The 57,671-nt window shown below is 47.7% G+C and carries 46 protein-coding genes, 2 pseudogenes and 2 riboswitches; of the genes and pseudogenes, 42 read left to right on the top strand and 6 right to left on the bottom strand.

Features of this window, described 5'->3' with window-relative positions; all coding sequences use genetic code 11:
• Window positions 1-6 precede the first annotated feature (6 nt).
• A complete protein-coding gene (locus ACWGOO_RS19425) occupies window positions 7-1,455 on the top strand; it encodes a polysaccharide deacetylase family protein (RefSeq protein WP_452486103.1) in 1,449 nt (482 codons plus the stop codon).
• 85 nt (window positions 1,456-1,540) lie between these two features.
• Here the strand turns inward: ACWGOO_RS19425 and ilvD are convergent, their stop codons facing one another.
• Window positions 1,541-3,229, bottom strand: coding sequence for a dihydroxy-acid dehydratase (gene ilvD / locus ACWGOO_RS19420; RefSeq protein ID WP_452486102.1), 1,689 nt, complete (start codon window positions 3,227-3,229; stop codon window positions 1,541-1,543).
• A gap of 343 nt (window positions 3,230-3,572) precedes the next feature.
• The gene (locus ACWGOO_RS19415; protein ID WP_452486100.1) at window positions 3,573-4,607 is read right to left on the bottom strand and encodes an acyltransferase family protein; all 1,035 of its coding nucleotides are present in this window, start codon (window positions 4,605-4,607) and stop codon (window positions 3,573-3,575) included.
• Window positions 4,608-4,922: 315 nt separating this feature from the next.
• Between ACWGOO_RS19415 and ACWGOO_RS19410 the strand changes: the two genes are divergently transcribed.
• From ACWGOO_RS19410 to ptsP, 13 genes and pseudogenes are all read left to right on the top strand, one after another.
• Complete coding sequence (locus ACWGOO_RS19410) at window positions 4,923-5,729, top strand: alpha/beta fold hydrolase (protein WP_452486098.1); 807 nt, start codon at window positions 4,923-4,925, stop codon at window positions 5,727-5,729.
• 16 nt (window positions 5,730-5,745) lie between these two features.
• On the top strand, window positions 5,746-6,525 hold the full coding sequence (locus ACWGOO_RS19405) for an HAD family hydrolase (RefSeq protein WP_452486096.1): 780 nt from the start codon (window positions 5,746-5,748) through the stop codon (window positions 6,523-6,525).
• Entirely contained in the window at window positions 6,513-7,256 is a 744-nt protein-coding gene (locus ACWGOO_RS19400; RefSeq protein WP_452486094.1) for an NAD-dependent protein deacylase, read from the top strand. The genes ACWGOO_RS19405 and ACWGOO_RS19400 overlap by 13 nt, the downstream gene beginning before the upstream one ends.
• A gap of 78 nt (window positions 7,257-7,334) precedes the next feature.
• Window positions 7,335-8,129: pseudogene (galK, locus tag ACWGOO_RS19395) on the top strand (galactokinase); the annotation flags it as partial.
• Window position 8,130: 1 nt separating this feature from the next.
• Window positions 8,131-9,120, top strand: a complete 990-nt coding sequence (galE, locus tag ACWGOO_RS19390; RefSeq protein ID WP_452486092.1) for a UDP-glucose 4-epimerase GalE — start codon at window positions 8,131-8,133, stop codon at window positions 9,118-9,120.
• 15 nt (window positions 9,121-9,135) lie between these two features.
• Window positions 9,136-9,558 (top strand): annotated as a pseudogene (locus tag ACWGOO_RS19385) (hypothetical protein); the annotation flags it as partial.
• Window positions 9,559-9,753: 195 nt separating this feature from the next.
• Window positions 9,754-10,917 carry an iron-containing alcohol dehydrogenase gene (locus ACWGOO_RS19380; protein ID WP_452486091.1) on the top strand — a complete coding sequence of 388 codons (1,164 nt, stop codon included), beginning with the start codon at window positions 9,754-9,756 and terminating at the stop codon, window positions 10,915-10,917.
• Window positions 10,918-11,091: 174 nt separating this feature from the next.
• Window positions 11,092-11,607, top strand: coding sequence for a protease (locus ACWGOO_RS19375; RefSeq protein WP_452486089.1), 516 nt, complete (start codon window positions 11,092-11,094; stop codon window positions 11,605-11,607).
• Between the two features lie 48 nt (window positions 11,608-11,655).
• Window positions 11,656-13,185 carry an SPFH domain-containing protein gene (locus tag ACWGOO_RS19370; protein ID WP_452486133.1) on the top strand — a complete coding sequence of 510 codons (1,530 nt, stop codon included), beginning with the start codon at window positions 11,656-11,658 and terminating at the stop codon, window positions 13,183-13,185.
• 193 nt (window positions 13,186-13,378) lie between these two features.
• Complete coding sequence (gene glcT / locus ACWGOO_RS19365; protein ID WP_452486087.1) at window positions 13,379-14,236, top strand: glucose PTS transporter transcription antiterminator GlcT; 858 nt, start codon at window positions 13,379-13,381, stop codon at window positions 14,234-14,236.
• A gap of 257 nt (window positions 14,237-14,493) precedes the next feature.
• The gene (gene ptsG / locus ACWGOO_RS19360) at window positions 14,494-16,539 is read left to right on the top strand and encodes a glucose-specific PTS transporter subunit IIBC (RefSeq protein ID WP_452486085.1); all 2,046 of its coding nucleotides are present in this window, start codon (window positions 14,494-14,496) and stop codon (window positions 16,537-16,539) included.
• Between the two features lie 120 nt (window positions 16,540-16,659).
• The gene (locus ACWGOO_RS19355; protein WP_430037565.1) at window positions 16,660-16,935 is read left to right on the top strand and encodes an HPr family phosphocarrier protein; all 276 of its coding nucleotides are present in this window, start codon (window positions 16,660-16,662) and stop codon (window positions 16,933-16,935) included.
• A complete protein-coding gene (gene ptsP, locus ACWGOO_RS19350) occupies window positions 16,928-18,640 on the top strand; it encodes a phosphoenolpyruvate--protein phosphotransferase (RefSeq protein ID WP_452486083.1) in 1,713 nt (570 codons plus the stop codon). The genes ACWGOO_RS19355 and ptsP overlap by 8 nt, the downstream gene beginning before the upstream one ends.
• 117 nt (window positions 18,641-18,757) lie before the next feature.
• Here the strand turns inward: ptsP and gcvPB are convergent, their stop codons facing one another.
• The 3 genes from gcvPB to gcvT all read right to left on the bottom strand — a co-directional run bounded on the left by gcvPB (window position 18,758) and on the right by gcvT (window position 22,864).
• The gene (gcvPB, locus tag ACWGOO_RS19345; RefSeq protein ID WP_452486081.1) at window positions 18,758-20,284 is read right to left on the bottom strand and encodes an aminomethyl-transferring glycine dehydrogenase subunit GcvPB; all 1,527 of its coding nucleotides are present in this window, start codon (window positions 20,282-20,284) and stop codon (window positions 18,758-18,760) included.
• Window positions 20,281-21,636, bottom strand: a complete 1,356-nt coding sequence (gene gcvPA, locus ACWGOO_RS19340; RefSeq protein ID WP_452486080.1) for an aminomethyl-transferring glycine dehydrogenase subunit GcvPA — start codon at window positions 21,634-21,636, stop codon at window positions 20,281-20,283. The genes gcvPB and gcvPA overlap by 4 nt, the downstream gene beginning before the upstream one ends.
• Window positions 21,637-21,763: 127 nt before the next feature.
• Complete coding sequence (gene gcvT, locus ACWGOO_RS19335) at window positions 21,764-22,864, bottom strand: glycine cleavage system aminomethyltransferase GcvT (protein WP_452486078.1); 1,101 nt, start codon at window positions 22,862-22,864, stop codon at window positions 21,764-21,766.
• Window positions 22,865-22,945: 81 nt separating this feature from the next.
• Window positions 22,946-23,042: riboswitch (glycine riboswitch) on the bottom strand.
• Window positions 23,043-23,231, bottom strand: a riboswitch (glycine riboswitch).
• 297 nt (window positions 23,232-23,528) lie between these two features.
• Between gcvT and gcvH the strand changes: the two genes are divergently transcribed.
• From gcvH to ACWGOO_RS19285, 10 genes are all read left to right on the top strand, one after another.
• Entirely contained in the window at window positions 23,529-23,924 is a 396-nt protein-coding gene (gene gcvH / locus ACWGOO_RS19330) for a glycine cleavage system protein GcvH (protein ID WP_452486076.1), read from the top strand.
• 535 nt (window positions 23,925-24,459) lie between these two features.
• Window positions 24,460-26,961: a type I pullulanase gene (gene pulA / locus ACWGOO_RS19325; protein ID WP_452486074.1), complete on the top strand. Its 2,502-nt coding sequence runs from the start codon at window positions 24,460-24,462 to the stop codon at window positions 26,959-26,961.
• A gap of 412 nt (window positions 26,962-27,373) precedes the next feature.
• Window positions 27,374-28,870 carry a methyl-accepting chemotaxis protein gene (locus ACWGOO_RS19320; RefSeq protein ID WP_452486072.1) on the top strand — a complete coding sequence of 499 codons (1,497 nt, stop codon included), beginning with the start codon at window positions 27,374-27,376 and terminating at the stop codon, window positions 28,868-28,870.
• A 186-nt stretch (window positions 28,871-29,056) separates the two neighbouring features.
• Window positions 29,057-29,197, top strand: a complete 141-nt coding sequence (locus tag ACWGOO_RS19315) for a hypothetical protein (RefSeq protein WP_452486070.1) — start codon at window positions 29,057-29,059, stop codon at window positions 29,195-29,197.
• A gap of 37 nt (window positions 29,198-29,234) precedes the next feature.
• Entirely contained in the window at window positions 29,235-29,462 is a 228-nt protein-coding gene (locus ACWGOO_RS19310) for an LD-carboxypeptidase (RefSeq protein WP_452486131.1), read from the top strand.
• Window positions 29,463-29,465: 3 nt separating this feature from the next.
• Complete coding sequence (locus tag ACWGOO_RS19305) at window positions 29,466-29,696, top strand: hypothetical protein (protein WP_452486068.1); 231 nt, start codon at window positions 29,466-29,468, stop codon at window positions 29,694-29,696.
• Between the two features lie 81 nt (window positions 29,697-29,777).
• A complete protein-coding gene (locus tag ACWGOO_RS19300) occupies window positions 29,778-31,439 on the top strand; it encodes a LytS/YhcK type 5TM receptor domain-containing protein (RefSeq protein WP_452486066.1) in 1,662 nt (553 codons plus the stop codon).
• Window positions 31,436-32,200 carry a LytR/AlgR family response regulator transcription factor gene (locus ACWGOO_RS19295; protein ID WP_452486064.1) on the top strand — a complete coding sequence of 255 codons (765 nt, stop codon included), beginning with the start codon at window positions 31,436-31,438 and terminating at the stop codon, window positions 32,198-32,200. The genes ACWGOO_RS19300 and ACWGOO_RS19295 overlap by 4 nt, the downstream gene beginning before the upstream one ends.
• A 188-nt stretch (window positions 32,201-32,388) precedes the next feature.
• On the top strand, window positions 32,389-33,636 hold the full coding sequence (locus tag ACWGOO_RS19290; protein WP_452486062.1) for an L-lactate MFS transporter: 1,248 nt from the start codon (window positions 32,389-32,391) through the stop codon (window positions 33,634-33,636).
• Window positions 33,637-33,813: 177 nt separating this feature from the next.
• Window positions 33,814-34,725 carry a serine/threonine protein kinase gene (locus ACWGOO_RS19285; RefSeq protein ID WP_452486060.1) on the top strand — a complete coding sequence of 304 codons (912 nt, stop codon included), beginning with the start codon at window positions 33,814-33,816 and terminating at the stop codon, window positions 34,723-34,725.
• A gap of 41 nt (window positions 34,726-34,766) precedes the next feature.
• Here the strand turns inward: ACWGOO_RS19285 and ACWGOO_RS19280 are convergent, their stop codons facing one another.
• Entirely contained in the window at window positions 34,767-36,857 is a 2,091-nt protein-coding gene (locus ACWGOO_RS19280) for a VWA domain-containing protein (protein ID WP_452486058.1), read from the bottom strand.
• A 628-nt stretch (window positions 36,858-37,485) separates the two neighbouring features.
• On the opposite strand from ACWGOO_RS19280, the gene ACWGOO_RS19275 reads away from it, so the two are divergent.
• The 18 genes from ACWGOO_RS19275 (at window position 37,486) to ACWGOO_RS19190 (ending at window position 57,332) form a co-directional block, all read left to right on the top strand.
• Window positions 37,486-39,654 (top strand): transcriptional regulator, encoded by a 2,169-nt coding sequence (locus ACWGOO_RS19275; RefSeq protein ID WP_452486129.1) that lies wholly within the window; start codon window positions 37,486-37,488, stop codon window positions 39,652-39,654.
• A gap of 119 nt (window positions 39,655-39,773) precedes the next feature.
• Complete coding sequence (locus tag ACWGOO_RS19270) at window positions 39,774-40,199, top strand: membrane-associated protease 1 (RefSeq protein WP_452486056.1); 426 nt, start codon at window positions 39,774-39,776, stop codon at window positions 40,197-40,199.
• A 130-nt stretch (window positions 40,200-40,329) separates the two neighbouring features.
• Window positions 40,330-40,779, top strand: coding sequence for a DnaJ domain-containing protein (locus ACWGOO_RS19265; protein ID WP_452486054.1), 450 nt, complete (start codon window positions 40,330-40,332; stop codon window positions 40,777-40,779).
• Window positions 40,780-40,811: 32 nt separating this feature from the next.
• On the top strand, window positions 40,812-41,360 hold the full coding sequence (locus ACWGOO_RS19260; RefSeq protein ID WP_452486052.1) for an FHA domain-containing protein: 549 nt from the start codon (window positions 40,812-40,814) through the stop codon (window positions 41,358-41,360).
• A gap of 39 nt (window positions 41,361-41,399) precedes the next feature.
• A complete protein-coding gene (locus ACWGOO_RS19255; RefSeq protein ID WP_452486050.1) occupies window positions 41,400-41,927 on the top strand; it encodes an FHA domain-containing protein in 528 nt (175 codons plus the stop codon).
• Between the two features lie 34 nt (window positions 41,928-41,961).
• Window positions 41,962-42,792 (top strand): PP2C family protein-serine/threonine phosphatase, encoded by an 831-nt coding sequence (locus tag ACWGOO_RS19250; RefSeq protein WP_452486048.1) that lies wholly within the window; start codon window positions 41,962-41,964, stop codon window positions 42,790-42,792.
• Window positions 42,793-42,814: 22 nt separating this feature from the next.
• Window positions 42,815-44,737, top strand: coding sequence for a PP2C family protein-serine/threonine phosphatase (locus ACWGOO_RS19245; RefSeq protein ID WP_452486046.1), 1,923 nt, complete (start codon window positions 42,815-42,817; stop codon window positions 44,735-44,737).
• Window positions 44,738-44,784: 47 nt separating this feature from the next.
• Entirely contained in the window at window positions 44,785-46,104 is a 1,320-nt protein-coding gene (locus tag ACWGOO_RS19240) for a normocyte-binding protein (RefSeq protein WP_452486044.1), read from the top strand.
• Complete coding sequence (locus ACWGOO_RS19235; protein WP_452486042.1) at window positions 46,101-46,790, top strand: iron-dependent peroxidase; 690 nt, start codon at window positions 46,101-46,103, stop codon at window positions 46,788-46,790. The genes ACWGOO_RS19240 and ACWGOO_RS19235 overlap by 4 nt, the downstream gene beginning before the upstream one ends.
• 32 nt (window positions 46,791-46,822) lie before the next feature.
• Window positions 46,823-49,474, top strand: coding sequence for a molecular chaperone (locus ACWGOO_RS19230; protein ID WP_452486040.1), 2,652 nt, complete (start codon window positions 46,823-46,825; stop codon window positions 49,472-49,474).
• 104 nt (window positions 49,475-49,578) lie between these two features.
• Window positions 49,579-50,091 (top strand): RDD family protein, encoded by a 513-nt coding sequence (locus ACWGOO_RS19225; RefSeq protein ID WP_452486038.1) that lies wholly within the window; start codon window positions 49,579-49,581, stop codon window positions 50,089-50,091.
• 27 nt (window positions 50,092-50,118) lie between these two features.
• Complete coding sequence (locus tag ACWGOO_RS19220; protein ID WP_431087446.1) at window positions 50,119-50,274, top strand: hypothetical protein; 156 nt, start codon at window positions 50,119-50,121, stop codon at window positions 50,272-50,274.
• Window positions 50,275-50,287: 13 nt separating this feature from the next.
• Window positions 50,288-51,058, top strand: coding sequence for a DNA and RNA helicase (locus ACWGOO_RS19215; RefSeq protein ID WP_452486037.1), 771 nt, complete (start codon window positions 50,288-50,290; stop codon window positions 51,056-51,058).
• Window positions 51,059-51,152: 94 nt separating this feature from the next.
• A complete protein-coding gene (locus tag ACWGOO_RS19210) occupies window positions 51,153-51,770 on the top strand; it encodes a hypothetical protein (RefSeq protein ID WP_452486035.1) in 618 nt (205 codons plus the stop codon).
• Window positions 51,767-53,191: a phage baseplate assembly protein V gene (locus ACWGOO_RS19205; RefSeq protein ID WP_452486033.1), complete on the top strand. Its 1,425-nt coding sequence runs from the start codon at window positions 51,767-51,769 to the stop codon at window positions 53,189-53,191. The genes ACWGOO_RS19210 and ACWGOO_RS19205 overlap by 4 nt, the downstream gene beginning before the upstream one ends.
• 26 nt (window positions 53,192-53,217) lie before the next feature.
• Entirely contained in the window at window positions 53,218-53,586 is a 369-nt protein-coding gene (locus tag ACWGOO_RS19200) for a DUF4280 domain-containing protein (protein ID WP_452486031.1), read from the top strand.
• 121 nt (window positions 53,587-53,707) lie between these two features.
• Window positions 53,708-56,974: a zincin-like metallopeptidase toxin domain-containing protein gene (locus ACWGOO_RS19195; RefSeq protein WP_452486029.1), complete on the top strand. Its 3,267-nt coding sequence runs from the start codon at window positions 53,708-53,710 to the stop codon at window positions 56,972-56,974.
• Between the two features lie 13 nt (window positions 56,975-56,987).
• Window positions 56,988-57,332 (top strand): hypothetical protein, encoded by a 345-nt coding sequence (locus tag ACWGOO_RS19190; protein WP_231887482.1) that lies wholly within the window; start codon window positions 56,988-56,990, stop codon window positions 57,330-57,332.
• Window positions 57,333-57,671: the final 339 nt, after the last annotated feature.

The following is a 57,671-nucleotide window of genomic DNA, read 5'->3' as shown; positions in this document are numbered from 1 at the left end:
TAAAACGTGCAGACTTTGCTATTATGGTTGTTTTACATTTCAACCTTTTATGCTTTTATTCCGGCGCTGGTCAGTCGAATGTTTGGATTCCGAGTGTTCCGGCGGGGCAAGAGTGAGCAAGAGTATGCGCTCACCTTCGATGATGGTCCTGATCCAGTGTATACACCGCAATTGCTTGATTTGCTGAAGCGTTTTGATGCCAAGGCTACTTTTTTTGTCGTAGGCATACATGCGGAAAAACACCTGGAGCTTTTGAAACGCATGCATGACGAAGGTCATTTGATCGGTATTCATAATTATGTGCACAAATCGAATTGGCTTATGCGGCCTGCCACGGTCAAAAGGCAAATTGCCCGGACAGAGGCTATTATTCGCCGGGTAACCGGGGAAGGAACGACCTTTTACCGCCCACCGTGGGGAATTGTGAATTTCTTTGATATTTCCAACTCGAATGGTCGCCGAATCGTATTATGGTCCTCCATGTTCGGGGACTGGAAGGCAAAAATCGGAGCAACACAGTTGACTGAGCGGATGATCAAAAAGCTGAGGGGTGGCGAGGTGATGCTACTCCATGATTGTGGTACGACATTGGGGGCAGACGCAGGCGCTCCGCAAAACATGCTGATTGCGCTGGAGAAGTTGTTAGTGGTTGCCCATGAACGGAAGCTGCGCAGCGTACGTGTCGATACCTTATTTTGTCGTCAGTCTGCCAGCAGACCTGCTACGACTGAAATATCCAGTACGGATTGGTTTAAAAGAACGTTAGTATTCGGATGGTTGCTATATGAGCGGCTATTTCACGCCCTGTTTCGTCTACGTCCGTTGTGTAAGGAGGACACGATCTTTTACTACCGTCGGAGTACCTATCATGGACCCAATGTGAACATGGAGAACGGCAGGTGGCTGGAAAAAGGGGACGCCATCGTCGAACTGCATTTTGATAATAAAATGTTGTTTCAGTTAGGCACAACCGCCAAGTCTATGGTGCATTTGGCTATTCAGCTGATTCGGATTGTAAAACGACAACTTCCTGATCTCGCCTACCGAATTGCAGATGACCCCAAAATGAATGGCATTAAGGCCGTCTATGCAGTGAGTATGATTAACCGGGGACCGGAGAAACTGGGTTTTCAGATACAAGAGCTTCCCAAGGGACTGTTCAGAATAGTGTCAACCTTATATTTAAAGCTGTTATTTAGTGTTATCCATCCTTCCAGCCCAGAGCAGTTGAATGAAAAAAGGGACGTGATGGTGCCGAAGATGATTGTGATGCCGATTGATACTCTGTTTGATCGCTTCTGGCTGGGGGAATCATACCATACGGATCAAGGCCAAAGCAAAACAGATCCACGGGACGCTGCTCATATTCTCCACAGTGGAGTGAGTAAGGAAGCTAACCCTATTCAGGAAACAGTTACAGCCTCGCAAGTAGCGGATCCGGGATCGAGTAGTTGAATTAACGCCAAAAAAAGCCTCCCAACCCCTGTGATCAGGATGTTCAGGAGGCTTTTGTTTATTCTTTTTTATATCATGATAAGGATTAGATTTTCATAATACCACCGTTGCTTGCATTGGTCACCAGCTTGGAGTAACGTGCCAGGTAACCTGTTTTAACCTTCGGTTCGAAGCCTTTCCAGTTTGCGCGACGACGTTCAAATTCTTCGTCACTAATTTGCAGCTCAATCGTACGATTGTTCAGATCCAGCTCGATGATATCGCCGTCCTCAACAAAAGCGATAGGGCCGCCTTCTGCTGCTTCGGGAGAAATGTGACCGATAGAAATACCACGGGATGCGCCTGAGAAGCGTCCGTCTGTAATCAGGCCGACCTTGGCACCAAGTCCCATACCGACGATTTGCGAAGTTGGAGCAAGCATTTCAGGCATACCCGGTCCGCCTTTAGGACCTTCATAACGGATAACAACAACGTGGCCTTCGGCAATTTTACCGTTAGCGATGCCAGCCAGCGCATCTTCCTGTGAATCAAAGCAGATGGCAGGGCCTTTGTGATAACCACCAACAGACGGATCAACTGCACCGACTTTAATGATGGAGCCTTGCGGTGCCAGGTTACCGAACAATACTGCCAAACCACCGCGCTCGGAATAAGGGTTGTCCAGCTTGTGGATAACATTGGTATCCAGAATTTCCTGACCCTCTACGTTTTCACGGATCGTTTTTCCGGTTACAGTAATACAGTCACCATGCAGCGCGCCCGGCCTCTTCAGCAGTTCATTCAGCACTGCGCTTACGCCGCCTGCATTATGAACATCCTCGATATGATAGTCGGAAGCAGGTGCCAATTTGGACAAATGAGGCACGCGGTTCGCCACTTCATTAATCCGTTCGATAGGGTAGTCTACTTCAGCTTCATGAGCCAGTGCCAATGTGTGCAATACCGTATTGGTGGAACCGCCCATTGCCATATCCAGCGCAAATGCGTTATCAATAGCTTCTTTAGTCACGATATCACGTGGTTTCAGGTCCAGCTTGATCAATTCCATCAATTGACGTGCAGATTGTTTGACGAATTCTTTACGTTCTTCCGCTACCGCGAGAATGGTGCCGTTACCAGGCATAGCCAGACCCATCGCTTCTGCGAGACAGTTCATGGAGTTCGCTGTGAACATACCTGAGCAAGAGCCGCAAGTGGGACAGCCGTATTGTTCTAATTCCAGCAGGCTTTGATCGTCGATTTTACCAGCCTGATATGCACCTACGCCTTCGAAGACGGAGGTCAGGGAGATGGAGCGTCCGTTCTTGTCTTTACCAGCTTTCATGGGGCCGCCGCTGACGAAAATAGTCGGAATGTTCACGCGCAATGCGCCCATCATCATGCCGGGTGTGATTTTATCACAGTTTGGAATGCAGACCATGCCGTCAAACCAGTGAGCGGAAACGACAGTTTCCAGGGAGTCGGCAATAATTTCACGGCTCGGCAGAGAATAACGCATACCAATGTGTCCCATGGCAATGCCGTCATCTACACCGATGGTGTTAAACTCGAAAGGTACGCCGCCTGCTTCACGAATGGCTTGCTTGACAATTTTGCCGAATTCCTGCAAATGGACGTGACCCGGTACGATGTCGATATAAGAGTTACACACCGCGATAAACGGTTTGTCAAAATCTTCTTCTTTAACGCCCGCTGCGCGCAGCAAGCTGCGGTGAGGAGCGCGGTCAAAGCCCTTTTTAATCATATCGGAACGCATTTTCGTCTTAGCTGTCATGATGCTGGTTTCCCCCCATAGTTCAAAAATAGTATGACGTTTGAAGACGCCGAATTAGCGCAGATGTTTTCTAAAGAGTCTATCATACATGTGTACATATTTCTACATATATGAGGATTTTGCAAAAATCCAAGAAGCGACCTGTAATCGACAATATATAGATCGAAATGGTTTTGTTCGTCTATATATTGCACCTTGGAGCGGCTGGAATCGAATTTTGCAAAATCCTGATGATAGGAAGTAATCGATTGAATTTTTATGATGTCGGCAAAATATGAAAAAGCCCACTCTGCAATAAAGCGGGATGGGCTTGAGCTTGCTTTTATAGTAATGAAGGGTGTTTTTATGCGGATCGTTTAAAAAGATAAGGAGACGGCTTGAGCATCCAGTCGACCCGCGGCTCAATTAAAGGATGTGTTGCATTCCGCACCCAATGCAGAGTCAGCAGGCAGCACAGACCCGCAGCACACGCTACAATCAGCATCACTTCTACCGGAGTGTCTATATAATCGTAAATCCCCTTGGCAACAGCGGTGCGGACAATCAAACCATGAAGTAAAAAGACGTATAATGTCCGCCGCCCCATTTTAGTTATAAGTCCAGTGACGGCTGGAACAAAGCTCAGAAACGCGATAGACGCTAGTAATTGTACTCCGTAGATGCCAATGCGGTAAATCCCTGCATACCATTCGGTATGGCCCAGCTCGCCATAAGTCATGCTGCCATACAGCCAGCCAGCCGGAATGCCGTAGTACGACGTTCCCGCCAGTACCATAAGCAGAAGGGATACACCGCCTAAGATTACACGGACTGGAGTCGTGAAGAAGCGTCGAACATCTGTATAATGCAGATGATACCCTGCTACAAAAAAGGGCAAATAAACAAAGGTTCTGCATACGCTGAGCCAGATGCCATCCACCGGGAGATACCCGACAAGGATACCTAGCAGCACGGATATACCTAATTGGACAACAGGCGGCATTCCCTGGAAAGCAAGCATCAGCAGTCTCCAGCAGATATGGCTGGCGAGGAACCAGAGCAGTAGATAAGGTGCGAAAAAAGAATGATGAATATCGGGAACATGGAAGAGTGCAGCATCCAATATCGAATAGAGTGACTGGAAAATAAGATATTGCATACCGATCTGAAGTAAGACTTTCCGGCCTGTGAGCCCCGCTAATGATGATTTGGCAAAGTAGCCTGTAACGAGCACGAACAATGGTATATGAAACATGAATATCCAGCTAAACCATTGTTGGGCGATGTGAAGCGAGCCAACCAAAGGCTGCAGAGCATTGCCTGCAAATACGCATATGATCAGCATAAAGCGCAAATTGAGAAAGAAGCTTTCTCCTTGTATGTCATGGCTTGTCGTCATGTAATTCCCTCCGAACGGCTCTCAGCCGAGTAGACTCTGTGCAAAGTAATCCTTACAAGGAACAAGGTACGATACTCTGAACCTTAACATTGTGATTTTATTCACATCTGTAAGCGCTATCATATCCCTATTATGTGGCGGAAGCTTGAACAGGGGGAAAAGACCGGACTATTGTCTGGAAATGTCTTCTTATTTGACCCTGTGTGCGTAACGATGGTACCCTAACAAGGCTATAGATAAGCTGATTTGCACAGCAAAAAATTTCATACACAAATCATGAAACATGAGGTACGAAATACGAAAGGAACATTTAAAATGAGAAGAAGAACGAGAAGATCATACAGCTCATATGGGACACGCGGTCCCCGGAAAATATGGAAGATCCTTCTGAGCGTCCTGATTGTCATTGTGCTGATCGCAGGTTGGGGAGCATGGAAGATATTTACGCCCTATCAGCCTGACAGCACGGCTACTGCTGCATTAGCAGAAGCAGCCGATGCTGTGAAGGTGAATGAACAAGAGCATTGGGTTGGTTTTGAGCCTGCAAAAAGAAACGGTGCCGGAGTTATTTTGTACCCGGGTGCGTTGGTGAAGCCCGAAAGTTACGCTCCTTTGGCCCGCCGTCTGGCTGAAAAGGGGCATCATGTGGTCATTGCAAAAATGCCGCTGAACCTTGCATTGACTTCCCCGGATTTGGCGGGTGAGGTGTTGAAGGCATATCCGAAAGAAACTTTTGTGATCGGAGGCCATTCGTTAGGCGGTGTTATGGCTGCTCGCTATGCAGCTGCACATCCCGATCAGGTCAAGGGCGTATTTTTCCTTGCTTCCTACCCGGACAGTAAAGGAAATTTGAAGGATAAAAACCTGCCGGTCATTTCCCTGCTTGGCAGTGATGATGGAGTTATTAAAATGGATAGTGTTCAGAGTGGAAGAGCTTATCTACCAGCCAATACGCTGTATTTTACAGTTGAGGGCGGCAATCATGCCCAATTCGGCAGTTACGGAGCCCAAAAGGGCGATAACCCAGCGAAAATTAGCCCAGCCGAGCAATGCAATCAGACGGTTTCAGCTTTGCAGGATTGGATGAAAGAGAGTGTAGCTTCAGCTCCAAAAAAACAGTAATGAGGAGGCGGGCTGCATGTCTGAGTTAGTCGTGCAGGGACAGCGATTTCCATGCCGTGGCATTTTATTGGACAAGGATGGCACGCTGCTGGATTTTATTCAGTTGTGGGGTCCCTGGGCCCGTTCTATACTGGATATGATGGAACAGCATCTTGCCGTGGCAGATACAGACTTTACGGTGAAAAAAGGCAGTATTCTGGGTACAATCCACGACCCTGAGGGGCGCGTGATCGGTTATGATCCTTCCGGTCCGCTGGCGATGGGGACAGTGGATGAAAGTACGGGCGTACTGGCTTGGCAGCTTTATACTGCCGGTGTACCGTGGAATGAAGCGGTGAGGCTGGTTCGGGATTTTAACCAAACGGCGATGGCTGATGTGCGGCGACATCGAGCGGCGAAGGTGTTTCCGGGTTTGCGGACGTTATTGGAGCAAAGCCGCCGTGCCGGATTGAAGCTGGCAGTCGTGACCTCTGACAGTACAGAGGCCGCGCAGGAGCATCTGGAGTGGATGGGGCTGACGTCATGTTTTGACGAGGTCATCGGACACGACAGGGTTACATACGGTAAGCCGGACCCGGAAATGGCTGAAAAAGCTTGCTCCTTGCTGGGACTGTCGCCAGCAGATGTAGTTGTCATCGGAGACAGCAACGGGGATATGCAGATGGGCAAGCGTGCCGGGGTGAGGCTGGCCATCGGATTTGCGCCAGAGCCGGAACGTTCCGGTCATTTACTGGATGCCGACATCGTCGTCCGCCGATATGAAGAGCTGGAGGTGCGTGAAACATGGACAAAGTAAAAACGTTGGCTGATTGGATACAGCAATCACAAAATATTGTTTTTTTCGGTGGGGCGGGTACGTCGACGGAGAGCGGTATCCCGGATTTTCGTTCGGCGGCGGGTCTGTATCAGAGTGAGGAAAAATTGCCTTATTCCCCGGAAATTATGCTTAGCCGTTCTTTTTTTGAGGAGCATCCTGAAGTGTTCTTCGGCTTCTACCGTAGCAAAATGCTGCATCCGGATGCAGAGCCGAACGGCTGCCATCGTTTCCTTGCGTCACTGGAACAGCAAGGCCGTCTCAAAGCAGTCGTGACGCAAAACATTGACGGTTTGCATCAGGCCGCAGGCAGTGTGAATGTGCTTGAGCTTCACGGCTCGGTGCACCGCAACCATTGTATGGAGTGCGGGCGCTTTTACAGTCTGAACGAAGTGATGGACAGCTCCGAGGTAGTGCCCAAATGTCCGGTAGACGGGGGAATTATCAAACCGGATGTCGTTTTATACGAGGAAGAGCTGGATCAGGATACGCTTGTCCGGTCCATTCAGGCTATCTCGCAGGCCGATCTGCTGTTAATTGGAGGAACCTCGCTGACGGTGCATCCTGCGGCAGGGCTGATTACGTATTTTCACGGTAAACATACGGTGCTGCTCAATACAGACCCTACCTCGTATGATCACAAGGCGAATCTCCTAATTACCGACCCCATCGGCAAGGTTATGGGAGAACTCGGCAATCAATTGGGTTTGTAATCGTTTTCTTGTCAACGGACGGATCAAAGCGCCATGATGTTGTTGTTATGGAAATCCGTTGGAGGATGCGGGCTGTGCAACATTTTCTCCATTGAGGTCGTAACGGGTTACGCGCTGCTCACTGCCGAAAAGCAGGCAACAGATACGGTTGCCATTGCGCTGTTGTGCCAGTAGGCGGAGAACAACTATGTTGACGTCAATTGCGGTATTATGGATCAGTTCGCTGTAGCGAACGGTGCGGCTGACCATGCGATTCTGCTGATGTGCGATACGCTGGAGTACCGCAAGGTGCCTTGCCGTACGGGCGTTTATAAGCTGGTCATCGGCAATACGAACAAACGTCGTGGGCTGGTAGACTCAGCCTATAACGAGCGCCGTAGCCAATGCGTCGAGGCGTTGTCGATATTGCAGCAGCAGGAGCCATCGCTGGAATATCTCGCTCAGTTGGATGAAGCCCGCTTCGGTGCGCTCCAGCATTATATTGCGGATGAAACGGTACGCCGACGGGCACAGCATGTGGTGGAGGAAAACGCTCATGTGCTGGCTTCTGTCGATGCCCTTGCGGCGAATGATCTTGAAGCCTTCGGACAGTTGATGAACGCTTCACATGATTCGCTACGCGATCTGTATGAGGTCAGCTGTACGAAGCTGGGTATGATGGTGGAAGAAGCAAGACGTAGTCCCGGCACGCTGGGCTCGCGTATGACGGGAGCCGGATTTGGGGGTTGTACGGTTTCACTGGTTCATGAGGGCGATGTGGAACGGTTTGTGAAGGAAGTCGGCGAAGCTTATCAGATCCGGACAGGGCTGGAAGCCAGATTTTATGTATGTAAGGCGGGAGATGGAGTTAAGGAACAGAAGGAGGACGAATAACATGGCCATTTTAGTAACAGGCGGAGCCGGATATATCGGTTCACATACCGTAGCAGAACTGTTGGATCGGGGAGAAGAGGTTGTGGTGCTGGACAATTTGCAGACTGGGCACAAGGCGGCACTGCTCGGAGGCAAGCTGTACGAAGGTGATCTGAGAGATAAAGAATTGCTGTCCAGACTGTTTTCCGAAAATAGTATCGACGCGGTTATCCATTTTGCAGCCAGCTCGCTGGTCGGGGAAAGTATGCAAAATCCGGGTAAATATTATGACAACAACGTATTCGGCGCGTTGAGCTTGCTGGAGGCCATGAAGGATGCTGGTGTGGGCAGGATCGTATTTTCCTCCACGGCGGCTATCTATGGCGAACCGGAAAAGATGCCGATTGAAGAGGGAGACCGTACGGAGCCAACGAATGTATATGGTGAAACGAAGCTGATGATGGAGCGCATGATGTCGTGGTTTGATAAAGTATTGGGCATCAAATATGTGTCCTTGCGGTACTTTAATGCGGCTGGTGCGCATGAGAACGGCAAAATCGGTGAGGATCATCGTCCGGAAAGTCATCTGATTCCGCTGGTACTCCAGACAGCACTGAAACAGCGACCGCACATCGCAGTGTTTGGTGAGGACTATGCTACACCTGACGGAACGTGCATTCGGGATTACATTCATGTGAACGATCTGGCCGATGCCCATGTGCGTGCGGTGAATTATTTGCGCGAAGGCCATGACAGCAACGTGTTTAATTTGGGCAACGGACAGGGCTTCTCGGTGAAGGAAGTTATCGAGACGGCACGCAAGGTCACTGGACTCGACATTCCGGTCGTTACAGAGCCACGGCGCGCGGGTGATCCGGCAGTATTGGTTGCCTCTTCTGACAAGGCACGTTCAGTGCTGGGCTGGAGTCCGGCGCGTACCCAACTGGAGGACATTATCAGCGGAGCTTGGGGCTGGCATCAGTCGCACCCTCAGGGCTACGGCGACGAATAGACGGGAGACGATGACATGACGAACGAGAGTCAATCCGTAGATAGAGGCCAGGGCCGGGAACATTCTCGGTATGCGGCCCATGTCATCGACGAAACTGTACAGCAAACCGCTCTGTATGCGATTGAGCAGTTGGTTGCATTCGCACAAAACCGGGGATTAATCGGTCCGCAAGACACAGATTACAGCCGTAATCTGCTGCTAGAGCAGCCGTGAAAACGTTGGGTATGCCGGAAGGGTGATCATCCGTCCCGCCAAAACCTGCGCATCATTCCGGTGGAGTTGAACGAGGAACCGTGGTTCCTCCAATATTCGCCCTATGTGCACTACAACGAGCATTGCATCGTGTTCCATCACGATCATGTGCCAATGAAGCTTACGAAGGATACACTGAGGCGGTTGTTGGTGTTTACGAAAGCGTTTCCGCATTATTTTATCGGTGGAATAAAATAAATGCAGGCAGTGCATAATACTGTGCGAGAACCCTCCCAAGATATGACATGGAACCATGCTCCTTAAGGAACATGGTTTTTTTTTCTGAAAAAGAAGCAAATTTGTTTACTGTAACTAAGAAGGTTATAATAGAGTAGTTTCTTAACATTAAACTTTGAAAAACATTGGAGGCGAACGTTTGCGATGAAAGCATTCGAATTTTATAATCCTACTCAATTGATCTTCGGTAAAGGGCAATTAGAGGCTCTCAAGCGTGAAGTTCCTAAATACGGTAAACGTGTATTGCTTGTATATGGCGGCGGCAGCATTAAGCGCAGCGGCTTGTATGATAATGTAATAAGTCTGCTTAAAGAGATTGGCTCAGAGGTAACGGAACTGGCTGGTGTAGAACCAAATCCTCGCTTGTCTACCGTACATAAAGGCGTGGAATTGTGTAAAACACATCAAATCGACCTCGTACTGGCTGTTGGCGGCGGTAGTGTGCTGGATTGCTCCAAAGCGATTGCTGTCGGGGCGAAATATGATGGCGACATGTGGGATTTTGCAGAGCGTAAAGCGGCTCCACAGGCAGCATTGCCTTTAGGTACAGTTCTGACGATGGCAGCTACTGGCTCCGAAATGAACGCAGGTTCTGTCATTACGAACGAAGAAACACAGGAAAAACTGGGCTGGGGCAGCGTATTTGCGTTTCCTGCGTTTTCCATTCTTGATCCGGTGAATACGTATTCTCTGCCACAAAATCAAACGGTGTACGGAATCGTGGATATGATGTCACATACGCTGGAGCATTACTTCCATTTGGAATCTAACACTCCGGTTCAGCTTGGCTGGTGTGAAACGATTTTGCGTACAGTTATTGATGCGGCTCCGGGCCTGGTCAACGATCTGGAAAACTACGAGCTGCGTGAAACGATGATGTACTGTGGTACGATGGCGCTGAACGGCTTCCTGAACATGGGGCTGACAGGTGACTGGGCAACTCATAATATTGAGCATGCTGTATCTGCTGTTTATGATATTCCACATGGTGGAGGACTGGCGATTTTGTTCCCAAACTGGATGAGACACAATCTGCATGTGAAGCCTGAACGCTTCAAGCAACTGGCAGTGAATGTGTTCCATGTGAACCCGGAAGGCAAGAGTGATGAAGAAGTAGCGCTGGAAGGTATTCAGGCATTGCGTGATTTCTGGAACTCGATTGGTGCGCCAAGCCGTCTGGCTGATTACGACATTGACGATTCCAAAATCGACGTTATGGCTGATAAAGCTGTGAAATTCGGTTCTTTTGGTGGCTTTAACAAGCTGAATCGCGAAGATGTAGTGGAAATTTACAAAGCATCGCTGTAATTCAGCTTTTAGATAATTGTAAGCGCGTTTGTACGTCATTAGACGTATGGACGTGCTTTTTTGGGTTCGATTTGGAATTTAAGAGGAAAATTTTGAAACTTTTTAAGGTTGAATACGTAAACATAGTTATAGGCTGAAAACCAGACTGAAAAGGTACATGGAAGGAGGAGCCGCATGGAAACTATATTTTGGTGGTTATTGGTAGGGGGCGCTATCTTTACTGTGGTCAGTGTACTGATCGGGGATGTACTTGGTGGCTGGCTGGCTGGATTGGAGCTGCCGGGCCTTGATTGGTTCAGACCCGTCGTTTTACTTGGAGCGATGACCGCTTTTGGTGGGGCTGGTGTGTTGCTGACGAAATATACCGGGCTGAGCATGGGCTGGGTCGTTGTGTTTGCCTTTGCGATTGCATTTGTGATCGGAGTGCTCGTATTTTTTGCGTTTATCAAGCCCATGGCGAACTCGGAGGTGTCCAGCGGCTTCTCAATGCGTGAGCTGACCGGAAGAATCGGTGAGGTCACCGTTCCGATACCTAAGGTTGGTTACGGGGAGGTTATGATCCGCTTGGGTGCAGGCAACACCATACATACAGCATCGAGCTTTGATCACAAACCGCTGGCTGCGGGAACCCGTATCGTCGTGGTTGAGGTCGCAGAGGGTGTCGTTCGCGTAGCGTATCTGGATACGTAGACGGCGCATTCGCTTAACTTGAAGGGAGCGTGAACGGGAGTGTCAAGTTTGCAGGATATTGTGTTGGTCCCAGGGATTGTCGTCATCGTTATCGTCATATTAGGGATCGCTTTTTGGGCCCGTTACAAAACGGTAGGACCGGATGAAGGAATGATCGTGACGGGTACATTTTTGGGAAATAAAAATATTTCCGAGGATGATTCCGGTCGTAAAATCAAAATTGTGCGCGGCGGGGGTGCCTTTATATGGCCTATTTTTCAGCAGTCCGAATTTATTTCTTTATTGTCCCACAAACTGGATGTAACAACACCGGAAGTGTATACGGAGCAAGGAGTTCCCGTGATTGCGGACGGTGTGGCGATCATCAAGGTCGGCAGCTCCATTGAGGATGTAGCAACAGCAGCGGAGCAGTTCATCGGGAAGCCGCTGGAGGCCCTCAAGGGAGAAGCTCAGGAAGTGCTGGAGGGCCATTTGCGTGCAATCCTCGGCTCGATGACGGTGGAGGAAGTATATCGTAATCGAGATCGGTTTGCGCAGGAGGTACAGGGCGTGGCTGCTCGCGATCTGAAAAAGATGGGTCTGCAAATCGTCTCCTTCACGATTAAAGATGTGCGTGATAAGCACGGGTATCTGGATGCGCTCGGGAAGCCGAGAATTGCCGCTGTGAAACGGGATGCAGAAATTGCCGAAGCTGAGGCGGTACGGGATGCCCGGATTCAAAAGGCGCGTGCGGAACAGGAAGGGCAGAAGGCTGAACTTTTGCGTGATACAAACATTGCCGAGGCAGCCAAGGAGAAGGAACTGAAAGTGGCTTCGTTTAAGAAGGAGCAGGATACAGCCAAGGCGGAAGCCGATCAGGCTTATTACATTCAGGAGGCTCGTGCCAAGCAGACTGCCGTCGAAGAACAGATGAAGGTCGAACTGGTACGCAAGGAACGGGAAATTGATCTTCAAACCAAGGAAATTCAGGTGCGTGAAAAGCAATATGATGCGGAAGTGAAGAAAAAGGCGGAAGCCGATCGGTATGCGGTAGAGCAAGCCGCGGAGGCGGATAAATCGCGTAAAATGCGTGAGGCGGAATCGCTGCAATACTCGATTGAGACACAGGCTAAAGCGTCAGCTGAACAAAAACGACTGAATGGGCAAGCGGAAGCGGATGCGGAACGCGCCAAAGGTACGGCGGATGCTGACGTCATCCGTTTGCGTGGTTTGGCGGAAGCCGAGGCCAAGGAAAAGCTGGCGGAGGCGTTCCAGAAGTTTGGGGAGGCAGCCATACTCGATATTATCGTGAAAATGCTGCCTGAGCTGGCCGGACGGATTGCCGAGCCGATTGCGTCCATTGATAAATTAACGGTTGTGGATACAGGCAAGGGAGAAGGAGCGGCGCGTGTCAGCAATTATGTCACAGAGCTGATGGCTACGGCTCCAGAGATGCTCAAGAGTGTGTCCGGTATTGATGTGGAGCAGTTAATTAAGGGGCTTACCACGGGGAAAAAGGGCCTTCATTCCGTACCGCCCTCCGTTGAAACGGATAAGTTGCACATTCATGCCCCGGTCGCGCCGCGGGATAAAGAGTAGCTGCAGGGTTTTCAGGAGCAGATACCCCTTAACAGAAAGAACGCTTTTCATCACAGGTTTTCCTGGTTATTGTGATGAAAAGCGTTCTCTTTTTATTGACCTTTGGGGGAATATTTGATACTTTAACGTGGATTCCTCTGAGCTTCATGCTATAATTCTTAGAATAAAGGTTCTGATAAAAAGAGGTGCGGATGTGAGCAGCTTACAAGTGGCGAAAGCGCTGAATAACAATGTGATTATCGGGATGCATCCCAAGCATGATGAGGTTGTTGTGATTGGAAAAGGAATCGGTTTCAATCGCAAAAACGGCGATCTTATACCGTTGGATTCAGTTGAAAAATTATTTATATTAAAAAGCCATGAGGAGCAGGAGCAATATAAACGATTGCTTCCTGAGCTGGATGAAAAACTCATTGAGGTCATTGGTGAGGTACTTCATCTTGTTCAGCTTCAAGCGAAGAAGCCTTTGAATGAGCACATATTGATTGCTTTAACCGATCACATCGCCTTTTCCATTAATCGTCAGAAACAGAGCATTACGATCCATAATCCGTTTTTGTATGAAACGAGAGAAATTTACCCTCAGGAATACAAGATGGCTGAACAGGCAGTCTCTTTGATCAAGGACAAGATGGGTGTGGATCTGGGAGAAGATGAAATCGGATTCGTGGCTTTGCATATTTACAGCGCCATGACGAACCAGCATATTTCCGAGGTCAGGAAGGATTCTCGATTGATTGCTGATCTGGTGCAGGTAGTAGAGACTACGCTGGACTATCGCATTCCACTCCAATCCCTGGATTACTCACGTCTGCTGACCCATCTGAGGTTTGCGATTGAACGAGTACGTCGGGGAGAGATTGTGCAGGAGATTTCCCGATTGGACAAACTTTTGAATGAAGAGTATCCGGAAATGTATATGCTGGCCTGGAAGCTCACGAAAGTTATGGAGAAAAGGCTCCGCAAATCCGTATATCCGGCTGAGGTTAGCTATTTGACGATGCATTTACAGCGGCTATCCCAGCGCAAGGAGCAGGGAGAGCAACGATAAAGCAGCTAGAATCGAAAAAAGTATTGCCTCACTTTTAGCGGGATGCTATACTTAGTTAAGTAATGAGCAGGACGATAATTAAACATCTAACGTGTTACTGATTCGATCAGGCATGAGTTGTTTTAAGCTATGATTGTTTACAGCCTACCGGGGGTAAGCTATATCCCAAGGTTGTGTTCAAACATACTTAAATCGGCTCGTGCCTTTTTTATTGTTTTGCCTCTGTATTCTAATTTTTAGAGAAGGAAGTGGAACGTATGTTTAAAAAGCTTTTCAGCGTTTTACAGCGTGTGGGCAAAGCTTTAATGCTTCCTGTAGCCATTTTGCCGGCTGCGGGACTTTTATTGGGAATCGGCAACATGCTGGTCAATCCCGATTTTCTCCAGTACATTCCTGCATTAAATGCGGGCTGGGTTCAATCGGTAGCGACGATCATGATGAATGCTGGACAAATCGTTTTTGATAATCTGGCACTGTTGTTTGCAGTCGGCGTAGCCGTCGGTCTGGCAGGCGGTGAAGGTGTAGCAGGTTTGGCTGCGATCATCGGGTACCTCGTCATGAACATTACATTGGGTACAGCTGTGGGTGTTACACCGGGTCTGATCGCTCAAAAAATACCGGGCTATGCGAACGTGTTGGGGATTCCAACGCTGCAAACTGGGGTGTTCGGCGGGATTATCATCGGTATACTGGCCGCGTCCATGTACAATCGCTTTTTCAAAATTGAGCTTCCTTCATACCTGGGCTTTTTCGCAGGTAAGCGCTTCGTTCCGATTGTAACAGCAGTATCTTCGTTGTTGATTGGACTATTGCTGGTCATTGTATGGCCTCCTGTACAATCTGGGCTGAACGTCGTGTCTCACTTCATGGTTGATTCCAACCCGACACTGGCCGCTTTCATTTTTGGGGTTATCGAACGTGCGCTTATTCCATTCGGTTTGCATCATATCTGGTACTCACCGTTCTGGTTTGAATTCGGCGAGTACGTGAATAAGTCAGGTCAAACAATTCATGGTGACCAGCAAATCTTCTTTAATCAGCTTCGCGATGGAGCTACATTGACTGCAAGTACGTTCCAAGTGGGTAAATTCCCATTCATGATGTTCGGTTTGCCAGCAGCAGCGCTTGCGATGTATCATGAAGCAAGACCGGAACACAAAAAATATGTAGCAGGTATTATGGGTTCAGCAGCTTTGACCTCGTTCTTGACAGGGATTACGGAGCCACTGGAATTTTCCTTCCTGTTCGTAGCTCCACTGTTGTTCGCGGTGCATACTGTGTTTGCAGGGCTATCGTTTATGACCATGCAAATTTTGAATGTTAAAATCGGTATGACCTTTTCCGGTGGATTTATCGACTTCTTGATTTTCGGGATTATTCCGAACCGTACGCCTTGGTGGTACGTTATCATTGTCGGTCTGATTTTGGCTGTTATTTACTACTTCGGATTCCGATTCATCATACGGAAGTTTAACCTGAAAACACCAGGGCGTGAAGAAGCTACAGAAGATGTTGAAGGAGCCGCAGTCGGTACCACAGACGAGCTTCCAGGCAATATTTTGGCAGCTTTCGGCGGCTCGTCCAATATCAAGCATTTGGATGCTTGTATCACGCGTCTTCGTGTTGAAGTTAACGAGAAGTCCAGCGTTGACAAGGCTCGTCTGAAACAGCTTGGCGCAGCGGGTGTACTCGAAGTCGGCAACAACGTACAAGCTATTTTCGGTACACGTTCCGACACGATTAAAACGCAAATGGCTGATATTATGGCGGGACGCACACCTGCTCCGGCTCCGGTTCAACCTTCTCCGCAAGAAGAGAAGGAAGCTGGTGAAGAAAAGCAGACCATCATCGTTGAAGATATCGTGATGCCTGTTAACGGAGAATTGGTTGATATTTCGACTGTTCCCGATCCGGTATTTGCAGAACGTATGACAGGAGACGGTTTTGCTGTCGTGCCAAATGATGGAACGATTGTGTCACCTGTATATGGTAAAGTATTCAATGTATTCCCGAGCAAGCATGCCATTGGTATCCAATCTGACGGTGGTAAAGAAGTGCTTGTTCATATCGGGGTGAACACAGTGAAGCTTAAAGGCCAAGGGTTTGACGTTTTGGTGAACGAAGGCGATCTTGTGTCAGCCGGTCAGCCGATTATGAAAGTAGACCTGGAATACTTGAAGGCAAACGCAAAATCCATCATCTCACCAGTCATTTTTACCAACCTTCCAGAAGGTTCTTCGGTAACTTTAAACAAAACTGGAGTATTGAAGGCTGGAGAAGATGGTATAATTACGATAAAATAAATTTTATGTGTTTCGGATTATTGAGCAGGCGGCTTAGGTCGCTTGGTCATAATCCGATTTCACTACACGTATACTGCGTGTAAATAGATATTATCCATTAGGAAAGTGGGAGAAACAATTATGCAAACAACTTTTAGAATTACTGATGAAGACGGTATCCATGCACGTCCTGCAACTGCGCTGGTAAACACAGCTAACAAATTCAGTGGTGCTGAATCTTTTGCCGAAGCTAACGGTAAAAAAGTAACTTTGAAATCCATTCTCGGTGTATTGTCTCTCGGTCTGGAACAAGGCGATACTCTCAACATCATCTGTGAAGGCGCTGAAGCTGCTGACGCTCTGAAAGCTCTTGAAAATGTAATCGTTAACGAAGGGCTGGGCGAAGTTCATGCTTAAAATTTCCGGGATTGCCGCTTCGGCAGGCATCGCTATTGCCCGGGCGTTTATCTTGGAGCATCCGAATTACGCTGTAGAGAGACGCGCGGTTGGTGATGCCGAAGCTGAAATTGCAAGATTGGATGCGGCTTTAGTAAAATCTCAAACCGAATTGGAAGCGATTAAGGAGAAAACTTTACAGGAGCTGGGCGAGAAAAAAGCAGAGATTTTTACTTCTCATCTGTTGATCCTGAATGATCCTGAACTGATCGATCCGGTTAAAGCTAAGATCAGAGACGAGCAGCTTAATGCTGACTATGCTCTGAACGAAGTAGCTACACAGTTTATTTCCATGTTCGAAAACATGAAAAGTGCTTATTTGCAAGAACGCGCATCGGACATGCGTGATGTAACCAAGCGGATCCTGAATCACCTGCTTGGTGTTCATTTTGTCAGTCCTGCAGAAATTGCCGAAGAAACGATTGTACTTGCAGAAGATTTGACACCTTCCGACACAGCTCAGCTGAATCGCGAATTTGTTAAAGGTTTTGCAACGAACATCGGCGGACGTACTTCGCACTCGGCTATTATGGCTCGTTCACTTGAAATTCCTGCGGTTGTAGGAACGAAAAATATATTGTCCCAAGCTAAAAGTGGGGATTTGATTATCGTTGACGGGCTGGATGGTCACGTATTTGTGAATCCTTCTGAAGAGATCGTTGCGGAATATCGTGCTAAACAAGTGGCATACGACAAGCAACGCGAAGAGTGGCGCAAGCTGCGCGGCGAAGCTACAGTTTCCGTCGATGGTGTGCATGTCGAACTAGCCGCCAATATCGGTACACCTAACGATGTAGCTGGCGTTCTGGATAACGGTGGCGAGGGCGTCGGCCTGTATCGTACTGAATTCTTGTACATGGGACGCGATAAGCTTCCATCCGAAGAAGTACAGTACACAGCATACAAAACCGTTCTGGAAAAAATGGAAGGCAAACCGGTTGTAGTCCGCACGTTGGATATCGGTGGCGACAAAGAGCTTCCTTATCTGGATCTGCCAAAGGAAATGAACCCATTCCTCGGATTCCGTGCTATTCGTTTGTGTCTGGATCGTCAGGATATTTTCCGTACTCAGTTGCGTGCTTTGCTGCGGGCAAGTGTACACGGTAACCTGCGGATCATGTTCCCGATGATTGCTACACTGAACGAATTCCGTGAATCCAAAGCAGTGTTGCTGGAGGAAAAGGAAAAGTTGGTAGCCGAGGGTGTAGCCGTATCTGAAGAAATTCAGTTGGGCATCATGGTAGAAATTCCCTCTACAGCGGTATTGGCTGACCAATTCGCAAAAGAGGTTGATTTCTTCAGTATCGGTACGAACGATCTGATCCAATACACCATGGCAGCGGATCGCATGAACGAACGGGTTTCTTACCTGTACCAACCATATAACCCATCCATTCTGCGTCTGGTGAAAATGGTTATTGATGCCGCTCACCGTGAAGGACGTTGGGTAGGTATGTGCGGCGAAATGGCAGGGGACACAACAGCAATTCCATTGCTGCTGGGTCTGGGACTCGATGAGTTCAGCATGAGTGCTACTTCCATTCTGCCAGCACGCAGTCAAATTTCGAAATTGTCCCGCGCGGACATGGAGAAACTGGCTGCAAAAGCTTTGGACATGCAAACAGCCGAGCAGGTTGTTGAATTGGTACAAGGCATTGAGGGCTAAGGAAGGGTATCACATTTCAAAGATTATTTTTTTTCAACAAAAATAGCTGTTTATATACAGCGGCCGGTATCTCATCAGATACCGGCCTTTTTGTATGTCCAGAGTTGGAGTTAACTTTTAGCTGCATGAGCAGTTCAGTATGGGCTTGCGAGCTGCGGCTGCTTCGTCCAGTCGAGTAACTGGGGTAGTATATGGAGCATTTAGCACCAATTCAGGGGTTTCCTCTGCTTCCCGCGAAATTTGGATCATGGTGTCGATGAAGGCATCAAGCGTCTCCTTGCTTTCCGTTTCTGTCGGCTCGATCATGATACATTCCTCTACATTCAGCGGGAAATAAATCGTAGGCGGATGATAGCCAAAATCGAGCAATCGCTTGGCAACATCAAGCGTACGTACTCCGAATTTCTTCAAGCCGCGCCCGGACATCACAAATTCATGTTTGCAATACCCAGAATAAGGGATGTCAAAATGCGGAGCCAGCCGTTGCATCATATAATTGGCATTAAGTACGGCGCATTCGGATACCCGCTTCAAGCCGTCAGGGCCATAGCTGCGGATATAGGCATAGGCACGGACGAGAATGCCGAAGTTGCCGTAAAAGGCTTTGACCCTTCCGATGGAATCGCCCTGTTCTCGGTCCCAGTGGTACGTGCCTTGTGGATCACGCACGACAAGCGGCTTGGGCAAATACGGAATGAGCCGCTGCTTTACCCCCACAGGTCCCGAGCCGGGGCCACCTCCGCCATGTGGGGTACTCATCGTTTTGTGCAAATTGAGATGCACCACGTCAAAACCCATATCCCCGGGGCGGGTGATCCCCATAATGGCGTTGGAGTTCGCACCGTCATAATAGAGCAGGCCACCCGCTTCATGCACAATCGCGGCAATGTCAGCGATTTGCTTCTCGAACAGCCCGAGCGTGTTCGGATTGGTCAGCATAAGCGCAGCGGTGTCGTTGCCTACGGCTTGACGCAGCGCGTCCAGATCCACCAGCCCCTGTGGTGTGGAGGGGAGGGTAACCGTTTCGAAGCCTGCCACAGCGGCGCTGGCGGGGTTCGTTCCGTGCGAGGAATCCGGCACGAGCACCTTGGTACGTCGCTCACCATGTGCTTCGTGGTAGGAGCGGATCATCATCAGCCCGGTCCATTCGCCATGGGCGCCCGCAGCGGGCTGAAGGGTGACGGCCTCCATGCCGGTTAACGCGGCCAGATCGTTTTGAAGCGTATGGAGCAGTGCCATGGCTCCCTGGATGCTGTCCTCCGGCTGGTACGGATGGATTTTGGCGAAGCCTGCATAACGGGCGACATCCTCGTTCACCTTGGGGTTGTATTTCATCGTACAGGAGCCGAGCGGATAAAATCCGTTGTCCACGCCAAAATTGCGTCGTGACAGGGCGGTATAATGTCGAATAACGTCTATTTCGTATACCTCGGGCAATGCTGCAGGCTCGCTACGCTGTGCATAATCCGGCAAAAGCTCTGCTACCGGACGGCGGGGAACATCGCATTCGGGCAGGGAATAGGCGATCCGGCCCGGTCTACTCAATTCAAAAATGAGCGCCTGATCCTGCTCTTTCATCTGATTTTGATTGGATTCGACTTCTGGATTCGGTATACCCTGATCTTGTCCGGTGGTGTGTGTCATAGCAATCCCCCCAAGGTGTGAACGAATTGATCTATCTCTTCCTTTGTTCGTTGCTCTGTCACGGCAATCAGCATGTGACCTGTATATTCCTCATAATCCCGCCCTAAATCGTAGCCGCCGATAAATCCGGCAGCAAGCAATCCGGCTTGCAGTTTATTCATATCGGTATTCTCAGGTAACCGAAGAGCAAACTCGTTAAAGGTGGGAGCGGTAAAGGAGGCGGTTACGCCCTTCAAGCCCAGTAATTGCTCCAATGCGTAACGGCTTTTGTGCAAGTTTAGCTCGGCTACTTCCGCGATGCCCTGCCTACCCATGACGGACAAATACACAGAGGCAGATAAAGCGAGCAACGCCTGATTGGAGCATATGTTAGAGGTAGCCTTTTCTCGGCGGATATGCTGCTCCCGTGTCTGCAAGGTCAGCACGAAGCCACGTTTGCCGTTGCGATCTGTGGTCTGGCCGACAATGCGTCCGGGGATACGGCGCATATGCGCCTGAGAAACGGCAAAGTAACCGCAGGTCGGGCCGCCGAGGGAGGAGGGGATGCCAAGCGGCTGCGCGTCTCCTACGGCAATATCCGCGCCCTGCTTGCCTGGCGCTTCTAGCAAGCCCAACGCCAGCGGATTGGCGCTGACGACCATAAGACCCTTGTGCGCATGGATCAGGTCAGCGATCGGCTTCAGATTTTCCACGGCCCCCAAAAAATTAGGGCTTTGGACCAAAACAGCCGCCGTCTGATCCGATACGGCTGCCGTTAACGCCTTCACATCAGTTACGCCGTCTGCACAGTCGATCTCCACGATATCCAAATCCAGCCCGCGTGCATAGGCAGCCAACACCTGACGTGACTCCGGATGGACGGTCCGCGATACGATGAGCTGCTTGCGGCGGGTGGCAGCGGCGGCCAATGAGCCCGCTTCTGCCAGCGCAGTCGCTCCATCATACATGCTGGCATTGGCTACAGCCATGCCTGTTAATTCGCATATATACGATTGAAATTCGAAGATGGCTTGCAGCTCGCCCTGACTTACCTCCGGCTGATAGGGGGTGTAGGCTGTATAAAATTCTGAGCGTGAAGTGATATGCTGGATGACGGATGGAATATGATGATCGTAAATCCCTGCGCCGAGAAAGCTGGCGTGCGTGTCAGTATTGGCGTTTTGCCCGGCCAGCCCGAATAAGTGGCGGGTTAAGGCTCTTTCGTCTAGCCGAGAAGAAAGGGGAAGCTCCCCTTCATACCGGATCGCCTCAGGAATATCGCTGAATAAATCTTCGATGGACGATGCGCCGACCACGTGTAGCATTTCGGCTTGATCCTGTTCAGTCATGGGAAGATAGCGATGTTGTTTCATTGGGTCTGGCTCCTTTCAACCAACAAAATCGTAAAAACGTAAACGGTTAACAAATGATTCATAAACGATTGCCAACTGCGCAGCGGTTAGTAACGGATCAAGATCGCTAGTAAGACGAGTATTTAAATCAGCGTGTGCGTTTATAAAAGGGTGCGGCTACCACCTCGGCGCGCAGGCGCTTGCCACGAATCTCGACCTCCAGCGGCGTGGATAGGGAACTGAAACGGCTGTCTACCAGAGCCAAACCCAGATTACGCTTTAAGGTGGGCGACTGGGTTCCCGTTGTGACCTCGCCGATTTGCTGTCCTTCCGCAAAAACGGGGTAATGAGCACGCGGGATGCCGCGGTCGAGCATTTCCAGTCCGATCAGCTTGCGCGGAATGCCTTGTTCTTTCTGACGTTGCAGGGCCTCACTGCCGATAAAATCTCCCTTATTCAGCTTGACGAAGAAGCCTAAACCAGCTTCCAGTGGCGAAATGGTAGCGGACAACTCTTGTCCGTACAGTGGCAGCCGCGCCTCGAAGCGCAGTGTATCCCTGGCTCCAAGTCCGGCGGGAACCAGACCATACGGCTCACCGATGCGAAGCAATCCGTCCCATACTGCCGGTGCATCCGCCGCGGGCACATAAAATTCAAAACCGTCTTCACCCGTGTACCCGGTGCGGGAGACGAGCGCTTTTGCCCCGAACAATTGCACATCCTCATTGAATCGGAAGGATGCCAGATTCGTAATGTCCGTGTCTGTCACGGCTGCGGCAATACGAGCAGCTTCAGGTCCTTGCAATGCCAGAAGTGCTACCGCATCTGATACGTTTTCCAGATGAACGGATGCAGGCGCATGGCGGAGCAGCCAATCCCAATCCTTGTCGATATTGGAGGCATTCACAACGAGCATGTAACGCTCCGACCCTTTACAGTAAACAAGCAGGTCGTCTACTACACCTCCATCCGGGTAACACAGGAGTGAGTATTGGGCCTGACCTGGCTCCAACTGACTGACATCGTTCGTCGTCACTTGTTGCAGAAATGCTTCGGCTTCCTGGCCCTCGACCAAGAATTCACCCATATGTGATGCATCAAACAAACCCGCACGTTGCCGAACGGCCTCATGTTCCTTTTGAATGCCACTGAACTGTACAGGCAGCTCCCAGCCGTCAAAATCAATGCAACGAACCCCCGGCAGCGTGCCGTAGGACGAATACAGCGGCGTTTTTCGCAAGTTAGTCATTTTTTCACTCCTATCCAGTGTGATCGTCTAAACAAAAAAGACAGGCCGAAAAAAAACGTATGGACGGCAGTCCACACACTTTTTTTCAGCTCTGTCCTTGATACCTGAGAGTTGCCCCGGTGTGTACCGGGTTTCCCCTTGGGTGATCCGCCTGTATGGCGAATGCTCTCCAGAGATGCGTCCAGCAGAGGTCCTTTTGCCTGAGAGATTCACCTGCGGTGCAGGTTTACTCCTTCGGCGCTGCCCTTGGATCAGCTATACGTCATCCGGTCCTGCCGGTAACAGCTTGATCCGGCTCGCTTGCTACCTTGTTTTCACAGGCGGCAACAGCTATGCGAGTTTTGGCAGTCTCTCCCTCCACGTTCATCCGCGTTTACAGTTATCGGGTATTTCCAAAAGTACTTGTTATTACCCATTAATACGCAAATTCATTCGAAATGTCAACAAAAATGTCATCAATATCTTTTCAAAAACATTTTATTTATAAATTAGGATATGTAAGCGTTTGTTATATCTTGTCGTATTTTTAATTAGAACGATATATGAAGTAGTGGAAATATTTTTGTTAGTATTATTGACATGATAGTTCTTGTTGTCATAACCTTAACCTGTCACGGATGGGTAGGCGAAACATTTAATCCATAGGGAAGCGAGGCGGAGCAGGATGAGTGAAGTGAAGCAGCAATTTTGGTACACGGAGGAACACGAGTGGGTTCAGCGCATAGAGGATGGAACGGTACGAATCGGTATTACGGACTTTGCACAGCATCAACTGGGCGATATCGTTTTTGTGGAGCTGCCTGGGGAGGGAGCAACGATTGAGCAGGGGACAGAGATTGGTACTATTGAATCGGTAAAGACAGTATCCGACCTGTTCGCTCCGGTGACGGGAACGGTCTTGAAGATGAATGAAGCGCTGGAAAGCACACCTGAGCTGGTGAACGAGTCTCCCTATGAAGAAGGTTGGATGATCGAAGTAAAGATTGGAGAAGATGTAGAGGAAGCACTAAGCAAGCTGCTGTCTGCGGATCAGTACGAGCAGTTGACTGCCAATGAGTAATAATGGGGCAATGTAGGTTGGATAACTGAATAAGGCGGCTTTTGTCCGCTCGGTTTTGTATAAAAATAGTCGCGATGATTGGGCATGGCGGCTATTTTTTTGCTATCTTTGTTGGCAAGCGTAATTACGTGTTTTACTCTTGTTTAGAGGGTGGATTTCGTACATAAATTGTACTTATGACAAGATGGCTTCTCGACTAAATGCTCACGTTACAAAGACGGTATTGGATGATAAGGCTGTCCTGACTTTTTGGCGGTTTTGACATGCATGTGAAGGGATAAAAGGAATTATTTATGGTGCTTGGAGGGCTGCTGCTGTAGCCTGTTCATGATTTTGTCATAAAATGGAGTGTGCGTGTGAAATGAAGGCAGCATCTGGATTTGAAATCATCCGACTTTTCAAGCTTGTCTTATTTTGATAGCCTAGATAGGTGAAGAATTTGCAAAATCCTGGTATACTGACAAGTCGTATACATCATAAATGATGGATGAACAGAGGCTGAAAGCCGATGTACAGAAATGGGTGGTGAACAGGAATGTCTGATTTCAGTCAACTCAAGAAGCTTGAGCACACAACATATCCCACATATGAAGGCCATGATTTGGGTCTTACTTATACGCCTGCGGGCAGCATGTTTAAAATATGGGCACCGACTGCGAAGCAAGTCCATGTAGCGCTGTATGACAACGCTGGATTGTACGACCAGGAAGGTAACGTTCAGGACCATAGCGGTGGCCGGGAATATCCGATGAGCCGTGATGAGCAGGGTGTATGGTCCGTAGAACTGGAAGGTAACTGGAACAAGTATTATTACATGTACAGGCTGGAATGGGCAGACCGCACCCTTCATTATGCGGCCGACCCTTATGCGACAGCGGTATCAGCCAATGGACAGCGTACGGCAATCGTTGATTTGGCTCAAACCCATCCGGACGGATGGAAAGAGGATGCTGGCCCCACGCTTGCCCGGGCTACAGATGCTATTATATATGAGCTTCATGTGCGTGATTTTTCAATGGATACACATTTTAATACTGGAGAAAAAGGCTTATCTGCCGCACAGGGACGGTTTGCAGCTTTTACGTATACGGGGCTAAGAGATATGGCGGGCAACAGCATCGGACTGGATCATCTGCTGGAGCTGGGCATTACGCATGTTCATCTACTTCCGGTGGCTGACTTCCATACGGTGAATGTTTTTGCGGAAAAGGGCACGGAATATAACTGGGGCTATGATCCGCAGCACTATAATGTGCCGGAGGGATCTTATTCTTCGAATCCGGCTGACCCGGAGGCGCGTATACGGGAGCTGAAGCTGCTGGTGCAATCCCTGCATACTGCTGGCATCGGTGTCATTATGGACGTCGTGTACAACCATACCTTCTCGGTGGAAAAAGGTCCCTTTGAGCCTGTTGTACCAGGTTACTATTACCGTACGGATGAGCATGGGCAGCTTTCCAACGGCTCGGGTGTAGGTAATGAGGTGGCAAGCGAACGCCCGATGGTTCGCAAGTATATCAAGGATTCACTGCGCTATTGGGCAGAAGAATATCATATAGACGGCTTCCGTTTTGATCTGATGGGACTGATTGATACGCCGACTGTGGAGCAGCTTACACAGGAGCTTCGCTCTGAGGTTCGTCCCGATCTGCTTATCTATGGAGAGCCTTGGACGGGGGGAGAATCCCCGCAGCCTTTGCTTACGTTAAAAGGAACACAACGGGACAAAGGCTTTGCCGTCTTCAATGACAACTACCGTTCTGCTATTAAGGGTGACAGTGATGGTACCGCAAGTGGCTTTGCCACGGGGGCATGGGATCAGGAGGAACTGGTGCTTAAAGGTGTTTTTGGCGCTATTCATGATTTTACGGCTCAACCTTCGGAGACCATCAATTATGTCACGGCTCACGATAATCTCAATCTGTGGGATAAAATTTTGACGGTGCGGCATTTGCGGGAGCGCTGCGGTTATCCGCAATGGCAGCAGGGTCAGCCGCAGGATGGGAGAACGGCCGAACAAGCCGTGGCGGAAGCAGACCCGTACCGGGAAGTGAACCAACATGAATTGCTGGAGGATGAAACCGTACGAAAATCCTTACTGGCAAACGGTATGATACTGACCTCCCAGGGCATTCCCTTTATCCATGCAGGTGATGAACTGTTACGCTCCAAATATGGAGACCATAATAGCTACCGTAGTGTGGATGTAGTGAATGCTATTCGCTGGGAGAACAAGGCGAGGTTTCGTCCCGTGTTTGATTACTATCGGGGGTTAATCGCTTTACGGCGCAGTCATCCGGCATTCCGGATGGATCGCCGGGAGCTGGTGGAGCAGCATATGGAAGTACTGCACAGCAGCGGGCATGTGGTAGCTTTTGCATTGAGGCACCATGCTAACGGTGATGCCTGGAATCATATTGTGGTGATTTATAACGGCTCGGATACGGAGCAGACGATACTGCTGCCTGCGGAATCGGATCGCTGGCATGTCGTTGTGGATGCTCACGGAGCTGGAAATGAGATACGATATGAAGTAGCAGGCCATCGTGTGATCGTTTCGCGCTGGTCGATGATGGTACTGTATGATCAGGAGAAAACCGCTCAGCCATCCTTTTTGACCGGACAGGATCAGACGATCGAGCTGGCGGAGAACGGATTGGAAGGTTCGGATGAGGGAACAAAACAAGAAATCGCAGGTCACTACGAAGAAGCATCGTTGTATCGCACCGTTGAGTTGATTTACGAGCGTGCGGATCGACAATATTCCGGCTGGAATGTGTGGGTATGGGGTACCGGATGCCGGGACGGACATGTAGAATTGAGTGAATTGGATGATGGTCGCGCAGTAGCGCGTATTCAAGTGGCTCCTCATGTGCGGCGTATCGGCTACATCGTCCGTCTAAATCAGTGGGATGCCAAGGATATCGAGGCCGATCGGTATATTGATGTAGACCTGACCCGATCTGTGATGCAGGTATTGATTCATAGTGGCAGAGAAGAATATTTGCTGTTGGTCAACGACAATCGTGCGGGATAGCTTTAAGGGGTGGTTGTCCTGCGTACAGTGAATAGCATTTTGGAAATAGCATTTTTCGATGATTTCGAGAAATGCTATTTTTTTATGCAAACGTGTGTCAGTTTCAGTGAAAAGAGTAATATTTGCCAGCTTTCTGACTTATATCTTGAAGGACGACTGGTAAACAGGCAAGATTCTTGAGGAATAATCATTTGTAAGGTAACCTGAAGGAGGTTGTATATCATGAGTTCTAATGGAGGAAGTATTCAACTAGAGATGATGTCATTTTATGACTTGGTAATAAAAGGTGATTGGAATTATTTGTACGATCTCATTCAATATGCGTTCTGATATGACGATATATAAAGTAGGGCATTTACATTTTTTGTTTTACAAAAATACCTACCATTCATCTAAGGAGCGCGTAAACATTATGGACAGAACGAATGAATTGATGTGGCAAAGAAACAAACTGGTGATCATTATTTTTTGGGTCGTGATCTTGAGCGGAATTGCCCCGGCATTGACTGATCCCTCGATGCTGGTACCTAGTGTTGTAGGATTTATTTTCGCTGTATTACTGACGGTGCTGAATGTGAAAAAGAAAGCAATCCGTGTAATTCCGTGGATTATTACGGTTGTTAATGTATTTATAAGTATAGAGTATAGCTTGTCGAGTATAGATGTGAGTTTCACGATCTTAATTTCCTCCTTGGTTTTGCTGTACCCGTCTTACCGTTATTTCCTGGTAACTATAAGCATAAATATAATAAATATTTTTGTGCAAATTACAATCGGTACGCCTGCGATTCTTCCTTCTGTCGGACCGCTACGCTATGTGAATGAGTTTTTCCTTGCTACATTAATTGGTTCACTGCTGCTAGTGGTATCCGTGCTGAATCAAAAGCAGTTTCAGAAAAGTGAGCAGCAAAATCAGGCTATTAGTGATTCGAGGCAGCATATTGAGTTTATGCTGGAGCAGGTTAGACAAGCTGTGGCTGGATTGTATAGCTTTACCGAGCGTTTTAGAAATCAGGTGAATGCCACCGGCAGTGTGGCGAATGAAGTCGCTATCGGTTTTCAGGAGGTCGCCAAAGGTGTAGAAATGCAAGCTTCGAATATTACCGAGGTTACGGATAACTTGTCCCAATCGGATCAGCATATTCGTGATGTCGCAGGTCATTCCAGAGAGCTGAAGCAGCTATCCGAAGATACTAAAAATGCGGGGGGGAAAGGAAGCAGCCAGCTACTCGCATTAACGTCCCAAATTTCCGATTTGGGTCAGGTTATGAGCCGTACCAAGGAAGAATTGGATGAATTTAAAGTACAAAGTGATAACATGTCTGCCATGCTTAACGATATTGCTCGAATTTCGAAGCAGACTAATTTGCTCTCCCTAAATGCATCCATTGAGGCCGCCAGAGCAGGGGAGCATGGCAAAGGATTTGCCGTCGTAGCTGGAGAGGTACGTCATTTGGCTGAAATGGTAGGCAGCACTTCAGTGGCGATGGAGGGCATTTTGACCCAACTGAGAACTCAAATGGATTCGGTTGTAAGTCAATTTGATATCGGCCAGCAAAGATTACAGCAAAGTATGGAATCGGCACATTCAACCGAGGTTGTACTGGAAGACATCTTGCAAAATGCCAATAAAGTGCTGCTTCAGGCCGTGGATGTAGAAGCCAGTACGACCAGTATGCAGCAATTCTCATCCCAGGTCGTTCAGGAGATGACGGAATTTGCAAGTGTAACGGAACAAGCCAGTGCGGCGTCGGAACAAATTTTGGCTGGTGTGGAGGAGCAACGAAATATCACCTCCAACATGGTGGCTGGCTTCGGTGAGCTGGAGACGCTGATTATCCAATTGAAAGAGCTGGTGCAGGAAAAGAATGAGGACAATAGCCATACCGGAACCAGCAAAAGCAAGTAATTGAATAGCTTCATCATTGGGCTAATGAGCCGGGGAATATCGCTATCAAGTGGTAATCCCCGGTTTTTTACTGATGAATGAAGGAGGGTTGAGTTGAGAGTGTATTTCTAAAAGCTATAATTTGATGGAAGTTGATGGTATAATTTGTGGCAGTTTAAATGCTTCGTATATATAGGGGGAATGACCATGATCATGGGAAAGAAACCGCCCAAACTAAAGGCTGGAGACGAGATACGTATTCTTTCGCCATCCAGAAGCTTGTCTATCGTTTCTGAGAAAGATCGCCTGATTGCCGAGCAAAAGCTGGAGCACTCGGATTTACGTTGAGCTTTTCGCAACATGTTCTGGAAATCGATGATTTTACATCTTCCTCAATAGAATCCAGAGTAGCAGATTTGCACAACGTTTTTGCCGATCCGAAGGTGACTATGAACTGATTGGCGCTGATCCTAACCGGTTATGTGGTTATTCGGATATTACTACTTTAAGTCATGCCATATATGCAAAAACAGGGCTTATCACGTATGCAGGGCCTCGTTTTTTGACATTTGGCATGCAGCAAGGGAATGAATATACGACAGCGTATTTTTAAAGGATGATGTTGGAAGAGGGCAGTATTCAAATCCAGTCTTCGCCAGAGTGGAGTGACGATACATGGTATTTGGATCAGGATCAACGAATCTTTCACCGCAATGTCGGGCCTTATGCGATTCACGAAGGAGAAGCAACCGGTACGATTGTGGGTGGAAACCTGTGTACCCTGAATTTGTTGCAGGGAACGTCGTATTTGCCGCGTCTGGAAGGCGAGTATTCGTGCCCGGAATGACAGGGTGGGTATTGAAATATATGAATAATGAGAGAGTGATAGAAGATTTGACGAATGGGTTTATATTTGGGAGGAAAGCATGTGAACGCCTTTTTGGAAATGCTGATGCAGCTATTTGAACGCGCAGCGTTGTTGCTGATTTGTCTATTTTTTATTACCCGTATTCCCCGGTTTAAGGAAACCTTGCAAAAGAACAGCCATTCCCCGGCAGAGCTGACGCTATTAACGATGATTTTTTGCACGTTTGCACTGTTTGGCACGTACACCGGGATAGAAGTCGAAGGCTCGCTCGTTAATGTCCGGATTATTGCGATTATGGCGGGTGGCATCTTGTTCGGACCGTGGGTCGGGATTATTACGGGTATTGTATCGGGTATCCACCGTTATTTGATTGATATCGGGGGAGTGACCTCGATTCCGTGCCTCATTACGAGTATTCTTTCAGGTGTGGCATCAGGGTACATTGGGCGCCGGGTCAATCGTTCCAAGAGATGGCTGGCCGGTATCGCCGCAGGAATGATCTGCGAAGCGTTGACGATGCTGCTCATTCTGGTGATGGCACAACCGTACGATCTTGGTTTGGATATCGTTTCAAAGATCGGTCTGCCAATGATTATCGGGCAAGTCAGCGTCGGTTTGATCGTTCTGCTGATTCAGAGTGTCGAGGGGGAAAAGGAAAATATCGCGGCCAGGCAGGCCAAGCTGGCACTAGATATTGCCAACAAGACGCTGCCTTATTTTCGCTCCATTAATGCTGAGTCTTTGCATACGATTTGCTCGATCATTAAGGAGGATATCAAGGCCGACGCGGTGGCGATTACGGATACTAAAGATGTACTGGCCTACGTCGGTTTTGGCGAGGAACGTTATCATATCGGCGACGAGATTATTAGCGATGTGACCAAATCAACGATCCGTAGCGGTCAAATCACAATTCGCAACCATATTGCCGACGATAAAACGCCCCAAATCCAGTCTCTGCTCATTATTCCACTGGAGGAACGGGGAGAGGTGACCGGAACTCTGAAAATATACTACCGCAAAGCTTATAAAATTACGTATCCGTTGCAGACGATGGCGATTGGATTGTCCCAAATTATTTCCACATTAATGGAAGTATCGCGTGTGGAGCAAATTAAGGAAGCGGCGAATAAAGCCGAGTTGAAGGCGCTCCAGACTAAAATCAATCCGCATTTTCTGTTCAACGCGCTGAACGCCATTGCCTCTACGACGCGCACCAAGCCGGATAAGGCACGAGAGCTGATTATTAATTTGTCGGGCTATCTGCGTTATAATTTGGAGCTGAATGATGATTTGATCGAAATTCATAAGGAGCTTCAGCAGGTGTCTGATTACGTGGAAATTGAAAAAGCCCGCTTCGGGAACCGACTTCAGGTGGAGTATGTGATGGACGAGGTGTCCGTGCGCATTCCAAGCCTTATCATCCAGCCGCTGGTTGAGAATGCGATTAATCATGGAATTCTCAAGAAAAAGGGACCGGGTACAGTGACCATTTCCGTAAAGGATCGGGGAAAAGAGGTGCGGATTTCTGTGGCAGATACAGGAGTAGGCATACGGGATGACGTCGTGGATAACCTGTATCATGATCGGGTTCCGGCCAAACAAATTGGCTTGTATAATGTGCATAGACGACTCAAGCTCATGTATGGAGAAGGGGTTATTATTCTCAAGCATGAGCCAGGCACCGAAGTTTATTTTGACATACCAAAGGAGCAGTCATGAAGGCCATCATTGTAGAAGATGAAATTCCGGCGCGTGAAGAGCTGGAGTATCTTATTCGGACCCACAGCCATATTGAAGTGACGGACAGCTTTGAGGACGGGCTGGACGTGTTCCGTTTTTTGCAGGTGCATGAGACGGACGCCATCTTTCTGGATATTAACATTCCTTCTCTGGACGGGATGCTGCTGGCGCAGAACATTAGCAAGTTTGCCAAAAAGCCTTACATTATTTTTACGACCGCCTATAAAGAGCATGCGGCGCAGGCCTTTGAACTGGAGGCGTTCGATTACATTCTCAAGCCGTATGATGAAAAACGGATCGCCGCCATGCTGCGCAAGTTGGAAAATGCCTATGAGCAGCGAAATGTTCAGTCACAGGATGCTGTCCCAACTGCACAGCCTCGAGCTGCTGAAACAAGCACGGTCAGCGCTTTGGGCCGCGTCAATCTGCTGAAAAACGACAAAATTATCGTGACCGATGCGAACGATATTTATTATGCGTGCGCACAGGAAAAGGTCACCCGTGTCTTTACAAGACATGAAGAGTATACGATGCCGATGAGCATTTCGGAATTTCATGCCCGGCTGCCGCAGCAGGACTTTTTCCGCTGTCACCGATCCTATACGGTTAATCTGTCGCAGATCCGTGAAATTGTACCTTGGTTCAATCATACGTATCTCCTGCGTTTGCGTGGTCTGGACGCGGAGATTCCGGTAAGCCGCAGCAAGGCCAAGGAATTTCGGCAAATTATGCGACTTTAAAGGCATTTCATTCCGCTATATGTGCATTTCATTCCTCAAACGATTTCTGGCTGACATGCAGGGTTATAATAATCCATGTAGAGAGAATCCTTACAGACTTGCTCCTCCAAAGGAAAAGCTTAGTGGATTCCCGGTTATCATGATAACAAATTGATGCTGTAGAGTCGGAATGGAAAGAGGAGATTTATATGAAAACAAACAGCGGAAACCGCCTGCTGATCGTGCTTGGAACGATTATTGTCCAGATGGGATTAGGAACAATCTACACATGGAGTTTATTTAATCAACCGTTGGTGGACCGCTTTGGCTGGAACCTCAGTTCGGTCGCCATTACATTTTCAATTACCAGTTTTGCACTGGCGTTTTCTACGTTATTCGCAGGCAAGCTACAGGATAAATGGGGACTACGTCGTCTGATTTTGTGCGCTGGCGTTGTGTTGGGTGCAGGACTCATGCTCACCTCGCAGGTAACTTCCCTGTCCCTTTTGTACATTTTGGCGGGTATTGTTGTAGGATTTGCGGATGGAACGGCTTATATTACATCACTGTCGAATCTGATCAAATGGTTCCCTGAGAGAAAAGGACTCATTTCCGGTATCTCGGTTGGTGCGTACGGAACGGGCAGTCTTATATTTAAGTTTATCAATGGTTCGTTAATTCAGTCCGTTGGCGTATCGCAGGCGTTTCTGTATTGGGGAATGATCGTACTGATCATGATCGTGGGTGGTTCTTTCCTGGTGAGAGAAGCTGTGGTCGTGAACAAGCCATCGGTGCAAAACGGGGTTGTGCAGCGTGATTACACCGTTAAAGAAATGTTGCGTACTAAGCAGGCTTACCTGTTATTCGTCATGTTCTTCACGGCTTGCATGAGCGGTTTGTATCTGATTGGAGTTGTAAAAGATATCGGCGTACGGATGGCGGGTCTGGATGTAGCTACAGCTGCCAATGCGGTAGCTATGGTCGCTATTTTCAATACGGCAGGTCGGATCATATTAGGCGCGCTGTCGGATAAAGTCGGTCGTCTGAAAGTGGTAGCGGGTGCGCTGTTAACAACAGCGGTCGCAGTTACAGTGCTGAGTATGGTACCGCTGAATTACGGTTTGTTCTTTGCCTGTGTAGCAGGGATTGCCTTCTGCTTCGGCGGCAACATTACAGTCTTTCCTGCCATCGTAGCTGATTTCTTCGGCCTGAAAAATCAAAGCAAAAACTACGGTATCGTGTATCAGGGCTTTGGCCTCGGTGCGCTGGCGGGTTCCTTTATCGCAGCCTTGCTCGGCGGATTCATCCCGACCTTTACCACGATTGCGGTGCTGTGTGTCGTATCGTTCCTGATTGCGCTCACTATCCGTACTCCGGATCAAGGCAATCTGCGCAGCCAACGGAAGAAAAATACCAAGAGCATGCGTAGCATGAAGCCTGAAACGAAACTGGGTTAAAAGGGATTGAGAACAAAGTACCAGATGAATGCCAAAAGACCTGTCATCATTTCCTGAGGGAGATTATGGCAGGTTATTTGTTTTTCCATTATTCGATTTTACGGTATAATAAAAAGAAATGTAATAAGCCGATATATTCAAAAGACATAAGCTAAGAATCTGACAGGAGGACGAGTCATGATCGTGGATACAAGCGGGAATCTGCTTGCCCGCAATACGAAGCTGCGAAATACATATCAAATTCGAAGCGCCTTGTCCCGCAGTGAGCTGGCCATCGTGTATACGGCAAGGCTGTTGGATAATCGAGAAAAGGTTATTGTTAAGGAGTTTTTTCCGAATGCGCTCGCTTTGCGGGGATCGGATCGAAAAACGGTGACCTGCAGTGCATCTATGCAATTCAAATACGTGGAGTTTATGCATTATTTTTTGCGTGAAGGGCAAATGCTCAAGGAATTAAGCCATCCGGGTATTGTCGGTTATATAGATCACTTTGAAGAGAATGGAACCGCTTATCTGGTGATGGAGTATTGTTCAGGTAAGACGCTGGACAGGGTAATGAAGGAAGAGGATGCTCCAACGTCCAATCCTGCTTTTTTGTACCATGCGCTGCTGCCTTTAATTGATGCCATGGAATACATTCACGACAAAGGCATTATTCATCGGGATATTAAGCCAGGCAACATTATGATCGGGGAGAATGGCAAAATCAAGCTGCTTGATTTTGGATCGGCTGTGCATTTTGAAGGCAAAGAGCATCCGATCTTCACTACAGCGGGCTACTCTCCGCTGGAGTTCTACTCTAATCGCTCACAGCAAGGACCTGTATCGGATATCTACAGTCTGGCCGCTACGCTGTATTATTGCCGAAAAGGATCACCTCCACCGGATGTGCCGGGTAGGTTGTTTGCAGATCAGGCCGATCGGATTCAGATCGAAAATGCAGGTCTTTCCCTGCTGCCGTATGTGATTCGGCGAGGTCTGGAGGTACAGGCTAATAAGCGTTGCCGCTCGCTCAGATGGTTTAAAGCCGCACTGCGTGCGGAATATTGGATAAAAAAAAGGAAGCGCCCTACTCTTACGGTTCGTTAATCGTAAGAGACGGTGCTTCCCTTTTTTGTTTCCGGCCGACGTTATCCTATCGGAGCTTGAATATGATCGGTGTACACGGAGGTATTGGGTTTGATCGCTTTGTACCGTAGCTCGATTTCAGTAACACCGTCCTCGAACGTAATGTACAGCTTGTCGCTATACTCCAGCACGGCCTTTTTATTGCGGGCAATTCTGACTTTCCCGTGCTGCAAGGCGCAGCGTGTATCATGTTTGACCACAAGCATCCCTTTTTTACCCGCGGAAAAGATGATCCGCTCCGCTTCTGGCAGCGGTTCGTGAACATCGAGCGTACGGAACAACTCCTGCAAGCTGACCTTCCGGCCTGGAAAGGAGGTGAGCGGCCAAGATTTTACCGGAATCTCCTGTCCACTTGCTGTTGCTAGGAAATATCCCTCGATTCTTCCCGCAAACTGCGGTTTTGGCCGCAAGAACCAGTACAGAAGTGCTGCCACTATGACACTGATCGCTACCGTCCATTTGAGGGCTGTATACCGGGACTGCACGGAAACGGTCAGCGTAGCGCTGCTGGATGCTCCTTCCGAATCGGTAGCGGTAATTTTCAACTCAGAGTCGCCCGTGTGAAGCCCGGATAACAGCAGATCTGTGCCGTTAATCTCAGCATTAGCCGCATCCCCTGTGGCTCCTGAATCCAGCTTATAGGTGAGCTTGTCATGATTCGGATCAGCAAAAAATTCGCTTAAACTCCGGCGGACATCCCGGTCTTCCTTCACCAGACGAATGGTCAGGTCCTTTAAAGCCTGTGGTGCAGCATTCGCCGCATGGACGGTATGAGCCGCTCCCTTGCGATACCATTGCGGGCTGTCCAAAGACAGCTGCCAAGTATAATCCCCCGCTAGAGGGAACGCGTATTCGGTCTGGAAGAATCCCGACCTGTAGGTCATAGGTACCTTTTTGCTTGTACCGCCCTTTACGGGTGTAACCATGATATGGGCTTTAAGCGATTTATATACAGCTTCGTCTGTAAGCTTTTGACCATCCGGCAGCAACAACTGGGCTTTGAAAGGTATGGCTTGTCCCTTAAGTAGCTGCACGGGTTTGTTTCCATTGGTTTGTTTTCCCTTGTTTCCCGTCATGGTGGCCTCGGCTTCCAGTCGATAGCTGCCAAGCAAATTGATTTTGACCAAATCTCCGCGTATGCCCCTCAGTTTCAGCTTGATTTTGCCTGCCTGTGGATGCTCAATTTTTAAAATCGCATATCGGCTCGATTTGTACCTGCGGACATTTTCTGAATTGGAATAAAGCTGTGTTTCCTGAAGAGGATGCTCCGACAAAAGCACCAGATTGGCTTCTTCCATACTAGAGTCCGGTATATCCACCGTTAATTCCTGCATTTCGCCAGTGGTCGTAATCGCCGCGACTGGAACGAGCTTGGAACGAATTTGGTTGGCGAAAATACGGTTTAAAATTTCCGGCAGATCCTCGGCGCTGCTCGTTATGAAAGAAGCTCCCCCCGTTTGCGAAGCGATTCGCTCCAGTTCTTGCCGGTTCACCGTGCCGTCATGATTCAGACCAATTGTATACACGGGGTATCCTTTGGTCTGTGCAGACTTAATAACGGAGGATACGTCATTGCTTGAGTCCCCTTTGGATCGGGAACCGGAAGAGGCTCCAAAATCAGTCTCTCCATCGGACAACAGGATCATAAAAGGCTGGCGACCTTTAGAAGTCCCTGCGGCAAGCAGTTCCGAGCCTTTACGCAATCCAAGTCCCAGATCTGTATAACCGGAATGGTTCAGCGTTCTAATTTCCTGCTGAATTTGGGATTTTTGCGCCGCTACTGCAATAGAAGTCAGCGACTTCGAGGCGACTACATGATGGTTGTAAGCGACGAATCCGACGCGTGTACGGTCTGCATCACTCAAATCCATAAACATATTGATGACTTCGGCCGCAATGCCCTCGGGATCGGTTTCCCTCATGGAATAACTGGTATCCAATACAAAAACGGCGTCATAACCCTCGACCGGAACGGCTCCCAAAGATGCTGCATTCGTCTGATTTACAGTCCCAAGGCCCCCATTTAAGCCGATTTGAAAAAATAGTACAAAAGTCATGAAAACAATGATTCCTAATCTCCTCATTCTGAACATAAGCTCCTCCATCGACGAGGCCAATGCGTGTGCGCCCACTCTTCTAATCCCTGGGATATAAGGGATAAAGGATCAAAACAGCTGTTAACCCTCACATTAGCCATGAATTTGATACTTTTACGCTTATCAGAAATATCCAATGGACTTCTATCGGCAATTGAGTTCCATTTGTGAATAATTCCCTGAATAAACAGGACTAGCATATCATAAGAATTACGTATTTACGCATAAAATGAGTCAAATTACCCTGTTTCAATCTTGGACTACAGAAATTGACAAAACTAACGAATGCTTTGTATGATAGCTCTTATATTAACGGCAAAAACTGGGATAAGAGTAGGATCACGGAATAAGAGAAACTGAATTTCCTTGTTATCTGAACAATTTATCTCTGTTTGTTAATTTATCCATTAAAAGTTAAATAAACGCTTCGGACTGATTTTCGAGGTTACATGCCTGTACTGCGTATGCAGTATGAGCCGAATCCTTTGGCCAATTTGAATGTTATGTAGGGGGGAGGAGGCAAAAGAACTAAGCGTGGAAACCCGGCTGCTCTAAATTGGACATCGCGTGTCCGTGTATGAGGCTTTCGGCGTATATCCATACTTTCATTCGTTTGCCGACAGCGATGGAAATCATTTATCAAACAAACCGGACAATGCTTTTTGAAGAAATCAACCCGGAAAAGCTGGACCTGATCACAATTGTAGGTGATGTGAAGGGCATTGACAGCTTGAGTGATGAGAAAATCAAGGAAATTAACCAGCACCTTCTGGTGCGCAGCTTCGACGAATTTTTGGATAAATTTTCGCCGACGGTGTATTCGTTTTTTAACGCGGCTAATCAAAAAGTGGTCTATACCCTCAAAAAGCCGGAGGGGATTGATGAGGACAGCATTTCTGAAATCCGTGTGAATCAAAGCAATGATTTTCTGAAAATGTTGTTTACACTCATTGATACCAAGCGCAGCCAAGGAATCACAAATGTGGATTTCAAGTTTGAAAATCTGCTGGATATGATTTCTCCGAAAAAGGTTATGGACGATATTCGTCAAGTCCGCAAAGAAATTCACTATATGTACGGTGAATACGACAAGCTGGATGACGGCGATCCGAAGAAACTCGACATGGGTGACAAGCTGAATGGAATGTTCGAGGAAGCAAGCCAGAACTACAACAACGTTATGGCCATGCTGCCACTGGCGATTGAGGATATCAAAACCCGCCTTCTGCTCGGTGGCGCCCAGGAGGAAAACTCCGGTGAGCTGATCCAGGTGGGTATGCTTTCCATTGGGGAAGGCGGCGAGCTGAAAATTATTGAAGCACCGAAGAGCGACAGCACCGAGCTGATGCTGCTGGATGAGAACAGCACGAGCGATCTGTCACAGGTGTTCGAGGAAGATTACAACTCTATTACGGATACGCCTTCCGACTATGTGAAGGATTTGGTGGTGCGCACGTTTGTGCCGCTGCCGGCTGTTCAGACCAAGGTCGATACAGCGGTTGAAGTTCAGAACTACAACACGTATCTAGAGTTCTATAAAAATGCCAAGGATGATTTCGTAAAGGCGGTTAAGCCGCTTGTGGAAAAAATCCTCGGCGTCAAAATGTTCTTTGATCAATATGCAACGAAGAGTAAAGGTATGTTGCCAACCATGCTGGTGGCAAATAACAAGCTGGACATGCTGGTGAAAAGCAGTAATATCCCGCGTCTGGAAACGTATCTGAACACCGTGAATGCCAAAAATGAATTCAGCGATACGATCTGGTTCGGTATCGTTCCATCCGTCGAGTTGGAAGCAGCCGGTAAGGTGAAGGTTTCACGTGAACGCTTCAAAGGCAACGAGAAGGTCGTTAAGCAGGGTGGAAATTCGATGGAATCGCTCTCGATGCTGCTGCAAGTCGTGAAGGATTACAAAATTCAAATGTTCTTTAATTTTGAATCCGGTGAAGAAACGACCTTCAACAGTATGGCGACAGCAGGCATCGACAAATATGTCGATAAATGCGCCAGTCTCGTTCGCAGAGAATACAGCGAATTTGCGATTCCTTGCGTACCGAACTTCACGATTATTCCGAAGGATAAATCGGGTGTCATTATCGACAGCAAAATGCTACAGACCGAAAGCGGTGTGCAGCTCTCCAAGGAGAAAGAGGATATTCTCAAGTTGTGGATCGAAGGCGTTTATGTGGGTGCAGCCTACGTTGCCGCTGGTTTGGTCGCTTCTTATCAGTGTCCTGAGTACCTGCGTGAGACATTCAAAACGGTCAACAAAAACTTCCCTGGCGTACGCTTCGACATCGAAGCGGGAGACAACAGTCTGCGCACGGTGACGACGATGGCCAAGGAAATCACCGGGTTCACCAACACAATCAAGGATGCCATCAACCGTAAAAACTTCGGCTTTGTATTCTCGTCCGAGAATGCTCAGATTCAGGACAAGGATATCCGCCGGATTACCGTCTACAAGGCGAGAAGCATGGCGATGTCCGAGGACGGCTTTGATTCCATCTACAAGACGCTGGTCAGCACGTACATTGAACGTATTTTGCGCTACCAAACAGGAGACTTCAAACACGAAAATATCGTCCGCTTCTTCAGTAACAATCCGAGCAGCCAAAAGAGCAAGTGGCTGGGCAGCAGAGGATCTGTGAACTCGATCATTCAGGACGGAGACGATATGAGCTTCATTATTGATGAGAAAAGCAATATGTGCCATATCGATCTGGTTTTCAACGGCAATGTGAAGAACCTGGAAGTCATGATCACTAAAGGAACCAGCTCGGTCAAATCATGATTCGAGCGCTACGAAAGATGTTAGAGGCGTTTCTATCCAGAACCGCCTTTATACATAAATTGCGGAGAAGCCCTGCTTCTCCCGCCATCATATTACCTAATTTCAAGGAGGCAACACACATGGGATTCAAATTGAAAGTTGAAGGACAAGAAACAATCGAGCTGGGCTTGGATAACATCCAAACGGTTATTTATGAAACCGATACGCCGGACGACTCCAATGCACGCTCCACTGACGTAGGCTCCACGCTGCGCATCAGCGGTAAAATTATCACAGCCGTAGACGGCGACAGCGCGGATGACACGCTGAAACTGGCTTTGTGGTCCCTGGTTCCTGCTGAAAAAGCAGACAGCTACCGTAAAGTAACACTGGAAGTTATCGCAGCTGACCAAGTTGTGCGTAAAATCCATTTCCCGAATGCATTCGTTGTAGACTACAACGAGCACTTCGGTGACACAGAAGGTGTAGGTGCATTTACACTCTACATCAAACAAAAGAAAGACAAAACCGAGCTGGCTACAATCGACGGCGGATATCCGGTTTAAGCTTGACGTCCTGACGTTAAGCGCAGCTTGAACACACACTCACCCCGCGTTCAAGTGCAGGGTGGACCAATATTAAGAGGCCTTCGGGTCTCTTAATATTTGTTTTTTTCGGAGAGGGGAACATCACACAATGACCAACTATTATGAGCTGCTCGGTGTCAGCCGGGATGCTTCGGAGACAGAGATTAAGCAGGCTTACCGCAAACTGGCCAAAAAGTATCATCCGGATACCAACCAGGGAAGCGAGGAAGCAACGCGCAAGTTCAAGCTGATTCACGAGGCTTACAATACCTTGCGTGACGAAGCATTGCGGCAGGCATACGATGCCGAGCTCATCCGAAAAACAGAGGGAGCTGGCGGATCGCAGCAAGAGAGAGGAAGAGGGTCAGCATCTTCCAGCGGTGCTCGCACCGCAGCCAAAGGATTTAATCCGGCTGATATAGGAACTGATTTTGAGCAATTTTTCGGTTTTCATCCGAAAACGAAGGAAGGCTCACCAGGGAAAAAAACGAAAAAATCCGCTGATCCTACGGATACCTCGGCGATGTTTAACCAGTTTTTCGGTATTCGTAAAAAGTGATGATTTCAGGATAGAAACGGGGGAAGCAAGCAGTGAAAACGGCGCAGAACAGATGGGTTTTCATCATAGATGTTGCCATGTTCGGGCTGATGCTGGCGATCGCCTTTTATATGTTTAGCTGTACAGGCTATAGCGGTTTGAAAACCGTGGTCGTGATAGGTATCGGAATCGGCGTGCTTGTATACATATTGCGTAATCTGGTGTCGGTTGAACGTGTGGTGAAGCCAAAGACACACCGCAATCGGATTACCAAGCTGATACTGATGGATGAAGAGGGCGAGTCCATTAAAGAATGGTATATCGAAGGCGAAACGTCGCTCCTGATCGGCAAAACAACGGCTCGTTCCGAGGCGGATATTGATTTGGCAGGTACAGATTATGCATCTCTTGTAAGCGTGGAGCATGTGGTGCTCAACCGGGTGAACAGCGACTGGTTTGTGGAGGATGTGGATTCCGATAACGGTACCGGGCTACGGCCTGCGAACGAAAGTGTAACCAAGAAGCTGGAAAGCGGTGAGCCGTACCGGATTTACACAGGTGATCTATTATATATCGCCAATACGAGGCTACTCGTTAAATAGCTGAAAAGACAATCATGACAATGGGGGAAGGAACCGACTATGAGTTTGACAAGATGCCCGAACGGACACATGTTCAGTACACGAAAGCACGGAAATACGTGTCCTTATTGTAATACGGTGGTAAATGTAGCCGCACCGAAAAGTGTTGAACCAACGGCAAAAGCCAACGGTGCGGGAGACGATGACAGAACGATGCCGTATTTGGGCGAGACCGTGGGGATTCACCCGGTAACCGGGTGGCTGGTATGCATCGAAGGAGCGCAGGTGGGTCAGGACTACCGCATTATGGCCGAGAAAAACTTTATTGGACGTGCCGAGGAAATGCATGTCCGTATTATTGGAGACAACACGATTTCACGCAGAAATCATGCGGTCATTGTGTATGATCCGAAGAAGCGTAATTTCTACTTGCTGCCGGGGGATTCGTCAGGCTTGGCGTATCACAATAACGAGGCAGTATATTCACCAGCAGAGCTGGCTGCTTATGATGTGATTCAACTGGGGCACAGCAAATTTATCTTTATCCCGCTGTGCGGCGCCCATTTTGAGTGGGATAACGAAAACTAGGACGGAAGTGGGCATGGTGCAGGGAGGTAACGAAATGCAGCCTTATTTTGTTGTATGCGGAGCTGCGGTGCTATTCGCTGTTCTTCTCATGATCCGCATGTGGCTGACGCGAAGTCCCGGCAGTCGTACCGTGAGTGGAATTGAGATCGGAAATGGTCAAACGATCGGGAGCCGAAGCGAGCAGGATGATTATTTTGCAAGTATGACGACACCTGTCGGTACGCTGGCGGTTGTCGCAGACGGGATCAGCGGACTGGCTAATGGACGCATGTCCAGTACATTGGCGGTGACGACCTTTACGAAGGCGTTCGCCAAGCTGGAAGATGCGTCGAACCTGAACGGTTATTTTGCAGAAGCGGCAACTCAGAGCAATCGCAGTATTTTGCAAAATTTGAATGGGCAGGGCGGCGGGACGACGCTGGCGGCAGTTATCATTTGCGGCTATCAGTTGTATTACGGAGCGGTGGGCGATAGCCTGATTACGATTTACCGCAACGGTCATTTTCAGAGCGTTAATTCCAAGCATACGGCGGAAACCTTGCTGGAGGAACGGGTGCTGGCTGGGCAAATGACCTCGGAAGAGGCCAAAACGAGTCCGGTTCGCAATCAATTGGTCAATTATTTGGGCTATGAGGGCTTTGAGAGCATGGAGCTTGGTGCTGCGCCGATTCGCCTGTACGCAGGCGATCATGTGCTCTTGTGCAGCGATGGCATTCAGGAGGCACTGACGGAGATTGAGCTGGAAGAGATCATGCGCCAGGGTGGAACACCACAGGAAATGACGGAAGCAATGATCGATACGATTAATGATAAAGGCTTTAAAAGTCAGGATAATGCGACAGTGGTTATGTTGGCGATAGGATGAAACCAGAAAGACGGGGGTAGCGATGCGCAAGGACAACAGCGATTTTAGTACCGCCTTTGTGTCGGAAGCGGGCTCTTACATAGACAACCGGGACTATTTTGCATTCATGGAGACGGACGACATGGCCTGTTATGTCCTCGCAGACGGTCTGGATTCGGATCAGGAGCTGCGCAGCGCAGAAATGGTTGTCAAAACGGTGCTGGAAAACTTCATGGAGAAGCCTTCCATGTCCAAGCGGCGCCTGATGAGAGACTTGCGTGAAGCGCAGGAATGGCTGCAATTCGAAAGCCGCCGTGTGCGGCTCAAGGCCAGTCTGCTCATGGTGGTGACCAACTATAACAAAATGGTATACGTTTCGTGCGGTAATGTGCGGCTGTATCATTTTCGCAATGGACGGCTTAATTTTCGCAGTAAGGATCATAGTTTGGCTCAGTCATTGGCGGATGACGGACGTATTCCTGACGAAGCGACCAGCACGCATGAGGAACGGGGCAATCTGCTGGAATACCTGGGAAATCCGAATGGAGTTCATGCCTATGTTGCCAAAAAGACGCAGCTTGCAGATGGAGATGTAATGCTGCTCGCCACATCCGGGATGTGGGAAGATGTTGAATTGGCTGAAATGCTGGGTGCGCTGGAGGAAGCGAAGGACCCGGTTATGCTGACGGATACGCTGGAAGAGGTTCTGCTGAGCAAGCAGCGCCGGGCGGTGAACAATTATACGGCTGCTGCCATCTATGTGAACAAAATTTTTCAGGAAAAGCCTAAGAACCGTCGCAAGCTGATCAAACAGATTTTGATTGCGTTGCTCGCCTTTGTGATCGTAGGCGGGGGAGCGTGGATTACCCTGGCCCGTATGGCTGCGAACAAGGCGGCTGCTCTGGAAACGATGGTCGAATCGGCTCAGACCGCGGATGATTACGCCAGGGCAGGTGATTATGCGAAGGCGCTCAAGTCCTACAGTGAAGCGAAAAACGCGGCAGTTAAAATTAACGATAAGATTCACAAGCGACTGTATACGGCAGAGCAGAAAGTATCCCAACTCATGGTTGACGGGGACGGATATGTGGAAAAAGCAGACTTTACCAAAGCCGAAGCCAGCTACGATAAAGCGCGGAAAAGTGCCGGTCTGTACCCCTCGTTTAATGTGAAGGATATTGAGAAAAAAATCGACCAGTTGGACAGCTATGCTGAAACGGCGAGCTGGATGAAGGATGGGGATCTGAAATTTCAGGGCGGCGATTACATGAGTGCGCTCAAGCTGTATACGAAAGCGAATAAAGCTGCGATGGAATCCGGCTATACCTCTGCGCAAAAAGAGCTGGAGAAGAAGATTGCCGAGACTCATGATAAAATGACGGCCATCCAGCAGCAGCTCAAGGAAATTCAGGCTGGCAAGCTACAGGCCAGAGGAGATCGGCTGATGAAGGACCTCGATTATGAAGGAGCCATTGACGCTTATAGCGGGGCACAGGAGATTTATCAGGAAATCGGTAAGCTTGAAAGTGTACTGGCACTGGAGCGGAGTATTGCGAAGGCAGAGGAGAAACAGAGCGCGGAGCAGCAGAAAAATGGCCAACTTGCTGCTGGATCGGGATTGTCGGACGGGTCGCTGAACGATACGGGCGCAGGGGACATAGCGGATGAAGCCGCTGCTTCCACTACCGCAACCCCTGCTACAGCATCGCAAACCAAGGCTGCGGCAGCTACGGGTAATGCTGCGACGACGAGTTCAGCGGATACGGCAGCCGCGAAGAAGGAAGCCTCTTCAGCAACGAAGAAGGAAGCTTCTTCAGCTACGAAGAGCGGCAGTACGGGCGATGGGAATGCCTCTTCGACGAAGGCACCCGCCAGCAAGGAGCAAGGAACTGCTAATCCCGCTTCCAAAGAAGCGGGTACGTCCGATTCAGGCAGTCAGGATCAGGCGGCTGCGAACGGGAGTTAAAGTTTTCATGTTCAATGAATGCTGGAGCCGGAAAGGAGTGAGGCGTCGTGAAAGAGCTGGTGCAGGACCGTTTGAGCAAGATGGACGATCTGGAGCAGAGACGTTTGCTGAAAAATATGATGGCGGGGGTATTTATGAACCTCGTCGAATATCAGGAAGAAATGACCCGCCAGCTGGAACGGCGGGTATTTGAGGAAATTGAGAATACGGAAGAGAAGTTTGACGTGTACGTGTCATTGACATCACGTGAGGACTATGATCCGATTCATGAATTTTTATATCCGGTGTTGCCGTCAGATACCAAGGACAAGGTCATGGATATCAGCCGTGTGGCAGAGGTCGTTCGGGAAGGCGGGGCGCTGCCGCTTTTTACTCTTTTTCTGGAGATGGAGACCGAGCAGATCACCGCGCTTGTACGTAGCAAACGGGTTTTCGAGGGTACGCTTGTAACGGAAGCAGGAAGCTATCCGATTCGTTTTCGTCTGGAGCACAACCGTTCTTATATTTTAGAAATTGAGAAGTTGTATCTTATGTTCATACAAAATGGCATGCCGTGGAAAACGATTAATCACCCGTACGCTTATAAATTTGTCGATTGTGTACTGGTTGGAGGAGAAGGTGAGCCTGCCGTCGATGAGGAAATTCACGAAATTACGATCTCATTGGAGGAGTTCGACGTTTTTAAGAAGGTGGATGTTTTTCCGCTTTGGAACATTGAACGACTGTCTCTGAAAAACAGTGGTTTCCCTATACCGGCAATAGATCATGTGAACTATGAGCATGTATTTCCATTACGTAAAACAGGACCTGAGCACGGCTATCTGATTGACGGAGTGGAAGGCGATATCCGGTATATCAAGCGCACGGAAGAGGAACTGACGATTGTCACGCCACGTGATAAGTCCGGTGAATGGAATGTGTTGAAGGTTACGAAGCCCATCCTGACGCGACTTAGTCGTCAAACCTATCCGGTGTTGTCCAATCGGCGGCAGGACAGCTTTTTGGGCCGCTATGCAGGTAAACAGGCAGTGATCGTCCGGGCCAAAGCGGAAATTACGCGCATTGTACATTCTTTTGAAGCTGCACAGGGACTGGAATTGGAGCGTGTGGACATTTGGGGAGGAACAGGCAGAAATGACGTGAGCAAGCTTTTATCCAAAACCCAGACGTACCCGTTAAATCCGTTTGTCAGTGACAACGTGCGGACCGAGGAAGGCAAGCAGATCATGCGATTGGGGTTCAGACACGGTTCTGCGGATGCTTCGCCAACATTTCCCGCCTACATTTTATCCGACTTGATGAGCTTTCTGGTGTCGGAAGTGCAAATGTATTTCCCGGAGTACAAGTGTGAAGGAGAATGGCTGTGAATTATGTCTGGGATTTGCTTATGCGCGCGAGGGAACAGGAGTTAGATGTGAATAGCTTCCGGTTTGTACCCGCTGTCAGCTATTCCCCGTATATGGAGCTGAGCCTGACCGAACTGAATACATTCGAGTTGAAGCAGGTGGTGGAAATCAATCCATACTACCGCTTTTATTCTATTTTTCGGGACCTGTTTCCGCCGGATGCTGAAGAGTACCTGGAGCTGAGAGAATCGCTGTTCGATATTATGATGCATTTTCTGGCCGAAATGGATTTGTATCAAGGAATGAATCGGCGGGAGTACCATATCCGGTTTGTTCAGCGTGATATCGGGAACGGCATTTTTGGCCCGAAGGTGAAGGAAAGCTTTACACAGTTAAACCGTGAGGAGCAGGATGCAATTGCAGAAGGATTGCTGCGGCTGTATGAGACAGGAGAAGCTGTACATCTGCTCAAAGAAACGATGCGCCGCGTTTTTCACCGCTCAATCATTTATACCAATTGTGAGGAAAAGGACGAATTGCTCATCTATATCGGTCAGGAGGAAACGCAGCTGTCGCGGATCAAAGCGGATTTAATTCTGGATCTGTTTCTTCCGGCGCGTTTTACGATTGAGCTGTATTGGACACGTCATTTCGGTATTTTGGAGGCAGACCCGACGATGAAAATAGACGCTATTGCCCTCTATTAAAGGCCAAATGGCGAAGAAAGGACATGTGAACGATGAACGGACCCTATACATACAGGTTGCTTGACCCGCTCACCGATCGAAAAGGCATTCGCTTCACGGCGAAATACACGCGGGCGGAGCTAGAGCAAATGACGACCTTTCAGCTACGCGGAATATGTGATAAGGAGCGTCTGGTCGAGGGCTTTGCTAATCGTCTGGCACGTGAGGAACTGATCCGCGTGATTTTGCGGTTTCGGAGCGCGGAGGAGCATCTGCTCATTACCCGGCCCAACCCGGGCGGCTTCGAGCGCATCGAATCGGCACTGCGGCGAAATTGGAATGATCGACGGCAGGAGAGCGGTGGTATCCGGGTTCCCGCCAAAATCACGCTGTATCAGGGTGTGCGGACAGGTCGCATGGACAATTACCGGATTGAATCCGACTTGCCTTGGCTGAACGCGTCTAATGTGCTGCTGGTGAATGCGGTGGGAGAACTGTGCGGTGTGTTGAATTTGGTGAAGGAAGAGGGACGGACAGGCATATATTACCTTTCCCGCCATCTCGACGCTGAACTGCGGGAGACGGCCAACCATAATTACAGTCTGCTGTTTTTGCGAAGACAGGAATCGGAATATTTTTATAACCTCTACTATGGAGATAAGCCAATGCTGCCATTGAAGCTTCAAGGTCAACGTATTCCGGTGGCAGAGCTGATCATTCGCGGTACTGAAACGACAGATGCGGTACTGGCAGTTGACTTTGGCACCTCGAACACCACGGCAGGCGCATATCTGGATAGTTCCTACGTTACTGCCCCGGATGCGGGTATGAGCAGCACGGTACGGCTGAACGCGATCAATTATGTGTCCTTCCCCGGCCCGGAGGGAGCGGAGGGGGAGTGGATCGAAGTGTTGCCGACCGCCATTCGTGTCGCGGATTGCTCTAACCCGGAGCATATCGTATACGTATACGGAGAGGAAGCACTGCGTGGAACGGATGTAGCGGGCAGCCGGGCGACGGTACTGCGGGGCATCAAGCGCTGGGTCAATGACTACAAGCGAACCGAGGAATTAATGGATTCCGAGGGAAATACGGCGACCGCTTCTCGCAGCGAAATTTTGGCGGCTTTTATCCGTTATGTAATTGCGACAGCCGAGCAACAATTCAAGTGTCGGTTTCGCAATCTGCACTTTTCTGCTCCCGTCAAGCTACAGCCGCAGTTTATCGAGATGTTTAGCGAAATTTTGCCGGATTACCGGATTGAAGCAGAGGATGCGCTGGATGAAGGGCTGGCTGTGCTGTACAACACGCTGGCAGACCAGATGGAACGAGGGACGTTTGCGGACGGTGAGGAATATCAGGCTCTTGTCATTGATTGCGGTGGAGGTACAACGGATTTATCATCCTGCCGATTCCGTATTGAGGATGGACGCATTGCCTATAAGCTTGATATTCACACCACCTATGAAAATGGGGATACCAATTTTGGCGGAAACAATCTGACGTATCGGATTATGCAGTTCATGAAAATTGTGTTTGCAGGCTATTATGCAGCGGAAACACGATTGCCTGATACCGATATTGATGCCTTGATTGGCATTCCTTCAGGGGATTTGTACCGCCATGTGGATGAATTTGGCGTAGATGCTGTGTATGCGGGACTGGAGGAACGTTATCGAGAGGCAGAGGCCATCTTGCCTACGGCGTTCAAGCAGTATGAGCATGCCACACGGGACGAATATCAACGGGTGCTAAGCAATTTTCATCTGTTGTGGAGCGCGGCGGAAAATATGAAAAAGGAATTTTTCTTACGCACAGGTATCCTGCGCAGCCGCTTCGAATCCGAGCAGGTATTTTCAACCGAAAGTGACCTGAACATTGCGGTGATGGATCGTTGGCTGGTTTCAGTTATCGAAAATGGACGTTTTCGTGATGAATACGGTTTGCCTGATGTGGTGTTCAATATCCGTGAAATACAGCAGCTTCTCAAGGCGGATATCTATAATATTGTACGCAAGTTTCTAGATGATTTTTATCAGGAGGGGCGCTTGCAGGATTATTCGATTATCAAGCTGACCGGGCAGTCCTGCCGAATTGACGTATTTCGCGAGGCGCTCAAGGAATTTGTGCCGGGTCGTAGCATTGAGTTCCGTCAGAAGGCGGAAGACCTGAGCCGGGTGCCTGAGCTGAAAATGGCCTGTCTGCGCGGAGCCATCCGTTATCTGAATGCCAAAAAAATGGGTACCATTGAGCCTGTCATTACCAATCATATTCCGGCCATTCCGTACACCGTCAGCGCATGGACGCATACGGGGCGCGAGAAGGAACTGATTGCGAGCTTGGAGAGCAACCGTGTGCGCGGCTCTATTTCCAGGCCGTCTCATGCGGCCGAGGTGGAATTTTTCCTGACGGCGAACGGCGGCAAGCTGCGTCAGCGCCATGTGTACCGCAGTCGGCCAGAAGCCTTTGAGCCGATGCCGTATGAGGAAATCTTCGTGCTGTACGGGCGGGATATTCCGCAGGATGATACCGACTCTATTCGCAACGGCGAGACGAAATATTTTGTGTTTGCAGGCGACAGCCGTTGGGGCTTTTATGTAGTGCCGATCACCCGTCGGGATGAATTGCTGCATCTGGGACCCAAACGCTTTTTTGCCTTCGAAAATGATCTCTCCGAACTGGATTTTTTTGACGGCACAAAGTAGGACAGGCCAACAGAGACAGCACACAGCACGATACGAAGACACTATGAAGTGCGAAATAACAGAAGACACAATGGAATGAAAATACAATATTCGGAAGGAATAGTATGTTATACGCAGGTTTTTGGAAACGGGTTTTGGCGAGTATTATTGACAATCTGTTGATGTGGTTCGTATTTATGATAATTGGTCTGATATTGCTAGTGGTGAGATTAATGGGGGATTGGGAGCCTTCCCCTGCGGAAACATCCCTGATCACAGACGGATCGTCCCCTATTTTTACAATGAAGATGGTCGGACAGACTTTGCTTAATTGGGGTGCGATGTGGCTGTATCACGCGATTATGGAATCTTCCAAATGCAAAGCCTCGGTGGGCAAGCTAGCTCTCGGGATCGTCGTGGTAGATGAATTTAACCAGAAGCTCAGCTTTGGACGTGCCAGTGCCCGCCATTGGAGTAAGTTTATATCCGCTATCATTCTGTCCATCGGTTTTATCATGACAGCCTTTACAGCTAGAAAACAAGCCCTTCACGATCTGATCGCTCGTACCTACGTCGTGGATAAACGTGAGCTGAATCATATCCTGCGTGAGCAGGACGAGCGGGGAGCCGGGATGTAAAGGTAGTTTTCAATCGGGGGGAGCACGATGGATATACGCAGATTTTTAGAAAAGAATTTTCGCCTGCTTACTGGATTACTCGGAGGAAGTAAAGCTCAGCCCACTGATGATGGAGTTACTGTTCCGCCTCCTGCGCCCGGTGTGAATCGGCTGTCTGTTCCCCTGAATAAAGAAGAATTGTGAAAGGAGGGGAACTATGTTAACCCATATCGTTCCGAAGTTTGAGAAAGGCCGTATTCTTAAAACCGAGATGCTGGAGAACCTGCGGGACTACCCTCGCAGTTTTCTGGATATCCGGTATCAAGATTATTCGGATGGCATTATTACCGGAATGAACGTAACTGTAGCGGAGGATAGGCTGACCATCGGTAGAGGCATCGTGAAGCACAAGGGCAGGCTGTACCTGCTGGAGCAGGAGCAGGAAGTGCCGTATACAGCCACAGGTCGGCTGTCGGTGCTGAAAATCAAATTTCAAGAGGAGCAATCCACTGCTGATTTTCAGCGACATTTGGGAAATATATGTCTCGAAGAAGAACAAGTTAATCAGCGTGAGCTGGAGTTAGGCAGATTTAAGCTCAAAACAGGGGCTCTATTACGTTCTGATTATGTGGATTTTGCCGATTTGGCAACGGAGTTCAACACGTTTAACCTTATTCAAGTAGAACAGGCAGGTACAACTGGGCCGACGCTACCTTCCTGTATTTTCAAAATGTTCGCACGTGAGCTCATCAGCCGTGGAACGTCAGATCCATTTGATCTGTCCTTTGCAATGTTGTGTCTAAATCAAGGCTTTATTGAACGCGAAGTTGTTCTTCATTATTTGTCGTCCCGTTCTGGGACGGCTTACCGAGACTATGATTCCAGTAAGCTACATCAGGTTATGGCTCGTGTACTAGAGGAAAAAGGGGGGCGACGTGTGAATGCAGGAACCGCCCGTTCAGGAGGTCAACGAATGCTAGTAGATTAGCAGTTAGAGTCATAGGAGCTATTGAGTAAGAGAATCAATTTGGGAACCGGTCATATTATCGATGGGTTGATAATAAGCCAAAGGAGCCGATGATATGGAGTATATGGACGAGCAAATCTTGGCATTAATGAACTCATTAAAGCAAGAAAAGTTATCTGTATCTATAAAAGACTGGTCAACGATTTCACTGCAGACGTTAATACATTTAGACGGTGAGACTGTTTCTTTAATCGAACGCCTTTTGCTGGATGGGCGGATATCCATGACCATGCCGAAAACGTTTAAGAAAATGGAGGAAGAAGATGCTTTGTTGAAGTATCCGTCTTGCCATCGACCGGAACTTATTTTTACGAATAATAGGGGTACAACTAATCTCACATTTAACCATACATCAAGTGAGCTTTCGGAGTCCGAGATGGAGCTATTTAAGAATGAAATGGTCCATATACTCAAAAATACAGAGAAGCTTATGGAATGGTATGGAGACGGCATCATTAATATTCAAAATCAGTTGGCTGGATATTGCGAATTTATAACACCTACTTTGAGTACTCCGGTCTACAATTTGGCTTGTTTTGTCACATTAGAGGAGCGTGCTCTTATCATTACTTTTAACTGTATGGAAGAAGAGGTTAAACTTTGGCGGCCGATAGCGAAAGGTATGATGGGTTCTTTAGTAATTCAAGCCAAAAGGGAAGGTGAGTTCATATGAAGGTTTTAAGTACTACATACAGCAATGTGCAAATTACACCCTATCAATTAGTTAATCTACATGAGTTAATTATTGAGAAGCAATTGAACCATCACACACGTTTAAAATTCACTGCCATTGTACCCGAAGAACTGAAGGATACCTATGTAGAAATGACTGAGGCAGATTCTTTAATAGAGGTATCCCAGATTACAGAGGAAGGCGAACGTTTATTGATATTTAGTGGTACGGTGTTGGATATTGAAGTGAAATTCGTACGAGGAGTTTACTATCTTGAAGTTGAGGCTATATCTCATACCTACAAGCTTGACATATGTAAGAAGAGTCGTTCATTTCAAGATAAACATATGAAAATAGCTGGATTATTGGAGGTTATTGCTAACGGTTATCCCGGAATTGATATTATTGACTCAGCCACCGCAGGAGCATCATTAAATCAACTAACAATACAGTACCGCGAAACAGATTGGGAGTTTCTTAAACGGATTGCTTCACGTTATCATACATCTCTCATGCCAGCTTCTACGTTTAGCACCCCCAAATTCTATTTTGGTGTGGAAGAAGTTAATGCCCCAGTGAACTTGGAAAATTATCATTATACCATTAGTAAACGTATGTCTTCCTTCCGCTATTTTTCTGAAAATGGTACAGCTACTATCCAAGAAAACCATTTTATAGACTATGTTGTAGAGACTAATCATGTCCTTGAACTAGGGAATCAAGTGATTTTTCATGGGAAAACCTTGTTTGTATATAAAGCACTAACTGAAATGAGCAAAGGGATACTGAAGTGCATTTATACGTTGACATCACATGAAGGTCTTCGCCATAAGGAAATATTTAATGAACAAATGATCGGATTATCGTTGCAGGGTAAGGTAGTAGCGCTCCAGAGAGACAGAGTTAAGGTGCATTTAGAAATAGATTTAGTTCAAGCTATAGATAAAGCTCACTGGTTCCCTTACGCAACAGGTTATACAGCTGAAGGACATAGTGGGTGGTACGTTATGCCTGAAATAGGTGATACTGTAAGAGTTTATTTTCCAGCACATCAGGAGCAAGAGGGTTTTGCCAGTAGTTCGGCCCGTCAAGATCGCACTAAAGATGGATCCAACAAGATTGACAGTCCTGATACCAAAATTTTTCGTACACCGCATGGCAAGGAAATTCGAATGACACCTGACGAAATCGTAATTACAGGTAAAGACGGGGCTATTTTCATCCAGTTGAATCAAGGAAGCGGAATCCAAATTGTAAGTGACAAGGCTATCAATTTTTCTGCTGGAGGAAATATTCATATGAGTGCCGGTAAAAAAATAAAAATTTCTGCCGGAGAGGAAGTTGTCCTATCTAGCCAGAGCAGCAACATCGTGCTCGGTGGTGATACTAGTGTAATCGGTAGTGAAGTGAAGACAAACTGATTGCTTAAAGTATAGGAGGTAGCAGGATGGCAGAAGAACAAATGATTTTACAGGCCAATTCATCTGACAAGAAAGGTTACGTTGTTGCAGGAGCAATATTAAAATGTAGCTTTGGTACGCAACCGACGCGACTCAAGCGTCCATTCAGTCATGGAGTCTATATCAAGGATAAAGCGCAGATGAACGTGAGTGACTATTTGCCGGGTGATAATATTTCAGGTTTTGGACGTTGTTTCAGCCTTACTAATCCCGCAGTTTTAAATAGCAATATGGTTGATATTTACGGTGTAAAAAAAGCTCCCTGTATTCCAATGATTACACATCCATGGATAGGTGGAAAAAAGGATGTCTTGGTAGAAGGACAGGCTTCGCTAACAGACCAGTGTTCAAACTGATGTTTATACTGTGGGTTCATAAGTATTGAGAACGATGGCCAGAATTTGGATTGAATTTTTAATCTAATAGATATTTTGCAACTTTTTTAGGTGGTGTTGTATGAGAGGGGGAATATACTCAGTGAGCCAAGTTGAGAGAATATCGAGTTATCAGAGTTTAGAATTTGTCGGTATTTATCCTATACAACACATAGAACAACTGCATATTGAACGAAATTTAAATGATCACGCCTTCCTACGAATTCGGGGTATTTTTCCAGAAGGAGAGCAGGCTCGTTTGATTCAAATGGAGGGAGCCTCCGAGTCTGTAGAAGTGATTCAAAAAGATGAGCGTGGTAAGCGTCTACGGACATTATTTCATGGGGAAATTACGCATGTGAATTTGAATACTGTTCGTGAGATTTATTATATTGAGATAGAAGCGGTATCACATACGATTCAGTTGGATATAAAGCCTATTACCCGATCTTTTCAAGATCGCAATCTAACCTATGAAAAGCTACAAAGACATATTCTTTCCAAGTATGAAGGCTCGGATATTATTGATACTGTGTCTAAAAATACCAAATTAAGAGAATTTACTTTACAATATAGAGAAACGGATTGGGCTTTTTTAAAACGGATGGCTTCCCGGTTCGGAGGTGTTTTGGTACCAGAAATTGCTGCTGAAACACCTAAGTTTTGGTTCGGTATGCCTGAAGGAAACGTAGGTGAATTAGATGAGGTGACGTATAGCACAAAACGGAGCTTTGCTGCATTTAGAGGAGAAGGGGACACGATTGAGGCATCAGCTTTATCCCATAAGACCTGTTATACTGTAGAAAGTGGACAGTATTTCCGGCCGGGAGATTACCTGCGTTTTCGAGGCAAAGAGCTTGTTGTAACCCAGATTGTGTCCAAAATACGTAGTGGATTACTGTTGCATGAATACACATTAGTCCAGAGCGAAGGAATACGACAAAACCTCTGTTATAATGCCCAGATTTGTGGTGCGTCTTTGGAAGGTAAAGTTATCGAGGTTATGGGAGACCAAGTGCGTGTACATCTGAGCATTGATGAACAACAAAATAAGAGTGAGGCATCATGGTTTCCTTACGACACAGGATTCTCAGCAGAGGGGCATACCGGATGGTACGTTATGCCTGAGCTAGGCGATACAGTACAATTACAATTCCCAAATGAACGAGAGTCGGAAGGATTTGTGAAGAGTTCTATACGACGTAGTAAGTCATCGATTCCCCAATTGACTGATCCTGACGTCAAGTATTGGGGGACCAACCGAGGTAAGGAACTGAAGCTAAGTCCATCTGAGGTTTTGGTGACGGCGAAGATGAATAAGGTGTATATCCAGCTAGATCAAAATGGAGTGCAAGTTCAAAGTGAAGGTGAACTGTCCATCTACGCTGGAAGGACGTTGACGTTGGATGCAGGTACTAAACTGAGTATGCAGGCTGGGGAGTCTATATATATGCAGGCAGCGATGAGCAGTTTGATACTTGATGGAGAGACTGATCTTCGCTCATCCCAAGTAAAGCTGGATGGAATTATAAAGCGTCCTGTATATGTTGCCGATCTAGCTCCTGTACCAGAACCTCCACTCATGACGGTACAAGCCTATAATGAAGTGAAGGCATCTCAGAGCAAGCCTGCTCCTGGGAAAACCATAGCCAAGATGAGCCCAAAGTCGGGGATTTTGGACGGAATACTTAACAAGGTACAAACGTGTCTAAGTGTAGCAGGTATGATTCCCATGATTGGATCTGTGGCAACAGTTTTAAATACGGGCGTAAACGTATATAAAAAGAATTATACGAAAGCAGGTTTATCGCTACTGGCAAGCGTACCTAAAAATGTTGCTCCTCCTAATCCATTGAATGCTCATTATCTATTGACTAATTCTTTACTAGCTCGTGGGGCTGCGGGGGATAAGAAAGCATTAGATGAATGGGGAAAGAGGAAGAGCGTAAATGCATGCCCTAAACCAATTTCAGAGTATGAGAAAAGACAAAGGGAGCTAACAGCCACTTCCCCTTCAAATCCTACATTGAAATGGATGAAGAAGAATATTCTAGTTCCTTATGTTGATGGGATTAATTATGTTCTACTGGAAACTAGTGCGGGTAAAACAATTGAGCGTTTCAGTACTTCATCAGCTGCTGCTAATGGCAGTCCCGTAGAGTATGAGGTAGCATCAACGGGAAATGAAACGGTAGATAAAATAGCTGATTTTGCAGGGAACATCGCAGGGAACTTTTTAACTCCAACTGGATCTGGTATCAAAGGGCAAGGATTTTATTCAGGTACAGTCAACATTGCGGAAAGCACTTTGGCCACCAAAGCAGGACAAGCCGTTGAAAACAAATTAGCAAACGGTATAGGGAAAGTAATGAGTCCAGAGGTATCCCAAAAGATGTCTAACGGGATTCTTACAGGGAGCATATCGGGTGGATTGCAATCTGTTGGCCTTTCTCTGACTCATGATCGTTCAAAGAGTGACGAATTAGCAGAAGCCTTAGTGACAGGGGCGACACTTGGAGGAGCTTTTGCCGGACTAGGCCCTTTAGTAAAATCGAACATGGGAAAAGTGTACACATCGGCAAGACAGCTCACAAGTAACAGCAAGCCTGTTCAAATGCTAGCGTTGCTCAAACAAAAAATGAAAGTTCAAGCTTCTCCCAAGGTCAATCCGGCGAAAGTTATCTCTAAAGAGATGGTGAATGTTACTACCAAACCAGCTAGAGTTAAACTTCGTCTGAGCACAGGCGGAACAGGTAAGTATAAGGTTACTCCTCCCAAAATTAATCAGACGGGAACTATCCCCAAAGGGAAGATTAATATAACTGCCAAGCCATCCAGTGCAAGTATTAAACTTACACCTCCCAAAGTGAGCAAACCCAAAGAGGTGCCGCTCGAAACTAAGGGGACGGGAGATCTTGATTATAAAGAATGGTCAGACATGCCTATTAGCGGTGAAGTACGATTAAATGCTAAAGGAATGAGGCTGTTAAGTATTAAGGAACAGAAACAGTATATAAGAAAAATGAAGGATTTGTATGGTATAGAAGTGCAGATTGATAGAAACGGAAAAATTTTATCACCAACTCAGGCAGGTGGTTTTCATCCCGAAGATTATTATATTGTACTACAAGGAAATCCTAGTATTTTAGCAGCTGAACATGAAGCATATCATGTTGCTCAATGGAATAAACTTGGCAAAGAAAAATATCTCGAGCAAAGCACTTTACAGAGAGAAGAACATGTTTATAATGAAATTATGAAAAATAAAAGTAGATATAGTGATGCTGAGATTCTAGAGGCACAAAAATATATATATTATGTAAGAAATGGTCAATGGCCACTTCAAGGTTGGAAAGGTTTTGAAGAGTGATGGAGGTAGAGTAGTGAAAACAAATATATCAGCAGAACAAGCATTACAAATTGCTAAAACTTATCATAAACAATATAAAATTCCAGGTATTATTGTAAATGACATAAATAAATCGGTAGTATTCTATGAAAGTATTATGGATATTGACGGCTTTGCTTGGGTGGTATTATCGAAATTAGAGTCAGGTGGGTTTGAAGGTAATGATCACTTTTCTTTAGTTATTTCTGATAGGAAGTCTACTGTAGAGTATGTTCTGGATCATAACGGGATGTCACATGCATATCATCTAGACAATTATGATGACAGTATGACTGATGAAGAATTTGAGGCTTATCTAAAGGATGATAGTGATGTCTAAGATTCAAAGGAATTATTTACTTTCGACAAACGAGTATTTGCTGCTTGTCAGACGCTTCTTTATGTTTAGTCGCAATTTTAAGGTCTTTCAATAATTTAAAGCAAATTTAAGTTACAATCCGACAGAAGAGGGCAACATAAAATCAACAACGCCACATTGCGAGCTAGCCGCCCGTGATGTGGTCTTCTTTGTTTCTGTCACTGTCTCAGCGGTTGATGAATAGAACCCACCCAGTGCGGAATGCGAGTCTGTAAAATATATTGTGTAAACTCTCAAACCCATTAAAATGGAAGTAAGAGAAAGGTTGGGGAGAACACTATGGGACTCTGGTCAAAACAG

Source organism: Paenibacillus sp. NPDC055715, from assembly GCF_053617595.1.
The sequence above is the reverse complement of the archived record's forward strand: the minus strand, read 5'-3'. Positions and strand labels throughout refer to the sequence as shown.

Coding starts and splice junctions, on each gene's coding strand:
- ACWGOO_RS19380 (WP_452486091.1), top strand. CDS start 9,754: ATGAAAGCATTCGAATTTTATAATCCTACTCAATTGATCTTCGGTAAA.
- ACWGOO_RS19255 (WP_452486050.1), top strand. CDS start 41,400: ATGAGTTTGACAAGATGCCCGAACGGACACATGTTCAGTACACGAAAG.
- ACWGOO_RS19230 (WP_452486040.1), top strand. CDS start 46,823: ATGAACGGACCCTATACATACAGGTTGCTTGACCCGCTCACCGATCGA.
- ACWGOO_RS19250 (WP_452486048.1), top strand. CDS start 41,962: ATGCAGCCTTATTTTGTTGTATGCGGAGCTGCGGTGCTATTCGCTGTT.
- gcvPB (WP_452486081.1), bottom strand. CDS start 20,284: ATGACACACACCACCGGACAAGATCAGGGTATACCGAATCCAGAAGTC.
- ptsG (WP_452486085.1), top strand. CDS start 14,494: ATGTTTAAAAAGCTTTTCAGCGTTTTACAGCGTGTGGGCAAAGCTTTA.
- ACWGOO_RS19375 (WP_452486089.1), top strand. CDS start 11,092: ATGGAAACTATATTTTGGTGGTTATTGGTAGGGGGCGCTATCTTTACT.
- ptsP (WP_452486083.1), top strand. CDS start 16,928: ATGCTTAAAATTTCCGGGATTGCCGCTTCGGCAGGCATCGCTATTGCC.
- ACWGOO_RS19275 (WP_452486129.1), top strand. CDS start 37,486: ATGGAAATCATTTATCAAACAAACCGGACAATGCTTTTTGAAGAAATC.
- ACWGOO_RS19305 (WP_452486068.1), top strand. CDS start 29,466: ATGATGTTGGAAGAGGGCAGTATTCAAATCCAGTCTTCGCCAGAGTGG.
- ACWGOO_RS19205 (WP_452486033.1), top strand. CDS start 51,767: ATGAAGGTTTTAAGTACTACATACAGCAATGTGCAAATTACACCCTAT.
- ACWGOO_RS19400 (WP_452486094.1), top strand. CDS start 6,513: ATGGACAAAGTAAAAACGTTGGCTGATTGGATACAGCAATCACAAAAT.
- gcvPA (WP_452486080.1), bottom strand. CDS start 21,636: ATGAAACAACATCGCTATCTTCCCATGACTGAACAGGATCAAGCCGAA.
- ACWGOO_RS19245 (WP_452486046.1), top strand. CDS start 42,815: ATGCGCAAGGACAACAGCGATTTTAGTACCGCCTTTGTGTCGGAAGCG.
- ACWGOO_RS19410 (WP_452486098.1), top strand. CDS start 4,923: ATGAGAAGAAGAACGAGAAGATCATACAGCTCATATGGGACACGCGGT.
- ACWGOO_RS19265 (WP_452486054.1), top strand. CDS start 40,330: ATGACCAACTATTATGAGCTGCTCGGTGTCAGCCGGGATGCTTCGGAG.
- ACWGOO_RS19280 (WP_452486058.1), bottom strand. CDS start 36,857: ATGTTCAGAATGAGGAGATTAGGAATCATTGTTTTCATGACTTTTGTA.
- ACWGOO_RS19200 (WP_452486031.1), top strand. CDS start 53,218: ATGGCAGAAGAACAAATGATTTTACAGGCCAATTCATCTGACAAGAAA.
- ACWGOO_RS19220 (WP_431087446.1), top strand. CDS start 50,119: ATGGATATACGCAGATTTTTAGAAAAGAATTTTCGCCTGCTTACTGGA.
- ACWGOO_RS19320 (WP_452486072.1), top strand. CDS start 27,374: ATGGACAGAACGAATGAATTGATGTGGCAAAGAAACAAACTGGTGATC.
- ACWGOO_RS19405 (WP_452486096.1), top strand. CDS start 5,746: ATGTCTGAGTTAGTCGTGCAGGGACAGCGATTTCCATGCCGTGGCATT.
- pulA (WP_452486074.1), top strand. CDS start 24,460: ATGTCTGATTTCAGTCAACTCAAGAAGCTTGAGCACACAACATATCCC.
- ilvD (WP_452486102.1), bottom strand. CDS start 3,229: ATGACAGCTAAGACGAAAATGCGTTCCGATATGATTAAAAAGGGCTTT.
- ACWGOO_RS19355 (WP_430037565.1), top strand. CDS start 16,660: ATGCAAACAACTTTTAGAATTACTGATGAAGACGGTATCCATGCACGT.
- ACWGOO_RS19415 (WP_452486100.1), bottom strand. CDS start 4,607: ATGACGACAAGCCATGACATACAAGGAGAAAGCTTCTTTCTCAATTTG.
- ACWGOO_RS19215 (WP_452486037.1), top strand. CDS start 50,288: ATGTTAACCCATATCGTTCCGAAGTTTGAGAAAGGCCGTATTCTTAAA.
- ACWGOO_RS19315 (WP_452486070.1), top strand. CDS start 29,057: ATGATCATGGGAAAGAAACCGCCCAAACTAAAGGCTGGAGACGAGATA.
- galE (WP_452486092.1), top strand. CDS start 8,131: ATGGCCATTTTAGTAACAGGCGGAGCCGGATATATCGGTTCACATACC.
- ACWGOO_RS19290 (WP_452486062.1), top strand. CDS start 32,389: ATGAAAACAAACAGCGGAAACCGCCTGCTGATCGTGCTTGGAACGATT.
- ACWGOO_RS19225 (WP_452486038.1), top strand. CDS start 49,579: ATGTTATACGCAGGTTTTTGGAAACGGGTTTTGGCGAGTATTATTGAC.
- ACWGOO_RS19295 (WP_452486064.1), top strand. CDS start 31,436: ATGAAGGCCATCATTGTAGAAGATGAAATTCCGGCGCGTGAAGAGCTG.
- ACWGOO_RS19285 (WP_452486060.1), top strand. CDS start 33,814: ATGATCGTGGATACAAGCGGGAATCTGCTTGCCCGCAATACGAAGCTG.
- ACWGOO_RS19210 (WP_452486035.1), top strand. CDS start 51,153: ATGGAGTATATGGACGAGCAAATCTTGGCATTAATGAACTCATTAAAG.
- gcvT (WP_452486078.1), bottom strand. CDS start 22,864: ATGACTAACTTGCGAAAAACGCCGCTGTATTCGTCCTACGGCACGCTG.
- ACWGOO_RS19270 (WP_452486056.1), top strand. CDS start 39,774: ATGGGATTCAAATTGAAAGTTGAAGGACAAGAAACAATCGAGCTGGGC.
- gcvH (WP_452486076.1), top strand. CDS start 23,529: ATGAGTGAAGTGAAGCAGCAATTTTGGTACACGGAGGAACACGAGTGG.